This is a genomic window from Photobacterium gaetbulicola (assembly GCF_003025515.1).
GTDB classification, from domain to species: domain Bacteria; phylum Pseudomonadota; class Gammaproteobacteria; order Enterobacterales; family Vibrionaceae; genus Photobacterium; species Photobacterium gaetbulicola.
Window position 1 is genome coordinate 1 of sequence record NZ_PYME01000035.1, and the last position, 56,426, is coordinate 56,426.

The 56,426-nt window shown below is 46.1% G+C and carries 57 protein-coding genes and 1 pseudogene (1 of these 58 running past the window's edge); 24 read left to right on the plus strand and 34 right to left on the minus strand.

The features are described from left to right. Positions 1–136 precede the first annotated feature (136 nt). The 3 genes from C9J03_RS22785 to C9J03_RS26795 are packed head-to-tail and all read right to left on the minus strand — an operon-like array spanning position 137 to position 1,239. Entirely contained in the window at positions 137–619 is a 483-nt protein-coding gene (locus C9J03_RS22785; protein ID WP_052829635.1) for a cytochrome c3 family protein, read from the minus strand. An 8-nt stretch (positions 620–627) separates the two neighbouring features. Then, the gene (locus C9J03_RS22790; protein ID WP_044621299.1) at positions 628–1,026 is read right to left on the minus strand and encodes a cytochrome c3 family protein; all 399 of its coding nucleotides are present in this window, start codon (positions 1,024–1,026) and stop codon (positions 628–630) included. Positions 1,027–1,080: 54 nt separating this feature from the next. Next, on the minus strand, positions 1,081–1,239 hold the full coding sequence (locus C9J03_RS26795) for a hypothetical protein (RefSeq protein ID WP_156149927.1): 159 nt from the start codon (positions 1,237–1,239) through the stop codon (positions 1,081–1,083). A gap of 75 nt (positions 1,240–1,314) precedes the next feature. Between C9J03_RS26795 and C9J03_RS22795 the strand changes: the two genes are divergently transcribed. Beyond that, positions 1,315–1,566 carry a LuxR C-terminal-related transcriptional regulator gene (locus C9J03_RS22795; RefSeq protein WP_052829634.1) on the plus strand — a complete coding sequence of 84 codons (252 nt, stop codon included), beginning with the start codon at positions 1,315–1,317 and terminating at the stop codon, positions 1,564–1,566. A gap of 442 nt (positions 1,567–2,008) precedes the next feature. On the opposite strand, the gene C9J03_RS22800 is transcribed toward C9J03_RS22795, so the two are convergent. Beyond that, positions 2,009–2,596: a LysE family translocator gene (locus C9J03_RS22800; protein WP_044621936.1), complete on the minus strand. Its 588-nt coding sequence runs from the start codon at positions 2,594–2,596 to the stop codon at positions 2,009–2,011. Between the two features lie 132 nt (positions 2,597–2,728). Between C9J03_RS22800 and C9J03_RS22805 the strand changes: the two genes are divergently transcribed. Then, the gene (locus tag C9J03_RS22805; protein ID WP_044621297.1) at positions 2,729–3,172 is read left to right on the plus strand and encodes an Lrp/AsnC family transcriptional regulator; all 444 of its coding nucleotides are present in this window, start codon (positions 2,729–2,731) and stop codon (positions 3,170–3,172) included. Positions 3,173–3,213: 41 nt separating this feature from the next. On the opposite strand, the gene C9J03_RS22810 is transcribed toward C9J03_RS22805, so the two are convergent. The 7 genes from C9J03_RS22810 to C9J03_RS22840 all read right to left on the minus strand — a co-directional run bounded on the left by C9J03_RS22810 (position 3,214) and on the right by C9J03_RS22840 (position 8,972). Continuing rightward, positions 3,214–3,957, minus strand: coding sequence for a DUF2076 domain-containing protein (locus tag C9J03_RS22810; RefSeq protein WP_044621296.1), 744 nt, complete (start codon positions 3,955–3,957; stop codon positions 3,214–3,216). Positions 3,958–4,135: 178 nt separating this feature from the next. Beyond that, entirely contained in the window at positions 4,136–4,705 is a 570-nt protein-coding gene (locus tag C9J03_RS22815; protein WP_044621295.1) for a YceI family protein, read from the minus strand. Continuing rightward, entirely contained in the window at positions 4,702–5,241 is a 540-nt protein-coding gene (locus tag C9J03_RS22820; protein ID WP_044621294.1) for a cytochrome b, read from the minus strand. The genes C9J03_RS22815 and C9J03_RS22820 overlap by 4 nt, the downstream gene beginning before the upstream one ends. Before the next feature lie 183 nt (positions 5,242–5,424). Then, positions 5,425–6,159, minus strand: coding sequence for an HAD family hydrolase (locus C9J03_RS22825; protein ID WP_052829633.1), 735 nt, complete (start codon positions 6,157–6,159; stop codon positions 5,425–5,427). Between the two features lie 169 nt (positions 6,160–6,328). Continuing rightward, entirely contained in the window at positions 6,329–7,621 is a 1,293-nt protein-coding gene (locus C9J03_RS22830) for a polysaccharide deacetylase family protein (protein WP_044621293.1), read from the minus strand. A gap of 362 nt (positions 7,622–7,983) precedes the next feature. Further along, on the minus strand, positions 7,984–8,523 hold the full coding sequence (locus C9J03_RS22835) for a peroxiredoxin family protein (protein WP_044621292.1): 540 nt from the start codon (positions 8,521–8,523) through the stop codon (positions 7,984–7,986). Positions 8,524–8,681: 158 nt separating this feature from the next. After that, the gene (locus C9J03_RS22840; protein ID WP_044621291.1) at positions 8,682–8,972 is read right to left on the minus strand and encodes a putative quinol monooxygenase; all 291 of its coding nucleotides are present in this window, start codon (positions 8,970–8,972) and stop codon (positions 8,682–8,684) included. Between the two features lie 280 nt (positions 8,973–9,252). Here C9J03_RS22840 and C9J03_RS22845 point away from each other — a divergent pair, with 280 nt between their 5' ends. From C9J03_RS22845 to C9J03_RS22855, 3 genes are all read left to right on the plus strand, one after another. Further along, a complete protein-coding gene (locus C9J03_RS22845) occupies positions 9,253–10,104 on the plus strand; it encodes a GNAT family N-acetyltransferase (RefSeq protein WP_044621290.1) in 852 nt (283 codons plus the stop codon). A 243-nt stretch (positions 10,105–10,347) separates the two neighbouring features. Continuing rightward, complete coding sequence (locus C9J03_RS22850) at positions 10,348–10,758, plus strand: VPA0510 family protein (protein WP_052261004.1); 411 nt, start codon at positions 10,348–10,350, stop codon at positions 10,756–10,758. Between the two features lie 269 nt (positions 10,759–11,027). Next, the gene (locus C9J03_RS22855) at positions 11,028–11,708 is read left to right on the plus strand and encodes a hypothetical protein (RefSeq protein ID WP_044621289.1); all 681 of its coding nucleotides are present in this window, start codon (positions 11,028–11,030) and stop codon (positions 11,706–11,708) included. An 83-nt stretch (positions 11,709–11,791) separates the two neighbouring features. Here C9J03_RS22855 and C9J03_RS22860 read toward each other — a convergent pair whose 3' ends face one another. The 5 genes from C9J03_RS22860 to ltnD form a co-directional block, all read right to left on the minus strand. Further along, positions 11,792–13,243, minus strand: a complete 1,452-nt coding sequence (locus C9J03_RS22860; protein WP_044621288.1) for a GntP family permease — start codon at positions 13,241–13,243, stop codon at positions 11,792–11,794. A 136-nt stretch (positions 13,244–13,379) separates the two neighbouring features. Continuing rightward, positions 13,380–14,156, minus strand: a complete 777-nt coding sequence (otnI, locus tag C9J03_RS22865; protein ID WP_044621287.1) for a 2-oxo-tetronate isomerase — start codon at positions 14,154–14,156, stop codon at positions 13,380–13,382. Beyond that, positions 14,156–14,788, minus strand: coding sequence for a 3-oxo-tetronate 4-phosphate decarboxylase (gene otnC / locus C9J03_RS22870; RefSeq protein WP_044621286.1), 633 nt, complete (start codon positions 14,786–14,788; stop codon positions 14,156–14,158). The genes otnI and otnC overlap by 1 nt, the downstream gene beginning before the upstream one ends. Beyond that, entirely contained in the window at positions 14,781–16,040 is a 1,260-nt protein-coding gene (otnK, locus tag C9J03_RS22875; protein WP_044621285.1) for a 3-oxo-tetronate kinase, read from the minus strand. The genes otnC and otnK overlap by 8 nt, the downstream gene beginning before the upstream one ends. Before the next feature lie 2 nt (positions 16,041–16,042). Then, positions 16,043–16,948: an L-threonate dehydrogenase gene (ltnD, locus tag C9J03_RS22880; protein ID WP_044621284.1), complete on the minus strand. Its 906-nt coding sequence runs from the start codon at positions 16,946–16,948 to the stop codon at positions 16,043–16,045. Positions 16,949–17,239: 291 nt separating this feature from the next. On the opposite strand from ltnD, the gene C9J03_RS22885 reads away from it, so the two are divergent. Next, positions 17,240–17,998 carry a DeoR/GlpR family DNA-binding transcription regulator gene (locus tag C9J03_RS22885; RefSeq protein WP_044621283.1) on the plus strand — a complete coding sequence of 253 codons (759 nt, stop codon included), beginning with the start codon at positions 17,240–17,242 and terminating at the stop codon, positions 17,996–17,998. A 254-nt stretch (positions 17,999–18,252) separates the two neighbouring features. On the opposite strand, the gene C9J03_RS22890 is transcribed toward C9J03_RS22885, so the two are convergent. Further along, positions 18,253–18,462: a hypothetical protein gene (locus C9J03_RS22890; RefSeq protein WP_044621282.1), complete on the minus strand. Its 210-nt coding sequence runs from the start codon at positions 18,460–18,462 to the stop codon at positions 18,253–18,255. A gap of 163 nt (positions 18,463–18,625) precedes the next feature. Here C9J03_RS22890 and C9J03_RS22895 point away from each other — a divergent pair, with 163 nt between their 5' ends. Then, positions 18,626–20,623, plus strand: coding sequence for a metallophosphoesterase family protein (locus C9J03_RS22895; protein WP_082060484.1), 1,998 nt, complete (start codon positions 18,626–18,628; stop codon positions 20,621–20,623). Between the two features lie 296 nt (positions 20,624–20,919). Then, positions 20,920–21,642 (plus strand): hypothetical protein, encoded by a 723-nt coding sequence (locus C9J03_RS22900; RefSeq protein WP_044621281.1) that lies wholly within the window; start codon positions 20,920–20,922, stop codon positions 21,640–21,642. 7 nt (positions 21,643–21,649) lie between these two features. Here C9J03_RS22900 and C9J03_RS22905 read toward each other — a convergent pair whose 3' ends face one another. Beyond that, positions 21,650–22,159, minus strand: coding sequence for an RNA methyltransferase (locus tag C9J03_RS22905; RefSeq protein WP_044621280.1), 510 nt, complete (start codon positions 22,157–22,159; stop codon positions 21,650–21,652). A gap of 250 nt (positions 22,160–22,409) precedes the next feature. Here C9J03_RS22905 and C9J03_RS22910 point away from each other — a divergent pair, with 250 nt between their 5' ends. Next, a complete protein-coding gene (locus C9J03_RS22910; protein WP_044621279.1) occupies positions 22,410–24,779 on the plus strand; it encodes a Lon protease family protein in 2,370 nt (789 codons plus the stop codon). A gap of 83 nt (positions 24,780–24,862) precedes the next feature. On the opposite strand, the gene C9J03_RS22915 is transcribed toward C9J03_RS22910, so the two are convergent. The 3 genes from C9J03_RS22915 to C9J03_RS22925 all read right to left on the minus strand — a co-directional run bounded on the left by C9J03_RS22915 (position 24,863) and on the right by C9J03_RS22925 (position 27,727). Further along, entirely contained in the window at positions 24,863–25,783 is a 921-nt protein-coding gene (locus C9J03_RS22915; RefSeq protein ID WP_044621932.1) for a DMT family transporter, read from the minus strand. A gap of 181 nt (positions 25,784–25,964) precedes the next feature. Further along, positions 25,965–27,224 carry a hydroxymethylglutaryl-CoA reductase gene (locus C9J03_RS22920; RefSeq protein ID WP_044621278.1) on the minus strand — a complete coding sequence of 420 codons (1,260 nt, stop codon included), beginning with the start codon at positions 27,222–27,224 and terminating at the stop codon, positions 25,965–25,967. A 95-nt stretch (positions 27,225–27,319) separates the two neighbouring features. Next, a complete protein-coding gene (locus C9J03_RS22925) occupies positions 27,320–27,727 on the minus strand; it encodes a hypothetical protein (RefSeq protein WP_044621277.1) in 408 nt (135 codons plus the stop codon). A 102-nt stretch (positions 27,728–27,829) separates the two neighbouring features. Between C9J03_RS22925 and C9J03_RS22930 the strand changes: the two genes are divergently transcribed. Then, entirely contained in the window at positions 27,830–28,738 is a 909-nt protein-coding gene (locus tag C9J03_RS22930) for an aldo/keto reductase (protein ID WP_044621276.1), read from the plus strand. 103 nt (positions 28,739–28,841) lie between these two features. Here C9J03_RS22930 and C9J03_RS22935 read toward each other — a convergent pair whose 3' ends face one another. Together C9J03_RS22935 and C9J03_RS22940 are read right to left on the minus strand one after the other, a co-directional pair. Next, positions 28,842–29,282 (minus strand): VOC family protein, encoded by a 441-nt coding sequence (locus tag C9J03_RS22935; protein ID WP_044621275.1) that lies wholly within the window; start codon positions 29,280–29,282, stop codon positions 28,842–28,844. A 41-nt stretch (positions 29,283–29,323) separates the two neighbouring features. Next, positions 29,324–30,001, minus strand: a complete 678-nt coding sequence (locus tag C9J03_RS22940) for a type 1 glutamine amidotransferase domain-containing protein (protein ID WP_107291752.1) — start codon at positions 29,999–30,001, stop codon at positions 29,324–29,326. A gap of 167 nt (positions 30,002–30,168) precedes the next feature. Between C9J03_RS22940 and C9J03_RS22945 the strand changes: the two genes are divergently transcribed. The 3 genes from C9J03_RS22945 (at position 30,169) to C9J03_RS22955 (ending at position 32,507) form a co-directional block, all read left to right on the plus strand. Continuing rightward, a complete protein-coding gene (locus C9J03_RS22945; protein WP_044621274.1) occupies positions 30,169–30,543 on the plus strand; it encodes a thiol-disulfide oxidoreductase DCC family protein in 375 nt (124 codons plus the stop codon). A 179-nt stretch (positions 30,544–30,722) separates the two neighbouring features. After that, a complete protein-coding gene (locus C9J03_RS22950; RefSeq protein WP_044621273.1) occupies positions 30,723–31,910 on the plus strand; it encodes an MFS transporter in 1,188 nt (395 codons plus the stop codon). 141 nt (positions 31,911–32,051) lie between these two features. Further along, positions 32,052–32,507, plus strand: coding sequence for a dCMP deaminase family protein (locus C9J03_RS22955; RefSeq protein WP_039458964.1), 456 nt, complete (start codon positions 32,052–32,054; stop codon positions 32,505–32,507). 79 nt (positions 32,508–32,586) lie between these two features. Here C9J03_RS22955 and C9J03_RS22960 read toward each other — a convergent pair whose 3' ends face one another. Continuing rightward, complete coding sequence (locus C9J03_RS22960) at positions 32,587–33,468, minus strand: patatin-like phospholipase family protein (protein WP_044621272.1); 882 nt, start codon at positions 33,466–33,468, stop codon at positions 32,587–32,589. A 117-nt stretch (positions 33,469–33,585) separates the two neighbouring features. On the opposite strand from C9J03_RS22960, the gene C9J03_RS22965 reads away from it, so the two are divergent. After that, a complete protein-coding gene (locus C9J03_RS22965; RefSeq protein ID WP_044621271.1) occupies positions 33,586–34,098 on the plus strand; it encodes an O-acetyl-ADP-ribose deacetylase in 513 nt (170 codons plus the stop codon). Between the two features lie 294 nt (positions 34,099–34,392). Beyond that, complete coding sequence (locus C9J03_RS22970) at positions 34,393–34,938, plus strand: hypothetical protein (protein ID WP_044621270.1); 546 nt, start codon at positions 34,393–34,395, stop codon at positions 34,936–34,938. A gap of 106 nt (positions 34,939–35,044) precedes the next feature. On the opposite strand, the gene C9J03_RS22975 is transcribed toward C9J03_RS22970, so the two are convergent. Further along, a complete protein-coding gene (locus tag C9J03_RS22975) occupies positions 35,045–36,724 on the minus strand; it encodes an RluA family pseudouridine synthase (protein ID WP_044621269.1) in 1,680 nt (559 codons plus the stop codon). A gap of 216 nt (positions 36,725–36,940) precedes the next feature. Continuing rightward, complete coding sequence (locus tag C9J03_RS22980; protein ID WP_044621268.1) at positions 36,941–38,329, minus strand: class II fumarate hydratase; 1,389 nt, start codon at positions 38,327–38,329, stop codon at positions 36,941–36,943. A 272-nt stretch (positions 38,330–38,601) separates the two neighbouring features. On the opposite strand from C9J03_RS22980, the gene C9J03_RS22985 reads away from it, so the two are divergent. Next, positions 38,602–38,880: a PepSY domain-containing protein gene (locus C9J03_RS22985; RefSeq protein WP_044621267.1), complete on the plus strand. Its 279-nt coding sequence runs from the start codon at positions 38,602–38,604 to the stop codon at positions 38,878–38,880. Between the two features lie 94 nt (positions 38,881–38,974). Here C9J03_RS22985 and C9J03_RS22990 read toward each other — a convergent pair whose 3' ends face one another. Continuing rightward, on the minus strand, positions 38,975–40,342 hold the full coding sequence (locus tag C9J03_RS22990) for an alpha-amylase family protein (protein WP_044621930.1): 1,368 nt from the start codon (positions 40,340–40,342) through the stop codon (positions 38,975–38,977). A 385-nt stretch (positions 40,343–40,727) separates the two neighbouring features. On the opposite strand from C9J03_RS22990, the gene glgC reads away from it, so the two are divergent. Together glgC and glgA are read left to right on the plus strand one after the other, a co-directional pair. Further along, complete coding sequence (gene glgC, locus C9J03_RS22995) at positions 40,728–41,945, plus strand: glucose-1-phosphate adenylyltransferase (RefSeq protein WP_044621266.1); 1,218 nt, start codon at positions 40,728–40,730, stop codon at positions 41,943–41,945. Beyond that, positions 41,935–43,452, plus strand: coding sequence for a glycogen synthase GlgA (gene glgA, locus C9J03_RS23000; RefSeq protein WP_044621265.1), 1,518 nt, complete (start codon positions 41,935–41,937; stop codon positions 43,450–43,452). Before glgC ends, glgA begins: the two co-directional genes overlap by 11 nt. Before the next feature lie 107 nt (positions 43,453–43,559). On the opposite strand, the gene C9J03_RS23005 is transcribed toward glgA, so the two are convergent. After that, positions 43,560–43,865: an ArsR/SmtB family transcription factor gene (locus C9J03_RS23005; protein WP_039466716.1), complete on the minus strand. Its 306-nt coding sequence runs from the start codon at positions 43,863–43,865 to the stop codon at positions 43,560–43,562. A 436-nt stretch (positions 43,866–44,301) separates the two neighbouring features. Between C9J03_RS23005 and rsgA the strand changes: the two genes are divergently transcribed. After that, positions 44,302–45,345 carry a ribosome small subunit-dependent GTPase A gene (gene rsgA, locus C9J03_RS23010; protein ID WP_044621264.1) on the plus strand — a complete coding sequence of 348 codons (1,044 nt, stop codon included), beginning with the start codon at positions 44,302–44,304 and terminating at the stop codon, positions 45,343–45,345. Between the two features lie 80 nt (positions 45,346–45,425). Here rsgA and C9J03_RS23015 read toward each other — a convergent pair whose 3' ends face one another. The 3 genes from C9J03_RS23015 to C9J03_RS23025 form a co-directional block, all read right to left on the minus strand. Further along, the gene (locus C9J03_RS23015) at positions 45,426–46,022 is read right to left on the minus strand and encodes a murein L,D-transpeptidase catalytic domain family protein (protein ID WP_052829631.1); all 597 of its coding nucleotides are present in this window, start codon (positions 46,020–46,022) and stop codon (positions 45,426–45,428) included. Between the two features lie 151 nt (positions 46,023–46,173). Next, positions 46,174–47,109, minus strand: coding sequence for a bile acid:sodium symporter family protein (locus C9J03_RS23020; protein WP_044621263.1), 936 nt, complete (start codon positions 47,107–47,109; stop codon positions 46,174–46,176). Positions 47,110–47,392: 283 nt separating this feature from the next. After that, the gene (locus tag C9J03_RS23025) at positions 47,393–48,172 is read right to left on the minus strand and encodes a transporter substrate-binding domain-containing protein (protein WP_044621262.1); all 780 of its coding nucleotides are present in this window, start codon (positions 48,170–48,172) and stop codon (positions 47,393–47,395) included. 337 nt (positions 48,173–48,509) lie between these two features. Here C9J03_RS23025 and C9J03_RS23030 point away from each other — a divergent pair. The 3 genes and pseudogenes from C9J03_RS23030 to C9J03_RS23035 all read left to right on the plus strand — a co-directional run. Beyond that, positions 48,510–49,193 (plus strand): annotated as a pseudogene (locus tag C9J03_RS23030) (endonuclease); the annotation flags it as partial. Beyond that, positions 49,170–49,442, plus strand: coding sequence for a sunset domain-containing protein (locus C9J03_RS27350; protein ID WP_476704040.1), 273 nt, complete (start codon positions 49,170–49,172; stop codon positions 49,440–49,442). The pseudogene C9J03_RS23030 and the gene C9J03_RS27350, both read left to right, overlap by 24 nt. A gap of 342 nt (positions 49,443–49,784) precedes the next feature. Next, complete coding sequence (locus C9J03_RS23035; RefSeq protein WP_044621260.1) at positions 49,785–50,096, plus strand: hypothetical protein; 312 nt, start codon at positions 49,785–49,787, stop codon at positions 50,094–50,096. A 26-nt stretch (positions 50,097–50,122) separates the two neighbouring features. On the opposite strand, the gene C9J03_RS23040 is transcribed toward C9J03_RS23035, so the two are convergent. After that, complete coding sequence (locus C9J03_RS23040) at positions 50,123–50,803, minus strand: hypothetical protein (protein ID WP_044621259.1); 681 nt, start codon at positions 50,801–50,803, stop codon at positions 50,123–50,125. A gap of 380 nt (positions 50,804–51,183) precedes the next feature. Between C9J03_RS23040 and C9J03_RS23045 the strand changes: the two genes are divergently transcribed. Beyond that, positions 51,184–52,431 (plus strand): SGNH/GDSL hydrolase family protein, encoded by a 1,248-nt coding sequence (locus C9J03_RS23045; protein ID WP_044621258.1) that lies wholly within the window; start codon positions 51,184–51,186, stop codon positions 52,429–52,431. Between the two features lie 291 nt (positions 52,432–52,722). Beyond that, positions 52,723–53,490, plus strand: a complete 768-nt coding sequence (locus C9J03_RS23050) for a hypothetical protein (protein WP_044621257.1) — start codon at positions 52,723–52,725, stop codon at positions 53,488–53,490. Positions 53,491–53,598: 108 nt separating this feature from the next. Here the strand turns inward: C9J03_RS23050 and C9J03_RS23055 are convergent, their stop codons facing one another. After that, on the minus strand, positions 53,599–54,546 hold the full coding sequence (locus tag C9J03_RS23055; protein WP_052829630.1) for a DUF2569 domain-containing protein: 948 nt from the start codon (positions 54,544–54,546) through the stop codon (positions 53,599–53,601). Positions 54,547–54,951: 405 nt separating this feature from the next. After that, positions 54,952–56,426: the 3' portion of an acyltransferase gene (locus C9J03_RS23060; protein ID WP_044621256.1), read on the minus strand. 466 nt of this gene lie beyond the right edge of the window; the window shows 1,475 of its 1,941 coding nt (coding positions 467–1,941); the start codon falls outside the window, past its right edge; its stop codon occupies positions 54,952–54,954.

Sequence of the window (56,426 nt, forward strand, 5' to 3'; positions counted from 1 at the left end):
TAGGAAAAGAAGTCTTTCGACGGCTGGAATATCACATTACAAATTCAACATTACGCTGGGCACAACAAGAGTTAATTATGATGGCAAGGAGCAATTATCATGCGTGAATTTTGTGGGGATCCTCCAGGGCCCACGGTTACGTGACATGACACACATCTCCCTGTTCCAATTGGGCTTTGTAGTGTGCATGAGTTTGTAGTGATTTCGGGTTATTGGCATCGTTTTTGTCCAGCAGCTTTTGGTGGCAGTTAAGGCAGCCACTGTCAAATACAAAACGTTCTCTTTCATCACGGCGAGCTATCCAGTCTATGTTATCGGTATTGGTAAAGTTTTCGACAAAGACATCATTAATACCGTGCTTGGTCTTGTCTAGCATATAGCCAAATACCGAGTCTTGGGGGAGGTGGCAATCGACACATTGAGCAACAAAGCCATGGTCGTTTTGGCCCCCATGCACATCAAGCTCATAGGTTTTTGCCATAGGCTCCATGGAATGACAGGAGCCGCAGAACTCAGCTCCCGCGGTGCTGTGTGTGACTTCTGCTGTAATCAGGCTTGCACCTGTACCGACTACTCCTCCGATAACGAGCAGGAGTGCGATAAACCATTTCTTTTTCATAAAAGCTCCTATGGCACCTTACCCATCCAGGATGTGGTTTTGTGGCAATCCGAACATAAGTTGGTGGAGGGCTCATGCTCTGCGTGGCATTCATAGCAATCCAGGGAGTACCCATCATGGAAAGAGTTATGTGGGTTGGTGTGGTTCTTATCCATGAACTGAAGTCGCTCCGCCACTTTTTGCGCACTACCGTGGCATGACAGACAGGTTTCCGTTTCCAGTGGCTCGAACTCATCAGGATTATTGCCTTGATGGCACATAACACATTCAAATTTGAGCGCTTTATGATGTGGCTTCAATGTGTATTCATCAGCCAATGCGGTCCAGTCAGGCTCGTCGTTGGCGTACACCCCTAGCGCTGTTGACGTGAGCAATAGCGTCAATAAAGCAAGCAATACGTTTTTCATAAGCAAGATTTCATGTCTGAATGAAAGGGCGGTGGCTGCCGCCCTTCATATTATTTATACCCAAGGTGTTGCTTTTGCAGCATTTTCACCAGCAACCATACCGAATGTACCGCAGTCGATCGTGAAACAAGCGGTCAGGCGGATATAGCCATAGGTTCCGGCTGATGCTTCGCCGCATACAAAGGCTCCTTCAATCGGCTCACCGGTCACCACATCGACGGCTTATTGCAGAAGCCTGTCAATGGTGAAGAGTTGTGCAGCGCGGTTGCTCAGGCACAGGATCTTGCAATGAGTCTTTCCTCGTCAAAGCAGGCAAATGCGGATTTGGGTGCGAGGGTTGCTTCACTGACAGACAGGGAGAGGGACCTTGTCCCCCTGATCATGCAAGGAAAGGCCAGCAAAGTGATTGCGGATGAACTGTGTATTTCACTTCGTACCGTCGAGATCCATCTTCATAACTTGTTTAAGAAGATGGGTGTGGCGTCAGGTATCCAGCTTGCGTTTGACGGCCAAAGAATACTGGCATTACTCAGCGGATAAACTCGTAGAAAATGGGATTTAGCGTGAAATTATGGACTGGGCTTGAGACTAACATCACATAATTCCATATTGTCTCATGTTTTGTTATTAACCGCGGGTGTGGTTTTATTGTTTGTTATCCGGCCTGAACCTGATGGTTTATCCGTTTTTATTCACTCTGGGTGGTCTAATCAACTTTAGGGTGGGTGGTTATTACTGCCTGATAGGGTGTCAGGGGTATTTAAATGAGTAACAACTTGGGTATATTGGATTTAAGTCCATGAATCAGAAACATTAACTGCTGTTCTGGGGCGATATTTTAGACCGTGGTATGTAATTTTAAATGGAGTTATTGTTATGGCTAAACGTGTATCAAACAAGCGTATTAAAGAAATTCTAGATAATGCAAAAGCGAAGAAATAAGTCTTGAAAGCCTCCATTCTGGAGGCTTTTTTTGTGCTTGCTACAAAGCCTGAATTAATGAGGCTAATAATAATCCCGCCATGGCGTAATTAAACCACTTAATTTTAGTCGGTTGCTGAATAAGCTGCTGTAATTGCTTTCCGGCAAACGTCCATATGCTTACCGATGGAATGTTGACCACAGCAAACACCGCAGAAATGATCGCGATACCATACCAATCAGAGGTGGAGTTATAAACGCTGACGGTTGTGAGTGCCATTGTCCATCCTTTAGGGTTGACCCATTGGAAACTCGCGGCTGAAAAGAATGACATTGGTCGGTAGTCAGAGCCCTGAGAGTGGCTTGGTTGGCTTCTGGCAATCACAAAAGCCAAGTATAGAAGGTAGCATACACTGATAACCTGCAAGGCTTGCTGTAACAACGGATAGCGTTGGAATATGCCTACCAGTCCGATGCCGACCAGAATAACCATGAAGCTAAACCCGAATATAATTCCCAGCATGTGAGGGATGGTTCTGAGAAAGCCGACGTTCGCACCTGAAGTCATTAGCATAATATTATTGGGGCCCGGGGTTATGGTGGATACAAATGCGAATGTCACGAGGGCGGCGAGGTGTTGGTAATCCATAAGTCTGTCCGTTTGCTGCTCATAGCCAGAGATGGCCAATTTCTTGGTTGTTTTGGTATGATAATCAGGTTGGACGTAAATTATGTGCCTTTGTTTGTCCATTTTTTTAATTTTTCACAATGATATTGCGCAATGGATAAGTTTGACGAGAAAATATTGCAAGAGTTGCAGCGCGATGGCCGATTAACCAATGTCGAGCTGTCACAGAGGGTCGGATTGTCTCCGTCGGCAACGCTTCGGCGGGTGCAAGAGCTCGAGAGGCAGAAGATCATTTCAGGGTATAAGGCAATCTTGAATCACTCCAAGATGGGGGTAGGGTTCATTGCCTATGTGAGCGTAGGTCTATCGAATCACAGCAAACAGTCGCAATTGAATTTTGAGTCACAGATTTGCTTGGCCAAGCAAGTTGTGGAGTGCCATAACATTACGGGCGCCAGCGAGTATTTGCTAAGGGTTGAAACAACCGATTTGAGTGCCTACAAGCGCTTTCATGCCGATGTGTTGGGTGAGATGCCGCAAGTGAATTCCATTACCACCATGGTGGTGATGGACACGCCGAAAGATGACAGGGGCTAAGTAAAAGGGCACGGTGAGTGCCCTTTAGAATCGGAAAGAGGTTATTCGTCGCCGCCGAAGTCAAAGCCGCCATCATCACCGCCAAAGAAGCTTTCATCGCTGGCAAAGCCATTGTTGGCCAATGTGTCGTCGAAGCCCGTATTTTCAAAGCCATCACTGTCAAAGCCTGCGTCTCCGAAACCGGCATCGCCGAAGCCTTCACTATCGCCACCTAGCCCATCAGTACCAAAGCCACCAGTGTTGTCAGTATATTCTGATGCAAAGCTTGAGGAATCATCCAAGAAGCCACCAGAGCTTTCTTCTGTGCCAGAACTTGCCAATGCGTCATTAGCCGGAACATCTTCTGCTGGAGCCTCACTTGCCATTGCCTCAGCGGCTGGGTCATCGTTGTTGAACAACATATTGCTGATCATGTTACCGGCTACCATACCGACGGCAACACTGGCGGCCGTTTGCATGAAACTACCGAAGGCACTTGGCTGGTGGGTCGGCTGTGGTGGCTGCGGGGCAGGGCGGCTGCCACCCATCATCTTGCTCAATGCGCCACGGTTCGCTTCTGACTTGTGGTGCTCAACACATTGCTCTAGGTATTCGTTCTTTTGCTTGAGCTCTTTCAAAGCCATTTCTTGCACAAGAACGGCTTGGGTCAGTTTATAAAGCGCATCATCTTGGCCACCAATCTCGTTGTTGATCAAGCTTTCGGCTTCAGAATCTTTTGCTTTGTTTGGGCTCTGTTTCAGTTTATTGGCAACGTTCTGAATCAGCTCTTTTTCTTGCGGCGTCATGATTTACCTTCTCATTGAGTAGCACGTTATTATGCTTTGTTTTTTTATGACCCTCATCCTAGCTCATGGTTCCTGTTTCAATCTGTAACGGTAGGTAAATTTTGTTGTTGGGTGGTTGATATGTATACAAAAAATCCGGCATTTAGCCGGATTTTGCAATGAATTGACTTTTGCTATGTTACTGGCGAATACCTTCAACATGCAGTTCGATATCAGCGTAACTGGAAGAGCCCATCACCTGAATGCCAAAATCTTTGAAATCAATACGGGTTGTGCCAGTGAAACCTGCGCGATAGCCACCCCATGGGTCTTCACCTTCACCAATGAACTTGGCATCAATGGCAATAGGTTTAGTTTGGCCGTGCAGGCTTAGCTCACCAAAAATGGTCATCTCGCCATTGCCTTTGGGTTCTACTTTTGTCGAAGTAAATGTTGCTGTGGAGTATTTACCCGCATCAATAAAATCGGCACTGCGCAGGTGCTTATCACGCTCCGCATGGTTACTGTCAAGGCTGGTGGTATCCACGTTCACTTGTACTTTAGATGCTGACAAGTTTTGCGGATCGTAGCTAAACGTTCCGTCAAAAGTATTAAAACGGCCTTTGATGAAGCTATAGCCCAAGTGCTCTACTTTGAAGTTAATAGAGGCATGGGCACCTTTTGTATCAATGGCATAATCAGCCGCTTGCGCAATACCTGACACTGATGCAGCTGCCATTAGTCCCATGGCGATGATGTGCTTTTTCATTTATTTACTCCCAGCATTTTTTTAAGGGTGTTGTCTTTATTTATAAAGTGGTGCTTGAGCGCCGCAAGGGCATGCAAGCTCGCGAGTCCGATTAAGGTGAAGGCGAGGTAGTAGTGCACCTCTCCTGCAATATCAGCTTGGTTAGGGAATAGCTCCCCCAATGAAGGTACGGTGAACCAATTGAAGACTTCAATGCCACGACCGTCGGCAGTTGAAATCAGGTAGCCAGAAACAAAGATGCCGATTAATAAGATATAGATCAGGCTATGCGCTAATTTGGCTGCGGCTACTTCCCATGCCGCCCCTTCAATAGGCGGTTGCTGGGCAATCCCTTTCCAGAGCAACCGGAAGATTGTTAGCAAGGCAAGGCAAATTCCCACTGACTTATGCCAGTGAGGTACGGGTTTATACCATTGTGAATAGTAATTGAGATCTACCATCCATAACCCCACCGCAAATAATCCAATCACGGCCACGGCGGTCATCCAGTGAATAAAGATGGAGACGCCATCGTATGTTTTCTTATCCTTGTCCATGTTTCTCTACCAGATAATTCTATTAAGGATATTGTAGACACCGCTGTTGGGAACATAAGTACTGAGAATTGAACAACAGCATCGAATAATTTGAATGACATTGCTGAAGTAAAATAAAAACGGTTATGAGAGGAGAGCGAAAGCCATCGACCTTGAAAGGAAAATGGCTTTTATAGGGAGGGGCTAGCGCAGAATATTGTTGTCGTGGCGCCAATCCATGATAGTCCATTCGTTCATCTGGGCATGCAGCGCCAATGCAGGGTCTGGATTAACAGCGAATGGTCGGTCAACCGCATCAAGAAGGGGCAGATCGTTGATAGAGTCACTGTAACCATAACTGCCTTTGAAGGCGGTATCTTGCTGCTCGAGCCAAGCTTTCATCCTGATTACCTTTCCGTATTGATAGCTGAGTATACCTGTCGTCTTGCCGGTGAATTTACCATCGATATGTTCAAGGTTTATTGCAATGGCATCGTCGGCACCTAGCAGGTTAGCAATAGGCTTAACGAGGTGCTCTCCAGTAGCAGAGATCACCAAAACAGTATCGCCACGACGCTTGTGCCATGTGATTCTATTAACCGCATCTTGGTATAGTGCGGGTTTGATATGCTGTTCAATGAACTCATTGACCAGCATATCAATGGTGATTTCATCCATGCCTACCATTGGTTTTAGCGTTGTCTGCATATAAGCATCCATATCCATCTGGCCTTTGGCATAGGCTTCCATCATTGCTTTTTCTTCCAAGAGCAGCGAAGCGGGAGCAATGCCTTTGCTAACAAGATAGGCACTCCATAGACTGGCTGAGTCGGCAGCAATCAAGGTTTCGTCAAGATCGAAAATAGCAAGGTAGGGCTTGTTGTTGCTTACACTATAGTTGTTTGTAAGCTGATAATTTGCAGGGGGATGGGTTTTCAAACTTCGTTCCTATCATTGTTATTTGCTAAAGCCATTGTTACTGGCATTTGCCCAGTTTCGATAGAGACTATGAAGGAAGAGTGACAAACAGTTTGCACATCTGTGTATTTTTTTTTGCATTGTCTGATGGCCTTCCCGTATGGGTAACCATACGGGAAGGTGTTTTCGTTTACTGAACTGAATTTGGTGTGCAGCTTTCAATCAGCTGCCAAGATGAATTGTCTGTATTGCCAGGCATTTCGAGTTGCGTCCACCACCGGGCCCGCCACATCTGTTCCTGGAAAAAAGCGGTCTCGCCTTTTTCGTAAACCTGGTGGGGTTTCCACTCACTCTCAGGGCATAGTGTTAAATGCTCTGGATCCTTCATCCAGTCAATTAGCTGATTATGGGTAATGAATCGCACCTCAGGCTTGCTGAGAGCATAATCGATAAACCGCTTTAGAACATTCTGCCTGCTAGACACAGTGGTTTCAGGCATGCCGAAGTGCTCCTCACCATTCAGCAGGCCATAGAAGGCAGAATGAAGGCCGAGCGACAGTGGGGCGCGGTTGCCCGCCAGCCTCAGATCCAAATTGTATTTATAGATGGCGACAACGTCGTTTTCATTCAGGCCCGCCGCTCCCCAGTCCGGAGTAAAATAGAGGTTCCAATCGAAGTTATCGCCCTTGCCGGCTACCGGGTCAAAATATCCTACTCGACTGGCAATTTTATCGCGCAGCGAGTAATTGATACCGTACTTTTCCATAGTGTCATCGGGTGGGATGATTAAGCTATGAAGAGGTACTTCCCATAAACCTGGGTACTGGTTGATTGCTGGCTTCCATCCTCCGTTGACTGCAAACGTATGTGAAGGGCTGCCTTTTTCAAGTGTATGCGGCCAGTAATTGTTGGTCCCATTTTGTTCTGGCGTAATACCTGCGGGAAAGCTGACATCGTAACGGATACCAGTATTAACTAAGGCCATCAGTGTGTTGTCATTGTATGTCATGAAGGGGGCGCGAAACCCTGAGATCTGACCAACGCCAATGCCCCCCTCAGCAACAGGGAGAGTTAGGAATGCATTACATGCATTGACTTCTTCTTGCCATTGCTCGGCGGTCATCCAAGAAAGTAGGGGGTTGTAGTTAACTTTGTCATCCGGATGGGTAAGCGTATGATTGCCAATTTCATGCCCACTTTCGCCTAACTGACGCCATAAGACTTGAATTTTTTCATTATCTATCGCTGGACCGCAGTGCATAAAAAAGCTGGCTTTCAATGGCTGCAGGGCATAGCGATCTAACCCTTTAGGGTTTTGATTGTTACTCAATAATTCCAGTATCCAAGATAGCCCCTCTTCTTCGGTGTTGTCATCAAAGCCTAGGCTAATAAACATCGGGGTCAATTCGGTAGCAATGGGGGAGTGAGTTGAAGGTGGATGTAAACCATCATCCTGGTAAGCATTTGCAAACGGTATGGTCATTGAGGAAACAAGACCAATGAGTGCTGGTTTGGTGAGTGTATTGAATATGGGTCGCAACAAAATAAAGTCCTTTTTTCTTTGCAATTAAAAAGTTAAAAGAGCTTTAAAACGTTAGTGGTAAATAAGAAAAGTGGAAGAGCCCGTTATTGTTTCTTCGGGTCATATTGGGGATTACTGTAAGTGATAAATGGCTAATTTCGTGAAGTTTTGACTTGTTTTGCAATGCTGTTTGCAGCTTCTTGGCAACAGTGAAAAGCTAATCTTGTCATTATTAAATCAATGGGCATATTGTTTGTATATGCCAGCAACTGTGATCGGATTGCTGGCATTATCTACTAGAACCGATTTTCTATGCGGCTTGATTAATAATCCAATGTACCGCGAATTGGGTAGTGGTTATCGGGGTTCCTGATCCATGCCAGACCGCGGGTCAAAGCCCCCAGTTCTGGGCGGACAAATGGATTATTAGAAATATCGACGACATGCAATTTTCCAAGCTCGTTCACAATAAATAAGCCAGGTTCGGCAAAATTATGATCCGTCTCTTGCTCGGAGCGAGGGATTGAAATGTAGACTCCGAGTGTTTTCATTTGTTGTTCGGTCAGCCCGTAGGCAATTGGGAAGGAGATATTGAGTTTTTCTAAGTGAGCTTCAAGCTGCTGTTTGGAATCAGCCGAGACAGCAAGGATATCGACACCAGCATCAGCAAAGGCTTGTTTGTAATTTTCTAGATCATTGAGGTACTGGGTACAGAGCGGGCAGTGCCTCCCTCGGTAAACAAAAACAGCTTGCCAGGTCGCTTCGCCTTGCGGAACCCCCAGTTTTACTTCAGAGCCATCGAGCGTTGGTGCGGTGAGGGTAGGAAAATCGTTACCCGCCTTGAGTTTCACAGAATAGTCCATGTTTCACTCCATTGGTACAGGTGTGTTGGTTGGTTACAATGCTCATTGTGGACACGGCAATCTCGATCTTCAAGCAGTTAACTTTTGGTAACCTGCAACCCCAAACCCCATCACCGGCATATAACCGGTTTGGGGTAATACAAAAAGGAGGAAGTGAATTAAGCGATTTGAGTCATTTCATTTAGCGTAAATTGCTCCACACTACCTTCAGTCGCTGCCATGTAATCGGCAAGGTGCTTGTTACCCATGTGTTTCTGCCATAGCTCGCGGGATGTCCAGTTTTCAAAGAACAGGAAATGTGTCGGATTTTCATTGTCTTGGTGAAGGTCGTAGTTAATGCAACCTTCTTCTGCTCGAGTAATATCAATTAGCTTCAATAGCTCTGATTTGACTAGTTCAATCTTGTCTGCTTTCGCAATGATGTTGGCAACGATGGTTAGCTTAGTCATGAGGTTTCTCTTAGTAGAGTGTGTGCCTGTCATTATTTCCAAACGGTTTTCACTGCTGTGTTGATTGACTGAATATTAGTTGTCGTTGGGCTTTTGAAAAACAGGCGTTGATTTGAATTATTTTCAACTAGCGTTTGAAAATAAATGTAGGGTGTCGCTGTATTGCTAATAATTGCGAGCAATATTGCACTGGAGCGGTTTGGTGAGCAGCTCAAGTCCAGAAATCATCTACCATTAGCATATCGAGGTGAGAACCCAGCGGGATAAACAAGGGGCTGCAATGATTGAAAAAAAATATAGTATCCGGGTAATGACCAAGCAGGATTTAGCACAGGCGGTTGACTGGGCCGCGGCTGAAGGTTGGAATCCAGGGCTTTATGACATTGAATCGTTTTACGCTGCTGATCCCAATGGTTTTTTGGTGGGGTATCTGGGCGAGGAGCCGATTTCATCGATCTCTGTGGTGAAGTACGATGACAGCTATGGCTTTTTGGGCTTTTATATCGTCAAACCAGAGTATCGAGGCCGGGGTTATGGCTTCGAGTTGTGGCAGGCCGGTTTGCAGTATCTGGCTGGATGTAATGTTGGCCTGGATGGGGTTGTTGAACAGCAGGCCAATTATAAGCAGTCTGGCTTTAAACTCGCTTATGGCAACATCCGCTTTGAGGGTTTCGGTGGCGGCGAAGAGCCAGAAGGAATTGGGTTGGTCGATCTCTGTGAATTGCCACTTAGTGAAGTGCTGGACTATGACCATGCTTTTTTCCCTGCCGATAGACAATGCTTTTTGCAAGCCTGGATAGGGCAGACAGGCTCCACTGCACTGGGCATTAAACAGGCCGGAAAGCTAGTGGGTTACGGAGTTATCAGGCCTTGTCGAAATGGCTTCAAAATCGGCCCATTGTTCGCCGAAGATGTTTTGCTGGCAGAAGAGTTGTTTCTTGCGTTGAAAGCGCATGCATCAGCAACTGACAACATCTATCTTGATGTGCCAGAAGTAAACCTGCCGGGTGTGGCACTGGCCGAGAAGTATAATATGGAGCCCGTATTTACGACCGCGCGTATGTATACGGGAGACATTCCTGCGATATCGGTTAATCGTACTTTTGGCGTCACAACGTTTGAATTGGGGTGACGCTGTCACGCTTTGTGGTGATTAGGATATGAAACAGCAGTTAATCTGCCTATTGGTTAGAGCAATAAACCTAGTTGAAATGTAAGAGAGTTTTTCATTGCTTACCAATAATTCAATCACTTGAATAATGCCATTAATATCTTCATGGTTTTTGACGGTCCGCTTGACGTAATTTTACAGAAATCGAACATTGTTTTTCGTTGTGGGGGGTAATCTAGCGCCATAAAAGAGTGGAGTAAAACCATGAAATTACAATTTAGAGCGGAATCAAAACAATCGGCAAAGGCTGTGAAGTCTTGGAAAAAAAGCCTAGCGGTAGGTGTAATGGCCATGGCTGTTATGTCTGTGGGCCTAACAGTTCCAAGTGTTGCAGAGGCTAAGGGCCATAAGCATGGTCATCATCACAAGCACCACAAACATAAACACTACAAACACAAGCACCATAAACACCACGTGGTCGTGGTAAAGCCAAGGCCGCCAAAGAAAAAGGTAGTTGTTGTTCATAAGCCACCACGCCATCGGTATTATCACCGTAGTCGACTACCTGAGATTGCCACCTTTGCGGTCATTGCCGGTGCAACATACGCCATTATCGATAACCACTACTATAAACGTCGTGGTGATAACTATGAGTATGTTGATAAACCAAGATAACATGGCAAGGAGCTCCGTAAGATAGGGCTCCTTAATTTTTGCATGAATTTTAAACGGTGTTCATAATTTTTGGAGCTAGATGACAACTTTTTGTTTTCCATCTGTTATAGTCCTCATGTTGAAGCATAAAACTGCCCATCAATCCTCTAGAACCAAATCAGTGTGTTTGCCGATTTAGGGGAGCAGAAAGATAAATAATTCTTTTTTGCTTGGATATTGAACGTTGTTTTTTATTCATGGGCACTTTAATTTAACCGCTTGGTGTAAAGATGAAAAAATTAGCATTACTGGCTATCGTATCGATGTTTCTATATGGGTGTGCAAGTTCTGTTGAAGATGAGCCATCTTCAGTGATCCCTGTTGATTTGAAGAAGAGCGAGCTTATACAGGTACTTAGTGAAAAGGCGACAAAAGACCCACTAGATGTTCAGTATTTGCTTTTAAAAGCGGAGATGAACAATAAAGATATGGTTGATTTCAGAGAGCAGCTTATTCTGGCGTTAGGGCAGGAGCAAATAAACAATAGTTTTATCCCGTATTCTGAATTAGAAAACCTGTTTGCTATGGCGAAAACAAAGCCAGATGGTTGTTACGTAAAAGAAGATTACGAGTACTACAGCCCGGCATTGCAAAAAGATGTTATTTTTGTGGTGGAAACGATGAGGGCCTGCGCTAAGGACGATAATTATTTAGCGATTGATACGAGTATTGGCGATTTCCAAATAGATGTGAAGTATGGCGATACAGTGATGAACACATCACGGAAAAAATCGTATTTTCACAACGATGTGAAAATTGATGAAAACTCATATTCATCTCTTTCAGTGGGAAAGCTAACGCTGACGGAAAAGCTGCTGTCGTTTGAAACTGAGGCTGGTGTTGTGTTTGAGGTTGATGAGAAAGGCATTGTAACCCGCAGTGATATCGGGTTGATTGGGGTGGTCCATTAATCTGCCACTATAACGGTACAAATTAAAGCCCACTTCATCAGTGGGCTTTATTCGTTACTGAGGTTTTTTATTCAGTTGCTTTATTACGCAGCCACTTCTTTCGGCGCATCCAGTTTGCGTGTTTTCATCCAGGCCACGATAGCACCCAGTACAGCCAGCGGAATGATCGGGTCGATTAGCGTTCCACCCTTACCAAAGAACAAGTTCAGCGTCATGATGATGCTCGCACCGATTGCCCAAGCAATAGTCGAAGTCAGGCTCCAAATTTTCAGCTGATCTGATAGCTCAGTGATACCCAGAGTGCGGCTGATGATATGGAAGTAAGAGTCGTTGAGGTGTGAGAAACCAACAGGGCCAACGGCACATGCCAGCGCGACGAAGACAGGATCGAGGCCTAGTGTTTCTACTAGCGGTAAGGTCATTGTCGCAGCGACCATCATTGACGCCGTTGCAGAGCCTTGAATCAGGCGCAGCATCGAAGCGATAGCCAGTGGAACAAGTAGCGGTGGGATGCCACTGCTTGCAATCACTTCAGCAACCTGCGGACCAGCGCCAGAAGCTTTTAGTACAGCTCCCATTGCGCCACCACAACCTGTTACGACTAGGATTAGGCCGGTTGTTGATAGGGCATCATCCATGGAGCCAATCATTTCTTTGCGGTCAATCTGTGTTGTAAGGCCATACAGTGCCATTAGAACACCGATACCTACAGCAACAACCGGGTTACCCACTAGCTGAAGGAACGTATGGAAGAAGCTAGTGCCTTCGCCAATCATTGTGTTTGCCAAAATTAGCGCGATTGGAACAAGGATAGGGCCAAACGATAGGAAGTTACTTGGTAGATCCTCGTCTTTGGTTTCTTTTACGTTTTCTAGGTTTGCCCAATCAGCTTCGCTAGTGATCCAGTTTTCACCGTTCGGTACGCGGTAGTATTGCTGGCCCACTTTGCGGATATAGATAAGCGATAGCACCATCATAGGGATAGATACAGCCAAACCCCACATCATGTACACACCTAGGTCAACACCAAGGATACCCGAAACAGCGACAGGCCCAGGCGTTGGTGGTACCAGTGCGTGGGTGATAAGTAGACCCAGCGCCAGTGTTACCCCCAAGCCTACGGCAGATTTACCTGTATTGCGCGAGATAGCTCGGACCAGCGAGTGTAGCAGTACATAAGCTGAGTCACAGAAAACAGGGATCGCCACAAGTACGCCGGTAAAGCCTAGCGCGAGATCTTCACGCCCTTTACCGCAGATCTTGACGAAGGTTTTTGCCATTCTCACAGCTGCACCTGATTTCTCGAAACATGCCCCCATGATGACACCAAAAGCGATGATTAGGCCGATTCCGCCTAGAACGCCGCCAAAGCCTGATTTAATTGCGTTAACCAGTTCTGTCGGTGCCATGCCAGCAAATAGGCCCATGATCAAGCATGAGAGCACCATTGCCAGTGCGACAGGGATACGGGTCTTGATGATCATGACCATCATTGCGGTAATACCAACAATAATGCCTAAAATTGCTCCATCCATTTCTTCATTCCTTTTAATTGCCTGCTGCGCAGGTTCTATTTCACGTCGTTTATCAAAGTTCTAAATGGGGCACCTTAGCTAGCAGGTGCCGCAAACTGTGTTACTCAGCCTTTCTACAAAAGGTGAAACTTCATATTTATAAGTATGGTTTTAGCCAACCGAGCCCTTCGACTGTGGTTGCTTTCGGGTTATATTCACAGCCGATCCAGCCGCTATAGCCCGACTCGTCCAGCACATTGAATAGGTGCGGGTAGTTCAGTTCGCCTTCGCTTGGCTCGTGGCGATTCGGTACCGAGGCAATTTGGATATGGCCGGTGTACTCCGCCAGGTCACGGATCAATACTGTGAGGTCACCATCCATAATTTGGGCGTGGTACAGGTCGAGCTGTAGCTTGACGTTCGGGCGTTCAACCTGTTTTATCAGCTCTACTGCTTCACGCTGGTGCGATATGAAATAGCCCGGTACATCACGGTTGTTCAAAGGTTCAATCATCAGCTCAATACCGTGCTCGGCAAATACATCTGCGGCAAAGCGAATGTTGCTGATAAATGTGTCTACGTGTTGTTGATAGCTGAAGGCGTTATCGACAATACCCGACATGGCATGGACTTTTTTACAACCAAGGGAAAGGGCATAGTTCAGAGCTGTATCGACGCTGGCACGGAACTCTTCTTCACGTCCCGGGATGGCTGCAAAACCTCGCTCGCCAGCATCCCAGTTGCCCGGCGGCATATTGAACAGCGCCTGTTCGAAGCCATATTTCTTCAGCTTGCCTGCGAGTACTTCTGCGTCATAGGCGTAAGGGAAAAGGTATTCCACTGCCTTGAAACCGGCTTGGTGGGCTTGTTCGAAACGCTCGATAAACGGCACTTCGGTAAAAAGCATGGTGAGATTTGCAGCGAATTTAGCCATTATTTGCCTCTCCCTTGTAGGTCTGTGATTTCTTCTTCGCTAAGGTATCGAATTGACTTCCCATCCAGCATTAATGCGAGTTTCGCGGTTTCTTCCAGCTCTTCGGCATTGTCGACAGCATCAGTCAGGTTACTACCGGTGACAACCGGACCGTGGTTAGCCAGTAAGAAGGCCCGGTAGTCAGCTGCTCGCTTGGCCAGCTCTTCAGCTATGCGCGGATCGCCTGGACGTAGATACGGAATCACTGGCAGCTTGCCGATACGCATTACGAAATAGGGTGTGAATGGTTTAATGGCGTTGTCGGTGTCCAGCCCTTGCAAGCAAGACAGCGCCGTTAGGTAAGTCGAGTGCAAATGGACAATGGCATTGCATGCACTGTTGTTACGGTAAATCGCCAAGTGGAATGCCACTTCCTTCGATGGGCGGTCACCTGAAATGTGGTTGCCGTCAATATCAACTACCGATAAACGATCCGCATCCAGTCGGCCAAATGAAGAGCCGGTCGGTGTTGCCAGAAAGTGCCCGTTCGGCAGTTTGAGAGAGAGGTTACCCGCGCCACCGGTGGCGTAACCGCGCTCGAACATCGAGCGAGCAAGCGTTACCATCTGCTCTCTGAGTTGTTGTTCAGTCATGGTAGAACCCTTGTGCCGTTTCGAAGAAGTTAACGTCACCAAAGTTGCCTGATTTCAGCGCCAGTGACAGCTTGCTGTCGATCGCCTTTACCCAAGGCACGCCTGGGGCGATTTGAGGGCCGATATGGAAACCTTTTACCCCTAGGCTTTGGGTTACAACCCCGGATGTCTCGCCGCCGGCTACAATGAAGTTCTGCACGCCATTCTCTTTTAGCTGGTGGGCTAGCTGGCTGAAGAACTGCTCAACGGCATGGCTGGATGCCTGAGCGCCGTATTGTGCTTGGATGGCCTTTAATACTTCCGGCTCAGCAGTGGCGTAAACCATAGGAGCAAAGTCAGCTTCAAGATTTTCTAGTACCCACTGGAAGACAGACTCACAGTAATCTTGTTGCTCAAGGCACGCTTTTACATCCAGAGCCAGGTGTGGCGCTTTTTGGGCGTAGTTGGCAACTTGCTGGTTGGTCATGATTGAGCATGAACCCGACAGCACCACGGTTTTGGCTTGCTGCGGCTTGCCAGCCTGTTTTGCCGATGACTGGTCGCTTAAATGCTCCGTCCAGTTTTTGGCAATACCCGAAGCCAAGCCTGAACCACCTGTGACCAGCTTGAGTGATTTCACCGCTTCACCTAGTGTCTCCAGATGGGACTGGTTGAATGCGTCGAGAACCGTGTAACGATGACCTTCTCGGGCGAGGGCTGCGAAGCGCTCAGCAACTGCTTGGGCACCTTGTTCGATAGTCTGGTAGTTCACCAGGCCGGTGGTGCCACTTGACTGGTTATCCATCAGGCGTACCAAGCTTGAATCTGTCATCGGGGTGACCGGGTGATTTCGCATGCCTGAGTCGGAGAGTAGTTCGCCCATCACAAATAGGTGGCCATTGAACACAGTACGCCCGTTGACCGGTAGAGCAGGGCATACAATCGTGAAGTCCTCTCCCAGGGCATTGAGCAGTGCATCGGTGACAGGCCCAATGTTGCCCTCGCGAGTGCTGTCGAAGGTCGAGCAGTATTTGAAGTAGAACTGCTGGCAGCCTTGCTGTCGTAGCCAGTTGAGAGCGGAAACAGAGGTATCAATGGCCTCATCAACTGGGCAAGAGCGTGACTTCAAACTGATCACGACCGCATCGGCATCGATATCTAGAGTGGTTTTTGGCACACCATTTAACTGAATGGTGCGCATACCATTTTCAACCAGAAAGCCGGCAATGTCCGTTGCGCCGGTAAAATCGTCGGCGATAACTCCTAGTAGCATAATTATTGCTCCTTCTTAGGCAGTTCGATGCCATCGAAAATCTTGATGACAGCACTGTCGTCTTCCTGACCAAAACCTGCATTGCTGGCGCTGGTGAACATGTTCAGCGCGGTGGAGGCAAGTGGAAGTGGGAATTTCAGATCTTTGGCAGTATCAGAGACAAGGTTGAGATCCTTCACGAAGATATCGACCATTGACGTTGGGGTGTAGTCGCCATCAACAACATGCTTCATGCGGTTTTCAAACATCCATGAATTTCCCGCGGCATTGGTTACCACGTCGTACATTAAATCCAGAGGGATATTGGCACGGGCAGCGAGCGCCATGGCTTCAGCCCCTGCCGCGATGTGAACGCCTGCAAGCAGCTGGTGGATGATCTTGACAGTTGCACCCATGCCGATTTCGGTACCAATGTTGTAAACTTTACCTGCGGTTGCATCGAGTACGGGCTTAAGCTTGGTAAAGGCTTGTTCTGAGCCCGACGCCATGATGGTCATTTCACCTAGGTTGGCTTTTGCCGCGCCACCAGAAACCGGGGCATCAAGCATGATAAGTTGATGTTCTTTCAGACTGGCTTCAATGCTTTTTGCATCTTCGGCTGAGATAGTCGCAGACACCATAACGGCAGTGCCGGGTCTCAGCTGTGTGGCAAGTTGATTGTCAAACAGTACGGCTTTGGCTTGACGGGCATTCACGACCAGCAGCAAGACCGCGTCGAGTACCTGGGCGAAGTCAGCACAGTTGTGTGAAACACCTTTTGCACCGGCTTGTTCGAGTTCTTTTAGTGCGTCGGTGCTAAGGTCGATACCATACGTATCAAGACCGGCACGGATACAAGATTTAGCAGCGCCCATGCCCATCGAGCCTAGACCAATTACGGCAACTGATTGTAATTGTTGACTTTCCATTTGCCTCTCCATGTTAACTTTTGTGAAGTTCTGTTCTTGTTTGTGATTCTATGCTGCTTTTTTCGAAAGGTGAAGGCGTGGCTTCACACTTTTTAACAGTGGGTGTGATAAAAAGTGTGAATTTTTGGTGTGAATATCTGACTTCGTGAAGGTGAGAAATAACAGATAAAGGGTAATAGGCTGAAAAATGAAAGAATAATCAAATAATGCCTTACCAAATGCTCACATATATTCACACAAGGGGTGTGAGGTGTTAAGATGCTTGCAAGATAACTATACAGAAGAAGCATTATGATTCCGGCAGAACGACAACGAACGATCCTGACTTTGTTGGGTAATCAGGAAGTCATCAGCATCAGTGAATTGACTCATCAGCTTGATGTATCTCATATGACGATCCGACGTGATATCGCCAAGCTAGAGTCGGACGGGCGCGTTATGTCGGTATCGGGTGGGGTTCAACTGACCGAAACTATTCACACCGAACTCTCACATGATGTGAAAATTAACCAGCACCGAAATGAAAAGGCCGATATTGGGTTCTATGCGGCGCAGCTGATTAAGCCGAATACAACAGTGTATCTGGATGCAGGAACCACAACACTGGAAATCGCCCATCAGCTAAATCACAGGGACGATCTCTTGGTGATCACCAACGATTTCGCCATCGCCTGCTATTTGATGAACCATTCCGAGTGCAGTATCTACCATACTGGTGGCAAGGTGGACAAAGGAAACCAGTCCTGTGTCGGGCAGCAAGCAACCCATATATTGCGGGAGATGAATATTGATTTGGCGTTTGTTTCGACATCGTCATGGAATCAGCGTGGCATCTCGACCCCAAGCGAAGAGAAAGTGTTGGTGAAGAAGGCGATTATTGCTTCCTCGCGACAAAGCTATTTGGTGAGCGATTCTTCCAAATACGGTAAGGTAGCAACTTTCCATGCTATAGATATGGAATGCTTTGACAAAGTGATCACTGATAGCGAATTCCCTAGCAGTTGCATTGAAGATCTCAATGAGCGGGGAATAACGGTCGAAGTTGTCTAAGCTATGGTTGCATCCCGAATACGCATGAGGGATGCAACCCTTAAATCAACTATCCTTACTGGCTTCTATAAATGGTCGCTGTGCTTCAAATCCATTCATGAATAAACATCGATGCGTATAGGCCGACGTCAGCAGTACATGATGATCAATTTCGGTATAGCGTTTCTTGGCACGGTCGGCAAAAAATATATATTCACTATTGGTCCGATTTATAATTGACTCAGCAGCCTTCTTCGGCACCTTAAATTCAGCAATCAAGACTGGTAGTTGGAAAGGTGTAAATTATATCTATCATTTATAAGGTAATTAGCGGCAGCAAGGCAAGTTGCTTCTTCATTTAGCTCAAACATCATTTCTTCAGGAGCAAGTAGGCGACGGTGAACGGCATTGCTTTCTTTTGCAATAACACTGGTGCTGATTAAAGCAAAAAATTGCAAAATAAATAGAGTGGTTGCAGATTTCATGTTCTTTAGTATGAGAGGAAATATTAAATAGAATAATGGTGAAAGATTACATTTTTATTTAAATCACCTTGTAATAATTACAGGAGTAAAAAATAAAAATGTAATATATTTCACGTAAATTATCCGCGTTTTATTTCCCTCAATAATAACAGTAGTGGTAATCATGCAAAATAATACATGGAAGCGTTCTTTTATTGCAATGTCAATTATTGCAACCTTGGCTGGTTGTAATAGCTCTTCTTCTGAGGATTCTGGTAAAACCTCACCAAAACCGGATGCATATTTAAAAGTCGGGCTTCTCCCTGATACACAAGGTGGTGGTTGGAATGTTGCGATTCACCCGATGGAAGCGGTTCTTGCCAAGCACCATGCTGAAGGGGTTAATGTAGTAATTCCTGTTGGAGACCTGACAGATAATGGTTCTACCAAAGAATGGGAACAGTGGCGGTCGGTAGCGGATAAATATCGCGAAGCGGGTATGGAGTTTCTGCCAGTGATGGGTAACCACGAAACGAGCTGGGCTTATACCGTAGAGTGGATTGATAATATGCGTCACTTCATCCCAGAAGATGCTGTACATATGCCTTCAGCAGAGTGGCTTAACTATTACATCATTCGCGACAATGTCTTGATGATAGGTTTAGCCTATTATAATTTGCCGATTGCGTTTAGCTGGATTGAAGAGATTCTTGCAGAAAATAAAGGTAAGTTTGACCATGTAGTGATCGCTAGCCACGATGGACTTGTTGGCGCAAAATATGGCCAAACCCGTGAGCAAATTGTTCAAGGTGTCAAAGATGACAATCGCCTGTTTGATATCCACAAGGATATTCGTGAACTATTTGCAAAGTATGACGTGATTTGGGTACAGGGTCACGAGCATATGTATCAGCGTTCTCAAATCCATGCACGTGTATACGGTTCGAATGACCCTGGCGGTCGCAGCAATGTCGACACTTTAGCTTCTACACCTAGTGGTGGGAACTACCGTATGCCTTCATACACCCAGATTGTAAGTGGTAACGCCTCGTATAAAGGATATGAATATCGCTATGGTGAGCGTGAGCTGATCCAGGATGTTATTCAGCACAAAATGGCCACGTTGAAACCTGAGTATGACTCAAACCATTATGATGCCAACGCGGCGATTTTGAGTTTTGATGGTAACCGTGTTGATTATCATGCTTACTATGCCCCTCATACTATTACCCGTAATGAAGATGGCATGAAGGAACTTGAAGAGCCGAACTGGACATTGATGGATACCTTCAGTCGTACGTTGGATCGTTGTGAAGCGCTTATTTACCCGAACTCGATTCCTGAGGGGCAGCGTCCAGTACTCAATCATATTGTTGAATACAAAACCAACGATTGTCTGGGCTATGATGGTTCTTCGGCGCGTTTGGTCGGTGGTGTAAATGAAACCTTCAACCGGGTTGATACAACAGAACGTACAATGGGCTACAACGCAGGTCTGACACGTGCAGAGACCATGAATGACATGATGCGCCTGACTTATCAGTTCTTGTTCACGCAAAACAAATCATGGGACCCGAACTTAAACAGTAGTGAACGTGTAGTAGCAGGTATTCCTGAACATGATCAAACTGGTGCTGAGAAGGGCTCTGTGACTGTTCCTGCCACGACAATTGATATGAAGAAACATGTAACGTTGAGCTGGATGCCAAAAACCAACGAGACTCGCTCTGATATTTTGATCGTCAGTGGTTTGCAGAATCACGGTGGTGTCTACCAAAATGCTTTTGGTGGTGAAAAGAACATTCGAGTAGAGTCAGGTTTGCCAGGCTCGCAGCCAGACGGTACGTCAAAAAGGCCACATACTCGACTACCTTTAACAGCGACCCAAGACTGGAATGTCGAGGACATTGTCGCTGATAAATATGGCGTACAGTTCACTGCGGATGCTGGTTTGAATGCTAAAGATCTGGTACTCGGAGAGCAAGTTAACGGTGTCTGGAAGCCGTTGGTCACAGAAAACTGTGTGGTTGATGTGCCATGGGATGGGTACTACTTGGTTAATGAGCCTGTCCGTGATGCAACTTGTGCTGGCCAACCGGTTGTGGGCTACGATAGTCAATATGGTAATCGCTGGTGGATGATTGCTGAGCGTGACTTGGAAATTGCCCTTGTTAAGCAATAACTCCCCTAGATAATACGAAAGAACAATGAGTCAGAGCCGCTGGGTAAACCTAGCGGCTTATGTGTCCAGCATTTACACCAATAATTCTTCCAGGTTGTTAGACAAGGCGCATAAATTGAGCTTAAGTTGCTAACTTTGTATGACTCTTTCCTATACTTGTAGTAAATAACGCCATGTCCGTTTCTACATTTACTTTTCCCTACAAACGTTTTACTCACCCTTTCCAATAACTGAATTAACCGTTTTCAACCTTGTCGGTGCTTTAGGTATCTATCTTCGACTATTAGGGGGTTATCATGCTTGATTTGGCAAATAGCAGCGTGTTGAAAAGTAAGCAGGCAAAAGCGACTACAGCGTCCAATATCATCAAAAATGTAATATTGGTCGACTTCATTGAGCTGTATTCTCCGGCTGAAATAGAGCTGTTGCAGCAAGCGCAGCAACTCATTGATAACGGAAAAGCCAGAGTGCAATCCTTGAAAGAAATACGTAAGCATGAAGAAAAGCAAAGAGAGCGTGTCGAAGCTGTGCTTCATGAACAAGCATACAACAGAGTATTGTCTTGCCTTGAAGAGGTGTCATTGTCAGAGCTGTACTTTATGAGTGTTTGTTTCTCGTATTCATCATCTTCGATTGTTGAGCTGATCCAGGATTATGATCATCAGCATTATCTGGCATCTGTACAGCGATGGTTAGATATAGGGAGTGAGGAAGGTATACATTTCGAACAAACGCCTGAAGAGGTTCGTGAAGAATGGCAATGTGGCATTGCTAAAGCTGCGGTCGAAATGATCAGTTGGCCATGCTTGAAGTACCATCGGGATTATCAAGAGTCAAAGGTGGTGTACGTTGAACCTAAGGGGATTGGGGATGATTTTCCTCAATCGGTCTTTGCCACTGCTATCGAAAATAACCAATCAAACTTGACGGAAGATTGTTTGACCGTCATACAGACGCTCGCTGCTTATGAAAACAATGCAGCGAACGTAAGAAAGATATTGGAGAAATTAGGCCAGTAACATGGCCTTATTTTTTGACAATTAGCCTATTTCGGTTATCTCGACTCTGTCGGATAAGCTCATCACCCATAATTACATTTTCCGCTTTTGCTAACCGATCATAAAGCAGTACGTTGACCGTTGCGGCTAGGTTCATACAGCCGACGGTAGGAACGTAGACAACAGCATCGGCTTGGTCAACAACCTCCTGGGCAATTGTGCCGTCTTCGGGGCCAAAGACATACAAAGCATTTTCAGGATGCTCGAACGCTGGTAGGGCTGTCGCGCCTTCTGCAAGTTCGACACAAACAATTTTGGTATCGGCAGGTAAATCATCAAGTAGCGATTCTACGTTGGTCAGTGGGATTTTATCTGTAATGTCTTTGGTGTCCGTATGGAATTTAGCCGCATAACCGTAGCGGTTACCCGTATACTTCACAGAATCGACACGATAGCAGCCCGCTGCCCGCATTACCGCCCCAACATTGGTAGGGCTTTTAGGGTTACTTAGTCCAATACTGACTCGGTTGTTTTTCATTGATGATTTCCGCAGAGCTTGTTTCAAGCGCGGCATAGTAGCAGAGAGGTGGGGCAAGGGGTAGGTGGACATACTATAAGCTGACACTGAAATTGTGTAAAAACCTCTTATTGGTGTGGGTTTTGTACATAAATACAGCAAACGATACCTTTTGAGCTGGCTCAGCAGCAGTAAACGTTGGTTAAATCACTAAATTATAATAATTAACTGTCTACACTGGATGTAACTGATTGTTTATGGAGGGAGCCATATGACTATTCAAACGCTTAGCAGTGATAAACTGTATCGCGCCTCAGAACTAAATGGCTTGCCTGAAGGTTGTAAGTCGACCAAGAATCTCACCCCGCTTGATGAGATTGTCGGGCAAGAGCGTGCCCAGAAGGCCGTTGAATTTGCCATGTCTATCAAGGAGAAGGGGTACAACATCTATGCTATTGGCCGTAACGGCCTTGGCAAGCGCACTATGGTGTTGCGCTACCTCAATCGCCACGATCCTAACGGAAATGGTAATCCTCTATACGACTGGTGTTACGTCGCCAACTTTGATGAAACTCGTAGCCCCAAGGTTCTAAAACTACCTGCTGGCAGTGGTCATGCTTTTAAAAAAGATATTGAAAAGCTGATGACCCGCTTGGTTAAAGCTCTGCCTCTGGCTTTTGATAATGAAATGTATTATAGCCGCTCGGAAAAACTGAAAAATCAGCTGACGGATAAGCAAGAAAGCGCGCTGTTGACGCTCACTAAGGAGGCTAAAGAGCACAGTGTCAGTTTGTCGGTAACAACGACGGGGGAGTATCAGCTTGTTGCCCTCAACGGCGAAGAGCCACACACCGAAGAAACGTTTGCCAAGCTTACGGAAAAAGAGCAAGCCGCTTTTGAAAACACCATCAATGAGCTGGAACGCCAGCTGCGGGATATTGTTCGTCAACTGACTGAATTGGAAGAAGAGTTTTCCGACAAGATCCAGAAGCTCAATGAAGAAGTCGCGCTCGATGTCGTGTCGCATTTTATCAAGACCCTGAAAGAAGAATATAAACCGTTGCCAGAGGTTATCGCCTATTTGAAAGCGATGCAGGCTGATATTCTGGAAAACCTGGATATTTTCTTGGAAGAAAGTGAAGAGCAGGTTGCCTTGGCATATGCCGCGCTTGATAAAAAAATGCCTCGCCGCTACCAGGTTAATGTGCTGGTGAGTCAGGACGGCTCTAAGTTTCCAATCGTGGTCGAGGAAAGCCCGAATTACCACTCTATCTTTGGCTATGTTGAAAACGCGACCTACAAAGGCACGGTATTTACCGACTTTTCGCTGATCCGCCCGGGCAGCTTGCACCGAGCCAATGGTGGTGTTTTGTTGATGGATGCGGTGAAAGTGTTGGAGCGCCCTTATGTATGGGATGGGCTCAAACGCGCATTGCGTTCTCGTAAATTAAGTGTGAGTTCACTGGAAAAAGAAGTGACGCTGTCGGGGACGATTTCGCTGGATCCGGAACCCATTCCACTGACCGTGAAGCTCATCTTGTTTGGTGATTATCAGACATACCAGCTTCTGCAGCATTATGATCCTGAGTTCAGTGAGCTGTTCCGTGTCACGGCTGATTTTGAGGATGAGATGAACCGCACCGATGAGTCGGAAGCACAATATGCCAAGTTCATTTCCAGTATCGTTAACGACAATAAGATGCTTCACTGTGATCGTAAGGCGATTGGCCGGATCGTCGAATATAGTTCTCGTCAGGCCGATGATCAGAACAAGCTGTCTTTGCACTCTGCGGATATTGCCAATCTGCTGCGTGAGTCTAATTATGTTGCTAAATCGTCCAATGCCACGATGATCAGGGCCAATCATGTTGAGCTTGCATTGAGTAACCAGGAATTGCGGGTCAGCAGGCTTAAAGATCACGTTATGCAAACCTTTACCAACGGTACAACCCTGATTGATACCGTCGGCGAAGTGATAGGGCAGGTGAATGGCTTGTCGGTCATTTCAACATCAGATTACCAGTTCGGCTCACCGAACCGTATTACCGCAACGACGTCCTACGGTGAGGGTGGCGTTTTTGATATTGAACGCAGTGTCGATCTTGGCGGCCGGATCCACTCCAAAGGCGTGATGATCCTATCGGCCTATCTCGCATCGGTGTTTGGCCGCAACAAGCGGATCCCGCTGACGACCCACCTGACTTTTGAGCAATCTTACGGTGGTGTCGATGGGGATAGTGCGTCGATGGCTGAGCTGTGTGCCATTGTTTCTGCCTTCTCCCAAATGCCAATCAGGCAGGATGTCGCCATTACCGGTTCGATGAACCAGTTTGGTGCCGCCCAGCCGATTGGTGGCGTTAACGAGAAAATCGAAGGCTTCTTTGATGTCTGTGCAATCAAAGGTCGTACGCCAGGCCAAGGGGTGATCATCCCTCAGTCTAATGTGCATAACCTGATGCTGAGAAAGGATATTGTTGACGCTGTCGACAAGGGTGAATTCAATATCTGGGCGATAAGCCATGTGACGGAGGCGATTGAGATCCTGATCGGGCAGGTTGCAGGCCAAGCTGGCTTGGATGGAATCTATCCGGTCGACAGTGTGCTAGGCCAAGCACAATTGAAGCTTAACGCACTCCGCTAGTCTAACAAGGTTCGGCTTAATTGAAAAAGACCGCCAGAAGTGGCGGTCTTTTTTAGTTTTGGTTCTGGTTATTATACCGGTAACTACTTACTCGGCGCCGCACGCTGGCTACCGAAAATGTTTATAAGCGTACCGACAATGATCAAGCTGCCGCCCAGTAGCGTCCAGACTGAAGGCAGCTCATTAAATAGGAATGCGCCGAGCAGGATCGAAAAGACCACTTGAATGTAGGAGTAGGCGGTAGCCTTGCTTGCCGCTTCGGTTTGCATGGCTTTGGTCAAGCAGACTTGGCCAATTTGGGTGAAGATACCAACCAACAATAACAAGGCGGCCTCGAACAATGTTGGTATTTGGATTTCGCCACCCAGCAGGGTAAGAGACAACGGCAGAGCGATGAACGGAAAGTAAAAAACGATGACCGAGCTGTCCTCGCTTCTGCTCAAGCGTTTGACAATGGTATAGGCAACCGCACTGAAAAATGCACCCAACATGGCGATACTGACGGCAAAAGTAGGAAGTTCAACCGCGCTACTGGCAAGCATATTGGGTTTCACGGTAATGATGAGACCAATGATGCTCAGCACAATACAGGCAATGGTTGACAGTTGGATCCGTTCTTTAAGGAAGAGCAGTGCCAGTACAGCGGTAAATACCGGATGCAGGTATTGTAGGATCGTTGCTTCAGCCAACGGCAAATGGGCAATCGCATAGTAGACACAGATCAGTCCCAGTGTACCGACGGTACCCCTCGCGACTAAGAGTGGCTTGTTGTTACCCCACACCGGGATTTTTTTGCGCTTGATGTCGAGGTAGCTGATTATGAGTGAGATAAACGCCCTTGCGGCTACAATTTGGAAGATAGGCATTCCCGTGCTGCTGACCAGCTTGACACAAGCGGCCATCAGGGCAAAGCCAAGTGCTGAAAGCAGCATATACCTCAGCCCGACAGGGAGTTGGCTGAAGATGGAGTTCCTAAGGAATGGTGGGACAAGGGTTTTGTACATTGGTGAAATTGAAACCTCAGCTGTGGTGTAGCGAAAAACGCTGATCCAAATGATAATGGGAATCGCTGCTGCAAGTTTGCCTGAAAAAAATGCATAACGCATTAGATATGTGTGACAAATAGTCTAGAAATAATAAAACGCCCTAGCATGGTGGCTAGGGCGTATTGATTGTTTGGCGAAACTAGCGAGCCAGTTTATGGTGAGCGCGCGAGAAGTGGCCGGCGCAGAAGGCCCCAACAATCGATAGCTCACCGGCCAGGCACAGGGCTGCACACACTTCTGATAACGCTTGGGAATTTCCGCTGCCGTGCAGACCAAGCAAATCCAGGCAGGCCTTTTGGCTTGGTAGCGATGTTCCGCCACCGACGGTCCCCACCATCAGGTTAGGTAAGGTAACAGAAGCATATAGACCGCCGTGTTGATTCACTTCAATACGGGTAATACCGACAGCAGACTCAGCCACACAGGCGGCATCCTGGCCACAGGCAATATAAAAAGCTGCGAGCGCATTGGCATAGTGGGCGTTGATACCAATACTGCCACTCAATGTACCGCCGATGGTGTTCATGCGGGCAAATTCGGCCATTTTCTGTGGGGTTGTGTGCAGCATTTTTTCGATCAGTACTTTGTCGATATTGATTTCGGCGGTCACTTTCTTGCCCCGCACACCGCGAAGGGTCTGTGCTGTGGCCTTCTTGTCACCAGACAGGTTGCCATCGAGGAAGGCTTCAAGTGGTTTGATCGGGGAGTGAGACAAGATATGCTCGAAGACGGCATTGGTGGAAATGGTGACCATATTCTGGCCAGATGCATCGCCAGTGAGGTATTCAAAAACCAGATAAACATGGTTACCCTCGATATTGACGCTAATATCAGCCAGTTTGCCGTGGCGGGTAGTTGATTCGGCGATAGAGCGGAATTCGTCATACTGGGTAACAACCCAAGCTACAAATTGGCCTGCCTGTGCCAAGTCAAAAAACGCAAAGCAAGGCGTTCGGGTCACCCCTTCATTGAGTAGCATGGCACTTGCCCCGCCGGCCTGGGTAATAAGCTGCGATCCTCGGTTGTAGGAAGCAACAAGGGCGGCTTCGGTTGTGGCGAGTGGTACGTGAAAGTCATCCTGGGCAAACAGGCCGTTTACTCGAAGCGGTCCGGCGATGCCTATGGGCATCTTGACCGTGCCGATGAAATTTTCGATGTTTTTGTTATAGCAGAGCATCTGCTCTTGTGTATGTCCATCGAGCAATTGTGCTTTGGCTTCATCGTTATCGAGCATTTGCCAGCGACGCTCGACCGCTTTGGTCGTGAGGTAAGGCGTGCGTGGCTGTTTCTTTTCCGGCTTGGCAAACTTCGAACCAAGTCGTTGCTGCAGCTCGTCGGCAGTGAAGTCATTGACCACGGTTGTCATATGGTCACGTCGATGGAGATTAAGTTTTGGCATAGCAGTACTTCTTAGCTAATGACTGCGGCGGATTGTAACCCCCTAATATAAAAACACTACTCCTGCCAGTTGGGAAAATCAGCTACTGACAGAAATCATTCAGGTTTTTTTTGTTTTGCGACATTGAGGAATGTTGCCATCCCGCTGATATCTAAATAACCATCAGATTTTTTATGAGTTCGGAGGTATTGATAGCCAGTCACAATTTTTAACAGTTTATCTGCTTCAGTATTGCTGATCTTTTTACCGTTTACATGCTCAAAAGCGGCATTGAGCGCCGGTTTATCGACAACTTCGGCTTGGCGGTAGAGATAGCCGCAGCCTGTCGCCAGCCACTCCAGCGAACAATTCGCCCGCATCGCTATTTGGTTAGCCTTGGCCAAACTCGGCTCGCTGCCTTTTAGGTATTTGCGGAGCAAGGCTTCGCTAATTTCCACCCTGCGGGCAAAACCGCTGATACTTTCTTCGCCGATAAGCGTTCTAAGGCGAGAAGAAAAAGACATAGTTCGTACTCCAGTTCGAGGGTTTGGAGTTATAGCATTGCCTCCAGAGCAGAACAAGCCTAGGATGAATGGCGATTTTTGAGTAAATGGAGTTAAGTCCTGATGGTGGCAAAAGTTGAACTCATCCCTAGCGGGCAGAAGTTTTCTGAATTAGTTCAAGGGTATTGGCGTCTTGCAGACTGGCGGATGAACCCGCAGGAGCGATTGAGCTTTCTAAAGCAACATATTGAGCTGGGTGTCACGACCGTGGATCATGCCGATATATACGGCAACTATAGCTGCGAGCAGTTGTTCGGTGAAGCACTGGCGCTTGATCCGAGCGTGCGCGAACACATTGAAATTGTGACCAAGTGCGATATCAATCTGTGCTCGGACCTTGTGCCAGAGCGCAAAATCAATCACTACGATACCAGCAAGCAGCATATCGTTAATTCGGTGAACAATTCATTGTCTCGCCTCCAGGTCGAGAATATCGATGTCTTGCTGATTCACCGTCCGGATGTGCTGATGGATGCGGACGAAGTTGCTGAAGCCTTTGCTGAGCTCAAGCAACAAGGCAAGGTAAACCACTTTGGTGTGTCAAATTTCACCCCTTCGCAGTTCGAGTTGCTGCAATCTCGTTTGGATGCCCCTCTGGTGACAAACCAGGTGGAGATTAACCCGCTGAACTTTGACGTTGCCCACGACGGCACGCTAGATCAACTGCAGATGAAGCGCATTAAACCTATGGCGTGGTCATGCTTGGGGGGCGGTGCGATTTTCTCAGGCCAGTCGGAGCAGCAAGTCCGAGTGCGCCATGAACTGGATGTCATTCGAGAAGAAGTCGGGGCGCAGAGTATTGATCAGGTGATCTACGCCTGGGTAAGACGTCTGCCATCGAATCCGCTTCCGATTATTGGTTCAGGTAAAATCGAACGCGTGCAAGCTGCGGTGGAGGCACTGGATATCAACCTGACTCGGGAGCAGTGGTATCGCGTGTGGGTTGCCTCGAAAGGTCATGGTGTGCCATAGGGTTGTGTATTTGTGCCAAGCAGGCTCTATCTAATATAAAAGCCCTCAGGCGGTATTACGTCTGAGGGCTTTTTTCAAGCAGGCTTTTAGCTTGCTGCAATAACTACCAGGTACCGGTGTTTTCCATTGATATCCAAGGCTCGGCAGGCGCCAGCGCTTCACCTTTTTGTAGCAGCTCTATGGAAATGCCGTCTGGCGAGCGGACGAATGCCATATGGCCATCACGGGGAGGGCGGTTAATGGTGACACCATTTGCCTGGAGGTGGGCACATAGGTCATAAATATTATCGACACGGAAAGCTAAGTGTCCGAAATTACGGCCACAGGTATATTCTTCAGGATCCCAGTTATAAGTCAGCTCAACTAAGGGCGCGCTGGTGGCTTTCGCATTCTCTGCGTCACCGGGAGCAGCAAGGAATACCAGCGTAAAGCGGCCTTTCTCACTCTCTTTACGGTTCGTTTCTACCAGGCCAAGTTTGTTGCAGTAGAAATCAAGCGACGCGTCTAAATCGCTGACTCGTACCATAGTGTGTAAATATTCCATTGTACTTCCTGTTGTTGGTGGTGTAGCCCAACGCTAAGTTACTATTCTAGCAGTAATTCTGCAACGGCTTCACCAACGCCAGTCGCTGATTGCGGATTCTGGCCAGTGACGAGGCGCCCATCAATAACCACGTTATTTGCCCAAGCTTCAGCGGATATAAAGTTGGCATTGGCTTGTTTGAGCTTGTCTTCTAGCGAGAAAGGGACAACTCCGGTCAGTCCAATAGCCTCTTCTTCTTCATTGGTAAAGCCGGTGACTTTCATGTTGGCAATCAAATGGGCACCATTGGCATAGGTCATATTGACCAAGGCGGCTGGTCCATGGCAGATAGCGGCAAGAATACCGTTTTGTTGATAGATGGCAATGGCAACACGTTTGACATGTTCGTCTTCGGGAAAATCCCACATGGTGCCATGCCCGCCTGCAAAAACAATCGCTTGGTAGTCTGAAGGCATGATGTTGTTTAGCGAATGGCTATTTTTTAAATGATCGACAAGCGTAGGATCGGCAAGGAAGCGGGCATTGAGCGGATCGGCTTCATCCCAGCTCTTGGGATCGACAGGTGTCTCGCCTCCGGCTATTGAGACGATATCGACATCAATGCCTTTATCCACCAGGGCGTAGTAGGGGTGTGTTAATTCCGAAAGCCAAAATCCGGTTTTTGCACCGGTATTGCCTAATGCAGCATGACTGGTAAGTACAATTAATGCTTTTGCCATAATGTGATCCCCCAAGCAGAGTTAAAACTTACAGCGAAAGCATAGTATATCTGCATGATTTCATGTATCAGCCTGCTGCGTCATGGCTCGCCAATGCTTCCGCGATACCTTCTCACTACACTTTACATAGGTGTGTCTTTTCTGTTTGACCCGAGGAGGAGGTGGAGATGCCCAAGCGTAAGTTGACCATCTTCTATGATGGCGCCTGCCCGAGTTGCGTTGATGATCGGGATTGGTTTGAGCACCGTGTTAGGCAATCTGAAAATATTGATTGGTTTGATATTACGGGTAGAGAGGATGAGTTGAGGGCGTTGGGAATTGACCCCTATCTTGCTGTCAGAGAATTGCACGTGATGAATGCAAAGGGGGAGATCCTCAAGGAAATGGACGCCTATATTCTCTTGTGCCGGCAGTTATGGTATCTGCGTCCATTGGCATGGTTTATGGGGTTGCCGTTTGTGAAAATACGGCTTTCGCGCTGGTATAGAAAAACGGTCGACCAGCGATTAGCTGCGCAGGGAAGAATTGAAAGCGATAAATGAATATATGCGCAATCTTTGTTTTATTACGTCGTTTGGATTGAGCCGGATAACAAGCCTGTAAGTGAAAGCCTAGCACTGCCAATTTCGCTCTGTTGGTGGCTTGGCAAAATTCCATCGCCTTTTTTAACGGGGCTGTTAAGCTAGTTGAATATTCGTTTATCAGTAACAGTAGGGAAGCTATGCTCGCTAATCGCCAAGTTCAGGGTTGGAAAACACCACAGAATTTTTTGATCTTAATTTCAATTATTGTTCCGGTTGCTTTTTCAAGCTGGCAGGCACTCCTTAATAACTTTGTAATTGAAGAAGCGGCCTTTACAGGGGCTGACATCGGATTATTACAAAGTGTGCGTGAAATACCGGGGTTCTTGGCCTTTACTGCAGTATTTGTTTTGCTGTTTATTCGCGAGCAGCGGTTTATGATCCTTTCGCTCGCAATGTTAACGCTCGGTGTTGCGCTAACAGGTTTTTTCCCATCTGTGGCCGGCTTACTAATGACAACCCTGTTGATGTCTACAGGGTTCCACTACTTTGAGACGCTGAAACAGTCCCTTTCGCTGCAATGGCTGCAAAAAGATGAGGCGCCAGAAGTGTTGGGCAAACTGATTTCGGTCGGCGCGCTAGCTTCGCTATGTACCTATGGAGCCTTATGGCTGATGCTGGAGCAGCTTCAATTGTCGTTTAAGTGGGTATATCTCGTAACCGGGATGGCTGCTTTTGCCGTGTTGGTATTTGTCGCTTTGGCTTTTCCAGAGTTTAAAAGTGAAACTGTACAGACTAAGAAACTGGTTTTTCGCAAGCGCTACTGGCTGTATTACGCGCTGACATTTATGAGTGGTGCGCGCCGGCAGATATTCATTGTGTTTGCCGGTTTCCTAATGGTTGAAAAGTTCGGCTATTCTGCCGCGGACATTACCCTGTTGTTCTTAATCAATTATCTGTTTAATTGGCTATTTGCGAAAAAAATCGGCCGCTTTATCGGCAAAGTGGGTGAGCGTAAGGCCTTGGTGTTTGAATATGTAGGTTTGATTTGTGTGTTTGCTGGCTATGCTATTGTGGAGCAGGCCGAGATGGCGGCAGTATTGTATGTCATCGACCATCTGTTTTTTGCCCTGGCACTGGCGATGAAAACCTATTTTCAGAAAATTGCCGACCCTGCCGATATGGCTTCCACCGCCGGAGTGGCATTTACCATCAATCATATTGCAGCTGTTGTTATTCCGGTGAGTTTTGGGTTGCTTTGGTTATCGTCACCCTCTGCTGTATTTTTCGCCGGTGCCGCCATGGCCGGCGTGTCGCTGATGTTATCGCTGAATATTCCGGCTAAACCAGAAGAAGGCAATGAGGTGAGGGTATTAGCTTGGCGCTAAAAGACACATTCATTGACAAGGTCGGACTTGAGTGACAAGCATAAGTTTTGCATCATATATCCCATTGATTTCAAGACTGGCTGTTTGGCGTATCTTGAACTCGTGGAACAATACCGATAAAGAGTAAAAAAGGTAAAGATCATGATTTCGAAATGGGCAGTGCGCTTTTTTCAAATGGCGGAGCTAGTTGGCTCATGGAGTAAGGATCCCTCTACGCAGGTTGGTGCTGTGATCACCAAAGGAAACCGTATTGTCTCTGTTGGTTTCAACGGTTATCCTCATGGCGTTTCAGACAGCGCTGATACTGATGATCGTGAAATGAAGCTACTAAAAACACTTCACGCAGAGGAAAATGCCATATTGTTTGCTAAGCGTGATTTGGCAGACTGTGACATTTGGGTCACTCACTTCCCTTGTCCTAACTGCGCTGCAAAGATTATCCAGACGGGTATTTCAACGGTCCATTGTCCTGAGCAGACGGAAGACTTCCTGTCACGGTGGGGCGATAAAATTCAAGTGAGCCAGGAGATGTTTGAGCAGGCAGGGGTAAGTGTAAACTGGCTGCCGCTTAATGAGCTGGATCGCAAAGCTAATTAAGTTCAGTGACATCACTTGGCAAGAAAAAAGGCTGCATTGGCAGCCTTTTTCGTTAATGGCCAAGTGACCTTGGCCATCGTCAGATGCAAAAGTGACAGTTCTCTTCGGTAAGGCCGTGCCGGCCCATAAGATTGGCTATATGTGAATGCCCAGCTTCAACGCCCATCAAGTACCCCTCTTCTATTGTTTCTGGCTTCATCGTCAGGCGTTTGACCGGAAAATTCTCTGGGGGGGCAATGACTTTTACTACCGAGTCAGCCGGCGGATTGCGGATAAATTCCAGTGAGGCATTATAGTTCTCAGCACGGTGCAGCATCGCCTCGGTAACCCCGGGATAGCGTGACAATAATTTTCTCATCAACCAAGGGTGCTTGGTTGGGTTCATGTGATAACTCAAAGGGTGTGAAAGAATTACCGTAATATCTCTTGCTCCGCGACGGTAGGCCTCTTTCACGGGGATTGAATCGGCAACCCCTCCGTCGGTGTAACACCCCCCAGAAAAACAGGGTGGGGTTTTAACTGCAATCGGTAGTGCTGCTGATGCAACCATCGCATCCTTTATGTTGGACTCGGTAATGCGATAATAGTCGGCATGGCCATTGGAGACATTGGTGACGGTTGCCCAGATGGGAATAGAGCTGAACAAGGTTCGTTTATCAATAGGGTAGCGACGATTAGATTCTTTCCATAGCCAGTTTACATCGACTAAATCCCCACCTTTTAAAAAACGCCTGGGGTTAAAGAACCTGTTGCTTGTCGCCAACTCTGTGATCACGTTATAGCTGCGTTTGGGTTGATGAGAAAGGTAGCCTAGCAGGTTGGAAGCCCCGGCTGAAACGCCCATTGCAAAATCATAAGGGCGAAAGTCGGTGGTCATAAAGGCATCGAGTACACCACTGGCAAAAATTCCACGCATTGCACCGCCTTCTACTATTAATGCGCGGCTGTTTTCAAACACCATACAAACCTCATTATCTCAATTATGCGCTAAGGTTACGCTGAGCGGTCCAGAAACGATATTTGGTTTTATTTATTGCTGTAATCAGTATTTTCTAACATGCCAGCGAGGTGGGGGCAGATGTCTATCAAGATCATTCAAGGTGATATCACATCGGCTGCCGTAGATGCGATAGTCAATGCCGCCAATCCAACCATGTTAGGGGGCGGCGGGGTCGACGGAGCTATTCATCGTGCAGCGGGCCCGCAGTTGTTGGAAGCGTGCCGCAAGGTTCCCGTTATCAACGGGGTGCGCTGCCCATTCGGAGAGGCGAGGATCACCACTGCTGGAAAACTACCAGCAAAATTCGTGATACACACCGCGGGGCCAATTTATTCACAATCCGCAGTTCCAGCAGAGGTGCTGGCTTCCTCGTACCGTAATGCTTTGCGGCTAGCACTGGGTAATGGATGTAAGAGTATAGCGCTACCCGCAATATCATGCGGTGTTTACGGTTATCCTCTGGATGAAGCGGCTAAAATTGCAGTTAACGTGTGTTTGGAAGGAGAATTCAAATGCTTAGATAAGATTTTTTATTTATTCAGTGAAGAAGTTGCGAATGTATGGTTGCGAGAATTAAATCGAAGTATGTGAGATTGCTTTGATATAGTGAGCTATAAACAGGATTAGCCACAAACTATCCCCAGAAAATGTGGATAACTCTTTTTATTGCCTGGGCAAATACATTGGTCGTTATTTGGCGGGCTGGGGAAATGTTTTGTAAATCAACGTTATTATGTATTGTATGTGGTTTTTAAGTCTATGTTAATGGCTGGTTTTCCGTTTTCTTTTAGTGTTTAATTCTGTTTCAGTTATCGAAAACGCTTGTTTCGTCAGGTTTTCGCCATTAGTATCTACGCCGAATTTTACCTTTTTGGAGATACTTGAATGGACTTTATCGTCGAAGTGCTGGGCTGGACCAGTGTCGCTTTTTACATCTCACTGACTATTTTTAATAGTATGAAAGCAACACGCTTTGCTGCGTTTGGTTCTGCTGCGAACGATACGGTTTGGGCTTTGTTGATGGGCTGGTATCCAAAGGTAATCCTTAACCTTGCAGTAGCGAGTATTAACACTTACCGCTACGCAAAAGATTTCATGAGCGTATCCAAGACATTGCTGATTGCTCTAGGTAGTGTAATGGCTGCAGGTATTGGTTATATCCTCTATGTTGCGGTGTCTTCATTTATTAGTGAACCAACGCTGGCAGTAGGGTTTCAGTTTTTGGACTTGGGTATTATCCTGACAGCTATCTATATGACTAGCTTGCGTAAATACCGCGTACTTATGCTGATGTCTGGCTTTGTCGGTATGGTTGGTTACTATGGCAACCCTCAGATGATGATCATTAAGGCGTTGGTGATTGGCATCATGTCTTATAAGCTATCCAAAAATCAAGACGACAGCTCGCAAGCCGTTGCCGCCCAGTCTTAAGAGTATGTATTGAATAAGCCCCGGTACCGTTAAGGTGCCGGGGCTTTTTTATGGAAAATGCTTTGATGATAGAGCCGTGAATGACTGCTCTAACATGGTATGAGAGTTAAAACTCAGCCTCGACTTGGAATGTCATCGGCTCACCGGTAATCGGGTGGCTGAGCTCCAATCGCTCTGCATGCAGGTGCAGGCGGTTGGCTTTGACGCCATACAGGTCGTCACCAATGATTGGCATGTTTAGCCCCAAAGAGTGGGCGCAATGAACTCGTAGCTGATGAGTTCGGCCGGTTTTCGGGTACAGATGCAACTTGGTGTGCTTGTCGGTGCGGCTGATCACTTCCCACTTGGTTTCGGCAGGTTTTCCGTACTCGTGGCAGATCAGCTGGCGTGGTCGGTCATCAAGATCGCCCCGCATCGGTAAGTTGATGTAACCGGTATCGTTCTCCAACACTCCATCAATCAAAGCGGTGTAGCGTTTCTTGACCGTGCGCTGGATAAATTGCTTCTGCAGGCTCTTGTTGGCCCGTTTGGATATCGCAATGACCATCAAACCCGATGTCGACATATCCAAGCGATGGACAATTAATGGCCCCGTGGCATCAGGAAATTGATGCTTCATCCGCAAGTACACCGAGTCTTCAATGGTTTTCCCTGGTACAGACAAAAACTCAGCAGGCTTGTTGACCACTGCCATATCATCATCTTGATAGATAATCTCAACGCTTTTCCCTTCCGCTGGGTTAGTTAGCAACGGGTTGTCGTCAAGAGCCATACCTTCGAGCATATGGGTAAGGATCGGCTGGCATTTACCCTGACATGCAGGGTAGTAATGCTTGTGGCGACGTATTTCAGATTTCGGCGAACACCCCCACCAAAACTCAGCCATCGCCAATGGTGTCATGTTGTGTTTGAACGCGTAATGTAGCAGTTTTGGGGCTGCACACTCACCGGCGCCTGCGGGCGGGACACCTTGCGCAGTGCCGGTGAAGAGTTCGCCAAGGCATTTCTCTCTACCATGGATATTGAGAAAACGGTATTGTTCAAACAACCACTGTTGTAAAGATGAAGACAGATTACGGCGCTCTTCAATCAGTGGGTCAATGACATTCTGCAATTGATCGAGTTGCTGCTGCTTATTGGCAATTTCAGCCTCCCAGTAGAGCTTGAGATCGCGCAGTTGGAGTTTTTCAATCACACTTTCTTGGCTGAGCTGTTTTTTCAGCTTATTGCGTACTTCAGGAGTAAGTTCGGCACTATCAGCACGTTTAGCTTTACGTACTTTTCTCGCCTCAATCATGTTACGGCGATGTGTCGCCAGCGCTTCATCGGCCGCGGCTTGAGCCTGCATCAATGCCTGTTTGGCATTGGCTAACTCGGGGTTGGCTTCTAGGCTCCGGATCTGCTGGGTAAGCTCGGTGATTTCGGCTTGGCCGCTGAGGAAAAAGCTGCCTTCTGCGAGCATATCGAAGACAGGTGGGACAAAATGCGGCAACAAGTTTTGGTCGGCCATTTTCCCCGAGAAAGCAGAAAGAAAGCCAATGTCGCCCTGCTGGTTCTTAACCAGCAAAACGCCGAACATTTTCCCGATAGCATTGTTTGTATCACCATCCAGGCCAAAGTTATGCTCCCAGTCGCTTTGCGTCTCAAGGTGCAGTTGGAGTTGTTTGGCGGCAACGAGGCATAGCGGGTGTGGTTCGTAGTAGAACGGGTATGTAAAACGCTCGGGCAGTGAATAGTGCTCGATAGAAGATGTAAAAGGCGTAAAACAGTGTTCCGGTGCGTGCATAAGCTGATCTATGGTGAAGTTATCCGGTCCTACCGCTTCAGTGAGAGGCGATAGGGATTAAGGGCGGCAATTCTACCTGTTCAACGAAGTGAGATCATCTTTGGTGAGGATTTTCAATAACGGCATGTGTAAAGTCGCACCAGTAAGCGTCGCAATGGGGTTGATAGTCAAGACACGCCTGTTTCCACCCCTGCGCTCCAGTTATCAATTGTTGTTTCACTTATCGGCTACACCGCCTTGGGTTAAATGGCGGGGATCCAGCAGTTTCTCCAGTTCGGCTCGGCTGAGATCGGTTTCTTCCTCTGCAACATCGATGATATCGCGTTTCTCTTTGTAAGCTTTTTTGGCTATTTCGGCGGCTTTCAGGTATCCAATAATCGGGTTGAGTGCTGTGACCAAAATAGGGTTTCTGGCAAGGGTGTTATTCAGTGATTCCTGATTCACTTGGAACGAATTAATAGCTTTGTCGGCAAGAAGCTCTAATGAACGGGCGAGCAACTCGATACTTTGCAAGATATTGTAGGCAATGACGGGGAGCATGACGTTGAGCTGGAAATTACCCGACTGACCTGCAATTGAGATGGTTGTGTCGTTGCCAATCACTTGTGCAGCCACCATCGCGGAAGATTCCGGGATAACCGGATTTACTTTTCCCGGCATAATTGAAGATCCGGGTTGGAGCGACTCAAGCTCAATCTCACTCAGCCCGGCTAGTGGACCAGAATTCATCCACCTCAAATCATTACTGATTTTCATCAATGCAACGGCTGCGGTTTTGAGTTGCCCTGATAGGCTGACAATCGCATCCTGGCTACTGATGTTATAGAAGAAATTGTCACTGACCGAAAAATCCACTTCGGTTGACACAGATAGGTTATTGACAAAAATAGCCGGAAATGCGGGAGCTGAGTTGATTCCTGTACCGACAGCCGTCCCTCCCTGACCCAATGCAACAACATTATCCAGTACCATTACGATCCCCTGGCAAGCCTTGCTCAACTGGGTTTGCCAGCCTTCCATTTCTTGCCCAAGGGTGACTGGCATGGCATCCATCAGGTGGGTTCTGCCTGTTTTGGTGATATGACCAACAGCATGAATTTTTTGCTCGAGGGTTTCGATAATGTGCTCAAAGGCTGGAAGTAACTGTTTATGGCAGGCGAGAGCAGCACTGACTTGTATCGCGGTGGGGATCACATCGTTACTGCTTTGCCCCATATTGACGTCATCATTGGCACTCACTGGCTTGTTGAGCTTTTGGGTAGCCAAAGTGGCAATGACCTCATTGGCATTCATGTTTGAGCTTGTCCCTGAGCCCGTTTGAAATATATCGACCGGAAAGTGTTCGAGATGTTGGCCGTCTATGATTTCCTGGCAGCCATCAATGATGGCGTGGGCTTTGTCGAAATCGAGTAACTCCAACTCTAGGTTGCTCCTCGCTGCCGCTTGTTTAATGAAAGCCAGTGCCAGAATGAACAGGTGGGGCATAGGAGTTCCGCTTACCGGAAAGTTATCTACTGCACGCTGGGTCTGAGCGCCATACAACGCCTTGGTTGGGACTTTCACTTCCCCCATGCTGTCAATTTCTTTACGGAATCGTGATGTCATGGTGTCCCCCTACGGAAACAGAAATGAAGGTGTTATCGACAAGCTTAGATGTAATTCATGATATTGAGATAATTTACTGAGAATTGACGTGCCGAGTGGGAACTTTAGTTAGAATCGCGAAAATGAAGCGCTATATACGCATTTTTGGAACCATAATCAGCGTAAAAGAATAAAAATGCGTGATGGGTTTCACACCTTGCTTGTCGTGTAAGCAAGCTATTGCGTTTAGTTTTGATATTATGCGTTGAGTAGTCATAGTTACAGGTGGATGTATGAAAGTGTTGTTCAAGTCTCTGTTGGCGGTGCTCACAGTAAGTAGTTTTGCTCTGCCTGTCTATGCTGATCCGGTAGAGCCTGCAGTATCACCGGAGCTAACGGTGCCAAAGGCAATGCGAATGCTACAAAGTCATGGTTATCACGATTTTCGCAAGATCAAGGTTGAGCGAGATGAACATGAGATTGAAGTAGAAGCCAGGAATGCCGATGGCCATAAAGTCGAAATCGAGATGGATCTATTTAGCGGGAAGATTCTTGCTGTAGAACGTGATTAACGAGCAAGCCTAAACTTTCTTCGATGAAAAGCCGCGCTAACCATGCTGTTGAACAACGGTATTATACGCGGCTTTATTGTTTCAACCCCCTGGATTATTCAAGCAGGGTTGATTTGACCAACATCGCGCAGCTACTCGCCTCTAGTCGGTAACTTCCAGCTGTTTGGCTGCATGACGCGATATTGCTACCGGTGTCTACCAGTACCGAAAATTGGCCGGCAGGAAGCACAATGTTCAATGGTTCAGCTCCTCGGTTGATAGCAACAACCCCTTCGTCTGCCCGGCAAAATATTAGGTGATCTTCTCCTTTGGAGAGGACTGCCATGGGCTGTCCCTGCATCAAGTTATGGAAGGCAATCATTTTGGTCAAAACCGGTTCATTCCAGCAATCTTTCCATCTCGGCGAGCCATTGCTATTGGTAATGTTGCTGGTGTCCAAATCGCTGTAAATTAGCGGTACCCCTCCGTCACGCCCCAAAATGTAGCAGTACGCGAACAGCTCATTGTGTTCGGTCATCACTTGATCCAAAAAGACATCATTGTTGGGAATGTCATGGGTGATAGCAAAGGTAATGGCCCTATCATAGGCTAACGCTTGTCCGACAGAGTAGGGGTTATCAAGCTCAGCAAGAGGTTGTCCTTTCTCAAAGACGTTGTACATTGCATGGAAAAGAGGGAAATCATACGCCCCCAGGCTGGTTCCTTTTAAATATGGGGCGAGGAACAACTCATACTCTTCTTTTGTCGCGCCACCGTCAGTGATGATCTCACCGAAAATATGGACGTCAGCGCTAATATGTTTGTCCCAGACTAATTGAATATGCTCAAGGGTTAAATGCTTGGCTGCATCAATACGGAACCCTTTTATACCTAACTGTTTTAAGCTGTTAATATAACATTTTTGTTGCTTTATTACATTTTGGTTGCATTTTAGTGTCGGCAAGCCGGGATCTTCATTGCCGCCACTGATCCTGCCATGCTGAACCTCCCAAGGATCAGCCCAATTCTTGATGGGAAACGCCTTGATAAAATCCCGTTCAGTAAACAGAGGTTTGGTGATATCTCCGAATAATTTTAGTGTTTCGTACCTGGCTGCTGACTGGTGATACTCATCCAATACCTGCTTAGAGGGGTAATTAAGATCGTGCCTGATCTTTGACTCGTTGGCCATGTGGTTAAAGACAACATCGACATAAACATGCACGTCATGGGCATCCAGTATGGCTGTCATTTTTCTGAAATCGTCGGTGTTGCCCAGCTGGTTGTCTATTACTCGGTAGTCTTGAGGTTGGTAGCGTTGCCACCACTCCGTGCCATCCTCATGTTTGTATGATTTTAGTGGAGGAGAGACAAGGACGGCTTTGTAGCCAGCTTTCGCAATGTCTTTAGCATACTGCGTGACTCGATTATACGGCCAGTCAAAGGCGTGAAGAATGACATTGGTCGCTTTGATTTTCGTCATAGTAGTATCGCTGGTTGTCATGGTTAGTGTCCCTTCAGTGAACTGATCGCAGTCTATCGTGGTGTGATGAAAAAGTATTCAGCTGTTTGATTAAAAAAAGGGGAGGAGGGCAGGGGGAGTAGTTCACAATTATTAATGAACTGTTTAAATAATGCGCGAACTGTAAATAAAAGAATATTTTAATGGTGTTTTTTTGTTGTTTGGTTTATTGATAGTTCTACCACTAAGGATGAGGTGGTAGTAGTTGAAGTAAAAAGCAGTGTTCGAAATGTAATTTTACTATATTTTTGAAATTATTCACCATATTGCACTGAAAGGCTATTCTAATCCCCCATTGGAATATGTTATATATGACTATGATTGCTTACTAACAAGGAGGTACACCATGGCTGGTGTTTTAGGAATGATTTTGGCAGGTGGCGAAGGTTCACGTCTGCGTCCGTTAACAGATACAAGAACCAAACCTGCGGTGCCATTTGGTGGCAGTTACCGCCTTATTGACTTCGCACTTAACAACTTTTTGAATGCTGACCTGATGAAGATTTATGTTCTGACTCAGTTCAAATCTCAATCTCTGTACGTGCACATGAAGAAGGGCTGGAATGTTTCTGGGATCACGGGGCGTTTCATTGATCCTATTCCGGCACAAATGCGGATGGGTAAGCGCTGGTATGACGGCACTGCAGATGCTATCTACCAGAATCTGCGTTTTATTGAACTTGAAGAACCTGATCAGGTTTGTATTTTTGGCAGTGACCACATCTATAAAATGGATGTGAAACAAATGCTTGATTTTCACCAAGAGAAAAAAGCCGAGCTAACGGTGTCTGCCTTGCGCATGCCGGTAAGTGAAGCAAGTGCCTTCGGTGTTATCGAGGTTGATGAAAATGGTTGCATGGTTGGTTTTGAAGAAAAGCCCGCTAACCCTAAGTCAATTCCTGGTGACCCAGAGCATGCACTGGTATCGATGGGTAACTACATCTTCGAAAGGGAAACCTTGTGTAAGGAGCTGGAAGAAGATGCGATTGATGAAAACTCAAGTCACGATTTCGGCAAGGACATCATTCCGAAATTATTCCCACAAGGGACGGTTTTTGTCTACGACTTCACAACCAATATTATCCCTGGAGAGAAAACAGCGGGTTACTGGCGTGATGTAGGTACGATCGAGTCTTACTGGCAGGCGCACATGGATCTGCTTTCGGAAGACGCGCCGTTCTCGCTTTATAACCGTCAGTGGCAACTACACACCTATTACCCACCGCTACCACCTGCGACCGTTCTAGATAGCGATGATTGTAAAGTCGATATCAACAACTGTATGATTTCGGCTGGTAGTTATATCCGTGGTGCTAAAGTACACAGGTCTGTGCTGGGTTTCCGTACCAATGTAGATCATGACACCACTATCAGTGAGTCAGTGATCTTAGGTGATGTAAAGATCGGTGCTAACTGTTCTATCCGTCGCGCGATTATTGACAAGAATGTGATGATTGCTCCGGGAACAGTGATTGGTGAGAATCTGGAAGAAGACAAGAAGAAGTACCACGTATCAGACGAAGGGATTGTTGTGATACCAAAAGGAGCAAAAATTGGTTACTAGGAAGAAATCTAACTCTAAGCCACTGCAAATCTTGTTTGTAGCTTCAGAGGTAGACGGATTGGTCAAAACCGGAGGTTTGGCCGATGTCGCCAAGTCATTGCCCGCGGCCTTAAAGGAACTAGGGCATGATGTGCGAGTGGTGATGCCTCTTTACCGTAGGGTACCAAATGCAGCTGAAGCGGTTGAATTGCTTGATGCTGAGCTGGTGGCATCAACCCAGCCGCAGGCGGTATCGTATAAAGTCAAACAGCTTCACAATGGTGATGTACCGGTATATACCATTGACGCACCAGAGTATTTTGACCGTCCTGAACTGTATGCAGAAAATAATGAAGGTTACCGTGATAACGGAGAGCGTTTCGCTTTCTTTAGTGCTGCAGCCTTGGATATGTGTGAAAAACTGGGTTTCCAGCCTGATGTTGTACACTGTAACGATTGGCACACCGGCCTGGTCCCGTTCTTACTCAAAACGCGTTATGCTGATGATGCGTTTTACGCCAATACACAAAGCGTTATCACTATCCATAATGCAGTGTTCAAGGGCACCTTCAATTACGACCAGTACAGTTTGATCCCTGAATTGATACAGAAGCGTTACCTGCAACTTGAAGAGGGTGCGGCGAATATCAGTATGCTCAAAGCGGGTGTGGCATTTGCCGATAAAGTTAATGCCGTAAGTCCCAACTATGCCAAAGAATTGCTTACAGAGCTTGGTTCGCACGGTATGGCGAGCGACTTCCTGTGCCGTTCTGATGTGCTTTACGGTATCGTCAATGGTTGTGATTATGGCGACTGGAGCCCGGAAACGGATCCATATATCAAGCAGCGCTTCAAAGCTAACAAAGTCAGTCTTGCACGCGGCAAGAAAGCGTGTAAACGTGATTTGCAGCAACAGGTGAATCTGCCGCTGCAAGATGTGCCTGTATACGGTATGGTTTGTCGTCTTACTGAGCAAAAGGGGATTCAATACCTTCTGCCTATTCTGCGTGACTTCTTGGTGAACGATGTGCAGTTGGTTTTGGTGGGTAGCGGTGATCCGAAATTGGCAGATGCGCTACGTGAAGTCAGTGACGATTTTGCCGACAAGTTTGCCTTTATTGAAGCCTATGACAACCCGTTGGCACATTGTGTTGAAGCTGGCTCTGATTTCTTCCTGATGCCATCACAGTTCGAGCCTTGTGGTTTGAACCAGATCTACAGCCTTGCCTACGGTACATTACCGATTGTACGTGGGGTGGGGGGCCTAAAAGATACCGTTATTGATTACGATGCCACGCCGCAGTTTGCGACAGGCTTTGTCTTCGACGCTCCGACACCAGAGGCACTTCTGATCAAGATGCAACGCAGCCTGCTTCTTTACTGCCAGCGTCCTCAGGAGTTCAAGCGCTTGCAGCAAAATGCGATGGCGTGCCGTTTTGAGTGGAAAGATGCCGCCGAGCAATACTTGCGGATGTACCAAGGTGAAGAAGAAACGGTACTTGAAAAAAAGCAGTCTGAGAATGCCTAGCGGTTTGATCTAGAAATGCTTAATTGGTGATAAAGCCCTCATACAGAGGGCTTTTTTTGTGGTGTCTGGCTGTATGCAATAGTGCAGGCTTCGAACCGTGCAAATGGCTATTTGGGGTCTATGCACTTTTCGTCCATGCAGCATTCATCTTTAAGAAAACCGATGACAGAGTCAAGCTGCTCATATTCTGCGACACAATATAAGGTGCGGCCTTCGCGGCGTTGGATGAGAAGACCTGCTGAAACAAGGCTTGCAATATGATGGGAAAGCGTAGAGCCTGGAATCGCGAGTTTTTCCTGTAAGCTGCCTACCGGAATTCCTTGAAAGCCAGCACGAACAACAGCTTTATAAATGCTTAGACGAGTCGGGTGACCCAGCTCTTTGAGTGCCTTTGCGACAACTTCGATTTCCATAGTTGTTTATTCCAGAAAGAAACTTGATTCGATATTACTGGAAGGATTTCTTCTTCGCCAGAGAAAGTGAGAAAATCTAGCTTGGAAGGAGAGTATGGATGAAATCAGGATAACCCAGGCTGTTAAAAAGAACGCAGAGGCTAGCCATTTGCTGTTTTTCTGTTATCATCGCGAGAAATGAATTTTATAAACAGGAGAGAAAGATGATTGTATTACGTACCCACTCGGCAAAGACTGCGAAGCCAATACATTAAGCGTTTTAGTGCTGATATTAACTAAACAAGCATCAGCAACAATGAACTAACCGCTTTTCCACTTCCTTTCTCTTGCCCGGTGTCACTCTACCCGGGGTCCATATAAACGTATTTGACCCTAAGTTCTCTTTGAGGCGCATTATCAGAGCCATCCCTGTATTGGCTTGTGCGTGGGGAAAATAATGAATTCAATGATTACACTTAGCCAACTTGGTTGGCAACCAGTCTTTCAACAGCAACTAACGCTTGAAGACTATGAACAAGCAGAAATTGCCCGCATTTTAGCGCATCACCGCAATGGCTATGCCCTGCAGACAGAAGCTGGCTCGGTTTTGCTTGAGATCCACCACTCTTTGCCGACAATGACAGTCGGGGACTGGGTACTGATTGATAGCGATAACCGCTTTATTCGTCTTTTGGAACGCGTTTCGTTATTTAGTCGAAAGGCCGCGGGAGCTAAGGTTGCCGAGCAGTATATCGCCTCGAATGTCGATACGCTGTTTATCGTCTGCTCTTTAAACCAGGATTTTAACTTAAGTCGTATTGAGCGCTATTTAGCAATTGCCCGTGAAGCCAATGTTGAGCCTGTCGTGATCCTGACCAAAGCGGATTTGTGTGAAGATGGCGATGTTAAACGCAAACAAGTACAAGCCCTTGACCCAATGCTGATGGTCGAGATGCTTAATGCGTTGGATGTATCATCATATAAGGCTTTACAGTCATGGTGCCGGATAGGTAAGACAATCGCATTTATGGGGTCGTCCGGTGTGGGCAAATCAACTCTGGTCAATACGTTGATGGGGGGCGAGGTTCAGCAAACGAGCTCTATCCGCGAAGATGACAGTAAAGGGCGCCACACGACAACGTCACGTTCATTGCACTTTATGCCTTCCGGAGCTGTGTTAATTGACACTCCCGGAATGCGCGAGTTGCAACTGACGGACTGTGAAAGTGGTGTGCATGAAACCTTTGCTGATATTGAAGCGCTCAGCAAGCACTGCCGCTTCAGTGATTGCCAGCATCAATCTGAACCTGGTTGTGCTATTCAACAGGCATTGGAAAGCGGAGAGGTAGATGAGCGGCGACTGCACAACTACTTCAAGCTGCTAAGGGAGCAAGCCAGAAATACCGCGACCTTGAGTGAGCTTCGGAATAAAGATAAGCAATTCGGCAAAATGTGCCGTTCAGTACAAAGTCAAAACCGGAAGCACAAGAAAGGCTACTAGGAATATAAGAGATAACAATGTAACGATGAAGCCTTGCTAAGTGGTATAGCAAGGCTTTATTTTTGCTTCAAAGGTAATACTCAATGATGAACATAGATGTATCCACTTTCCTTGATGCGGTTGATCACATCTTCAAAGCCATCAAACGGAATGGCAAAGCAGCCTTCACTTCGGCCCAGCGTGCCATTGTGTTTTAAAAACGCTTCGCTGACATAATCAGCCCCGTGTACCACAATAAAACGGCTTCGGGCCTTGTCGTTTATACCAACCTCGAGTCCATCTATACGAAGTGAATAGCCATTGATGCCAAAATACGTTTCTCCGGTTTTAAACAGGCCTACTGATGATTGATTGGAACCATTAATATTGGAGAAACGTGTTGGCAAGCGGTAACCGGATTGTTTGGCGTGTGCCACTAAGCTTTGGTGCGAGATGTGTCCTGACTCTACATCGACAATGAATAACCTTTCCACCTCTGATGGCAGGGTATAGTCGATAATCGTGAAGCTAGAGGGTGTCTCTCCAAGGCTGTTTGAGCGTGAGATGGCACTTTCGACCAAGAGGGGCTTGAAGTATGGGTGCTCTTTAATAGAAATGCCATGCTGGGGTGAAGAAGACGTGCAGCCCGATAGGATGCTGATAATGATGAGTAGCCTAGCAATATCACAGTAATTCACGTTTCACTCAAAATAATATCAATAGTTATGATTGGTTTATAACGACAAAATATTGTCATACTTAAATATTGATAACGTAGTGATAGCGAGTCGAAAGACTATTGGGAAAGGAAATGTGGGGCACGGCGCTATTTTCGCCGTGCCGTATAATTTAACAAGCAGGGGAAACCTTGTTGTGTTTGTTTTGTTTGCTGGCCCAATAGCCAGCCAACAGTGAGCCGGAAATATTGTGCCAAACGGAGAAGAGAGTGCCGGCAATAGCTGAAGCTGGAGAAAAGAATTTCATGGCTAATGCTGTTGCCAGCCCAGAGTTTTGTAAACCCACCTCGAAGGCGATAGTGCGACAGGTTGACTCTTCAAAGCCGAGTAGACGGCATGAATAATAGCCTGCGGTTAACCCAATTCCGTTGTGGAGGATGACGGCAAGGGCAACCACTGGGCCAATCTGGCTCAGATTATTGGCATTTAGGGCAACCACAATCGCTATTATCAATACGATAGCAACCATTGATATCAATGGCAGTAGGGAATGAATTTTATCAACGGCTTTGTGGGCAAAGGTGTTGATAACAAGGCCAATGCTAACAGGAAGCAACACAATTTTTACTAGACTAATCAGCATCGCTGAAACAGGGACGTCAACGGTTTGACCCAATAAAAGCTCAACAAGCACAGGGGTAACAATGACCCCTAGCAGGGTTGATATGGCCGTCATGGAAATTGACAGGGCGACATTTCCTTTGGCCAGAAAAGCCATAACGTTGGAAGAAGTACCACCAGCGACACTGCCAACTAACACCATACCGACTGTTAACTCAGTACTGAAGCCCAATAGAAAACTGATCAGCAAGGCGGTAACAGGCATGATTAAAAATTGGAGAATTACCCCGATGCCAACCGCTTTTTTGTGCTGAGCCACATTGATAAAATCTTTTGGTGATAAGCTAATGCCCATCGCCAGCATAATACAGGTCAGCAACGGCACAATTTGTGCCTTTAACCCAACAAACAGGTTGGGTGAGATATAAGCAAGTACCGCAAACAGTACAGCCCATGCGGGAAATAATTGGGTGATCCTTCCTATCATTATGGTTTCCTTTTCATTTAATCGAACAATTCTTCGGATAGATTATCAAATGTGTGACAAATATATTTCCATAAAGCCTATTGATAGAAAAGTGAGGAAAGGGAATAAAGAGAAAGATATTACTGAATATGTAAGCTTATAAGAAATATCTCAAATTGAATGTCTAATGTGGATGTAAACGTTTCAATTTAAATTTTTCGCAGAGAATAATACTGGTGGTATGGGGGTAAGGATTGGGGAACAGTGCCACGGATTAACGTGGCACTTTTGAAATGTGGAAGGGTTAAAGTTTTATGCCCATATTTTTATCAATAATTTTATCGAGCTGGCCATTTTCTTCGAGTCCAGCCAAAATCGTATTGATACGTGCTTTGAGCTCGATATCCTTGGGCATCATTGCCGCTATGGTTGATTCTGTGAACTGCTGATCAGGCATAGAGCGGCACAGCTCCTCATGATGCCTGGCACGGTAATCGGCTTCGACGGAGTCAGTGATCATCAGATCGACTGTGCCATCAAGAATGCGGTCGTATACATATTTGTTAGTTGGCTCAACATGCAGTTTGGCCTTTGTTAAGTGAGCACGGGCAAATTGCGCATTCGTGCCGCCCTCGTTAATGACAACTGTCGTCGATGGTTGGTCAATTTTCTCCAGTGTATTGTACTGATCGACGTGCTCGCATAATGTGATAGGGCTTTTCCCGTAACTGTAATAGCTCGAAGAAAAATCAGCATACTCCTGGCGAGCTGCATTAACCGAAATCCCGCTCATGCCAAGGTCGTATTTACCAGCCTTGAAGTCTTCCATCAGGGTTGGCCAACTGGTCGGTACCAAGGTTAATTTTACGCCCAGCTCATCAGCAATGATCGCGGCGAGTTCATGTTCGATTCCGACATAGCTCCCATCACTGAGTTTTTCGGAAAACGGCATGTAGTCGCCGGTCACACCAATGCGGATTTCATTGTTTTGCGTGATTTTATCTAGCGCTTCACCGGCTAATGAAGGCATGGAAACTAGGGTTGCAGCCCCAAGCAAAGTGGCAGTTAAAAATGTTGGCTTCATGTTCACTATCTTATGTTGTGTTTGGTCTGGTCTTTCTTCGTACACTGCTGAAAAAAGGTGTAGCGGGGCTGTGATGGGCCTCTGTCTGCTTTCCAAACCAACATAATTGAACTGGAAAATAAGCGCAAGAGAAAATGTCAATGGCGATGGTGTTTTTGGGTGTTTTGTTTGGTGTAACTATTTCGTTACAGTGTGTTCGGGGAGGGTAGAGATGCGAAGTCGTTGCATTTACGCTTTACGCCAGATGATTACCCATAACAACTTAATCTACCTATCGAATTATCTATAGTGTTGTGTCATTCTAGTGCAACTTATCAATACCTTTGCTGCATGAAATATGACAAAAAAACTGCTTCTACCCATATTTGCTCTTCTTTTATCGACAACTACCTCAGCGACACCGAATAATTTTAGCCATGCCAAAGTGTTAGCGAAGGAGAATGTTTATTTCGACCGTACTGGCAACGGTACGTTTTATTGTGGCTGTAGCTATACCTTCATGGGAAAAAGTGGCGGGCGCGTTGACCTCGATAGCTGCGGTTATGAGGTGCGAAAAAACCAAAACCGAGCCCAACGGATCGAGTGGGAGCACATCGTTCCCGCCTCAAACTTTGGCCGCGCGAGGCAATGCTGGCAGGAAGGTGGCCGTAAAAATTGCGTGAAGAATGATCCTGTTTTTGCTGCTATGGAAGCAGACATGCACAACCTGACACCTTCTATAGGGGAAGTTAATGGTGATCGTTCGAACTTTAACTTCAGCCAGTTCAGTGCTCCGGCCAGTCAATATGGACAGTGTGAGTTTAAAGTTGATTTCAAAAGCCGCTTGGCTGAGCCGAGGGACGAAATCAAAGGCCAGATAGCACGAACCTATTTCTATATGTTTGACCGCTACAACCTAAATATGTCGGACCAGCAACAACGACTGCTGGTTGCGTGGGATAGACAGTTCCCTGTCACTCAATGGGAGCTTGAGCGTAACCGACGTATCGCAGAGCAAATGGGCAATGATAATCCGTTTGTGACAGGGAAGAAGGTGTGGAATATCGGCCATAAGAATAGCGGAGATGGGCTGAAAACATCGTTAACCGGAAGCAAAGAAGCGGATGTTGAACCGCTAGAGCTGATCCGAGGGAACAAGAACAGCAAGGTATATCACCTGCCTGTGGGGTGCCCGAGCTACGATCGGGTGAGCCCAAAGAATGTTGTTGATTTCAAGTCAGAACAAGAGGCCTTATCGGCAGGATATCGCAAGGCCGGCAATTGTTCATAAGTAATATGTAAACATGGCTGGGTTAGCAAACCCAGCCAATAATCATTTTTGTTATGGCACATCCGTACTATGAAAGCATTGTTTGAACGTATTTTGTTCTTCAAAATAGAGAAATGAGATTCCAGCAATTGAGTGTCTCACTTACTTTTCAGACATAAATGCTGAAATCCCAGATTGTTTCTAAATGTAATTTCTTATGCGGTCTCATTTCTAGCTATTTGTATTGGTAAAAATATGTAGCGGAATGGTTTGGCATAAAAGGAGCAAATCTGAGCTTTTCGACAAGAAAATCTAATGGTAATTTTCACTTAATTCAGAAAAATTGATGTATTAAGGAAAGCCATGGAAAGCTTAGTGGTATTGTTAGCTGCGATCTTATGGACTGCCGGGCGGTACTGCGTTAACACAGCTGCGGAATGGCAAGCCAAGGCTTGGTATATCAAAGGCTTGGCTGTAACTTTTGCGCTTTTTCCGGCACTGCTTTTTTTCCATTGGGAGCGGCTCGTCACCTCTGCGGCATATCTGTCCAAAAAACAGATCATAGCCTGCGAAATATCAATGCACCTGTTTCTTATTGTTATGGCCATTCAGAGCCTTATGGGAATCGTGTTTATTGTCAGTTCCTACCAGGCTAAGAAAAGTCAAAACGATTAGTACATTTTAGCGGTGATCTAAGCCGCTTATTCTTTCTCCGGTACTCTTGTTGCTGGAAGGCTGATCAACCCTGTACCGGCATCTCGGATCAGGTTTACGGGTGATAGGAGTACGCCTTTTACTGCGCCTTGTGTCGCTTGTTGAGTCAGCTGTTCACTTTTTTCTACTATCTCATCGGTTTTCGCTAGCATAATCGGTACATCATTTCGCAATTGCTCTGATTCAGCAATGATCGCGGGGATGGTGGTTTTCCTATACCCCTTGCTTTCAATGATGACGGCCGGAATGACATTGGTTCGATATTGTTTTAGTTCATCTAAGGCGACAGGCAGCGTGGTGCTGTTTACCGTCTCGACTGTTTGCACCAGTAATGGAATGGTTTCACTGCGGATGACTTTGACTTCATCTAAAAGCATTGGAATTTTATTGTCTACTGAGGCAACCGTTTTATTTACCCCATCGATAGTGGCCTTGATATCATCAGCAAGATCCAATGCCTGTGGTGATAATTCTTCAAAGGTTTTTGCCAGTAATAACCATTGTTCAATTTCAAGTTTGTCTGCAGTCGTGTTGATTTCAGCCATCATTTGCGGATAGGTATCAACGACCTTATTAATCGTATTGGTAAAAGAATAGATAGTATACCCCAAATAAAAAATTGAAGTAGCAAGAACAAGCTGTATCGCGGTGCCCAATCGGTTTTGCATAATTATGTCCATGTTGTCTGACTCAAATTAACAAATTATAAGCTTTTACATGTAGATTAGCATGAAAACAATGTGTTACGACACATTGACGCTTTACGCCCGTTAATTGACACTTCGTGATCTTTATACAGAAAAATATATTTAAATTGCATGTGAGTTTTTGCTTTTGTTTGATTAGAGTTATTACACTATATGAAGGGTAATACATGTATAAAGCACGATTTTGATGGTTACTGAAGGGGCCATGCAATATCTAGTGCACAAGCATTAATTTATCCGCCAACTTGCATATTTAGAGGCCTAATTGCACGTATTAGGTTGCATTTTATTACAGAAACAAACCATCACCCCTTAACAATAATTAACAAAAGTAGGTAAAAATGAAAAATTCCATTTTATTGCTCTCTATACTGCTGCCGATGGCTTCTTACGCGTTGGAAAGTGAACTGCTGACGCCGGAGTCAATTACCGCTGAGGACGTCAAAAGTGTCCAGTCATCTGAAACATACACATATGTCAGGTGCTGGTATCGTACAGGTGCTAGTCATGATGACTCGGCTACGGAGTGGGAGTGGGCATTGAATGACGACGGCAGTTATTTCACGATTCCAGGTTATTGGTACTCATCTGTTTCCTTTAAGAACATGTTTTATACCAGCGAGTCCCAGGACAATATCAAGCAGCGTTGCGATGAGACACTGGGCGTTACGCATGAGGTAGCCGACATTACATATTTTGCAGCTGATAATCGTCTCTCTTACAACCATTCAATTTGGACCAATGACAAAGAATCCCAGCCTGCAGCTATCAATAAAATGGTGGTATTTGGTGACAGCCTGTCGGATACCGGCAATATGTTTAACGGCTCCCAGTGGGTTTTTCCAAACCGGGACTCGTGGTTCTTAGGCCATTTTTCCAATGGCTTTGTCTGGACCGAATACCTTGCTCAAAACAAGAACATTCCACTGTATAATTGGGCTGTGGGTGGCGCGGCAGGTACAAACCAGTACATTGCACTTACCGGTGTTTATGATCAGGTAACCTCATATCTGACTTATATGAAAATGGCGAAAAACTACCAGCCAGAAAACACCTTGTTTACGCTGGAATTCGGCTTGAATGATTTTATGAACTACGACCGCGAAGTGCCAGAAGTCAAAGCCGATTATAGCGCAGCGATGATACGCCTGACGGATGCTGGGGCGCAAAATATCTTGTTGTTGACGCTACCTGATGCAACCAAAGCACCTCAGTTTAAGTATTCAACACAGGAACAAGTGCTGTTGGTGAGACAAAAGATTGAAGAGTTTAACCAATATATTCGCGAACAGGCCGAGTACTACCAAAGCAAAGGCATCAACGTGGCATTGTTTGACGCGTACAGCCTGTTCGAAGCGATCACCAGTAACCCGCAGCAACATGGCTTCCATAATGCGTCAGAGCCTTGTTTGAATATCAACCGTAGCTCAGCCTTGGATTACCTCTACAGTCACAGTTTGACAAACGAATGTGCTTATTACGGTTCTGATTCGTATGTATTTTGGGGGGTGACACATCCGACGACAGCCACGCATAAATACATTGCCGATCGTATCCTTGAGACGGTGATTAACCAGTTTACCTTCTAAGGGCTCACTTTAACTTTTTTAGATCAGCCTCGGAATAGTGAAGGGCAGTGCTGATAGCAAATATAAAGGAAAAATTGGCAATGTTAAGAGACGAACATTGCCAATTTTATTATCGAACTACAGATAACGTATTCTGATGCTTGCACCAAGTATGAGTTAGGTACAGAGGAACACTCCCGTGGGATTTGATTAAGTTACTTTAGCTTACATTTATCAGGTAAGACTTTTTTGTCCTTTGCTTTCCTATTCTTTAATATTCGCGGCGTTTATTTTTTAGCTGTAGAGTGCAGTATGAATCGCCAAATTCTTTGTCAAACGTTCCAGTTTGCCGCAACCGCTTTGTTACTTGTTGGTTGTGGCAGCGATAGCGATTCGACAACCATTGACTGTTTTAATCCCGATGTATGGCGTGACGGTGAGCATCTATCAGAGTGGCATTATGCAGGTAATGGACGCCTGGCAGAAAACCAAACTCAGGCCCTCCGCTTTGAGGCGGGGCAATACTATGTGGGTTACAGTGATCTGATCAAGGTTTCGATGATAACTGGCAACGGTGAACCTGCTCTTTATGCCGAATATACATTGCTTGATACGGAAGATAGGCGTGCTGAATTTGTTGGCTATGAAGAGTATATGAGTGGTGAAGTTCAATATTCTGGAGAGTACTCGCCACCAGCTTATTACTTACTTCACGGTGTTGCTGTCGGTGAGCAGGAGGAGCGGGTGAGCTTTCTTGTTGACAGGCGCCATGGTGACGGTGGACGTGAGCAGCATACCGAAGTTAGGCAGGTATTTTCTAATCAAGGCATAGTGACTTTAGAACTACCCGGTGGTGAAGAGCTGCAGGCTTGCCATTTCCGTTTAGACGAGCAGCGTATACACCTCTTAGATGCCGGAGAGAATGAAAGTGGAGTTGGCTATACCGAACTGTGGGTCGATACTGCGACAGGTCTGACAGTTAAGCGCGTCCGAGAGTTTGACTACCAAGGCCCGCGGGGCGCGCTGCAGACTGAGGAACTGCTAATTTCTTATCATATCGATGGGGTGAAAGTGTTCTAATTAATATCTAACATAATGCACAACCCTACTCATTGATTTACCGTTAACTCAAGCTCAACAGTGAAGCCTCTGTCTATAGGCCATGGTTAGCGGGAAAACTGCGCATTATCACGCCTCGCAGTTGGAACCGTCGAAGACAAACGAAGAAACTATATTTCCATTCGAACCATAATATGAAAATCTAACTTCAATATTGTTCAGAAATAAATTGCGGACAAACTCATCGTTGCACGATGCCTTTGCTATTACTGCGGTCATATGATGATCAAACGAATCAACATCAACTTCTTCAGCTTCTAGGTTTACCAATGTATAGCGATACTCATACACATTATCCAACATCCAGCTTGAGTCCAATCTTGTTTCACTATCAATCATCACTGGCAGTTTTTTATTGTTAACTTCTGAAAGCTTTCTTAGGGATTCTTTATACTCAATCAACCTATCTTCAGAGAATGGTAATTTATTTTGATTTATTGCGGCTGCGGATACTTCTGATGGCAATAGCAATGAAAAATAGACAGCACCCGGCTGGAAAACGAAAAGAAATAATATCGCAAAAGTTACGGAATAGTGCTTTATGGATTTTTCCTCAACAAATGTGTTCTTTACACGTTTAGACATAAGCATGTAGGGCACCCAAATCACAATAGTGATCAAGCTTAAAAATATTCCTTTCGTTAGCTCATCCGGTAAAATTATAGGTGACATTATCGATTTAACAGCATACGCATCGACAGACTGCATAATCGGAGTAAAAAATGCCATGAAGATGTATATCTTAGGGAAGTGTTTACTTTTGCTAAAAAACAAATAAACCATATAGATACAGACAGTGAGAGAAAACAAGTTGACGAAAATCTCACAGTATATAAGCTCCCGGTACCATTCAATGTAACCTGGAGAGGCTTCTGCAGCTAAATACCCAACGTTACCTTCCTTTATCAAGGAGGAGAACTTAAATAGTTCACCTAGTAGTCTTATAGGGGAAACAAGTACGCCAAGTGCTATAACAGCAAGCCAGCCTGACAATCCCTTTACTTCACTTTTTGTCATAACATAATCCATGTTTTATATGTGTTCGTGTGCATATTATCACAATCTCGCCTTTAGTGCGGGATGTTTTATAATTAATTGATATAAAACAATTTAACGATTACGCAGCAAATACCAAATAGAATTTACCCGAAAAGAATTTATAGATTGGGCCACGCAAAAAAGTGTTTATTATCTCAATAATAAATAGTGTCTTGATTACAACAGTTTGAGGGGGAAATCAATATGCTATCGGATGGTAAGGAAGTTGGTAACATAGGAGCAATTATCTTGGTTTTTAAATCTTGAATATGTACAGACCAGTGTATGCGTTATGGAATGGAAGTATGCATGAGCCATATATGGGGTCTGTACGTATTGTTCTGTAAGATGGCTGAGGCAGTAACGCCTCGCCCTCTTTAATGACTACTCTACTAGTGAATTTGAACGAATTTTCCCGGTTAAGGTTCCGGATTCACAAGTAATAGTAAAGTCTACAGCAAGTTTCTGGTATTCGATGGGATTACCAGTTTCGCTATTAGCTCCTTCATGTACCATCTCATTTTCCAGAACATCCAATTGTATGCTCGACTCCATACAGTTGGATGTTAGTGATGAACCATCAATCGAGAAGGAAAAATCACCGGTAGTGTTTGGGCCATAATAATCCTTATACACGTAACCGTTGGTCATGTTATCAACGTTTAAGCTATACGACTCTGACAGGTTGTAGCCATTGTCATAAACATTAGCGATGTATGCATCGGAGCTTGTAATGTTACCGGCAGATTCAATCACTTTTATATAGCTTTCATTAGGATCACGCCAGAGGTGGTCAGTTTCATAAGAGATATATGAGTTGCCTTTCAGCGGATCTTCGACCATAAGCGAGACTACATGAATGAATTCTCTACCAAAGGGATCTGTTATTTCAGCTTTGAACTTGTAGATCTCGCCCGGTGTCATTTCTGATGGATCGATTGTCGCTTCTGTTGCGTTGTTCTGGTTCACTTCAATCTGATCGTCTTTTACTATCTGTGTCCAGCTAACAGTGAAATTTTTACTCTCATCAGTAACCTTTACAGGTTTAAGAGTGAATGGTGCAAGATCCCTTATCACCTGATCCTGGTTCACTGAAATTTCATAGACTTCTTCTGTGTTGAAATCAACGCTGGCGTAATCGACACCATCACCGTTTAATAGCCTAAGGGTAAAATTAGCATCGACTGGCAGATCTTTTAGCACCCGAACTGTAACCCATGGGCCATCTGCGGTTACGCTATAATCGTCTGGCGATATTGTGGAATAGTCGTAACGATTATAAAACTCACTGTTAGTTAACTGATCGGGAGTAGGGGCCGGGATTATCAGCAACGTTTGCTCAGGTTTTAACGGATTGTCAGCTGTTTTTACCACCTCTGGTGACTGGTTGCTGTAAAGCTTCGGTTCATCAGAGACATAATAAGAATTAAACTCTCCTGGAGCTGAGGCACGTCTTGACGGAAACGCAATAATCGCGCCGGAAGTCATATCAGACCAGCTTACTTCTACATAATCAGATGAGCCACTTTCTTCAATTTTAGCCCAATCATCGGTGCTGCCAGGACTAACTGAAGCGTAACTACCATTAGCCCCATGAATTTCGTACTTACCTCGAGTTGGGTAACGAAGGATATTTCCCTGCAAAGCCTCTGATGTACGTAGAGCCAGAGAGCCTTTAAAAATATGGGGTGCGGTGATATCTGCGTAAGCCGTTGCGGAATATGTTCCTAACATATAGTCAAGAACCTTAACCACTTCACTATTGGAAAAATAGAGCGGTATTTCATTTACGTAAATAGCTTCGTTACCCCCCAAAGCCATTGTTAGTTTTACCTGGTGGCTTGATTCAAGCTCCTGAG

What these genes read in the sequence shown, in the direction of transcription:
- C9J03_RS22910 (WP_044621279.1), top strand. Translation starts at nt 22,410, where the DNA reads ATGACTATTCAAACGCTTAGCAGTGATAAACTGTATCGCGCCTCAGAA.
- C9J03_RS22890 (WP_044621282.1), bottom strand. Translation starts at nt 18,462, where the DNA reads ATGAAATCTGCAACCACTCTATTTATTTTGCAATTTTTTGCTTTAATC.
- C9J03_RS22970 (WP_044621270.1), top strand. Translation starts at nt 34,393, where the DNA reads ATGGACTTTATCGTCGAAGTGCTGGGCTGGACCAGTGTCGCTTTTTAC.
- C9J03_RS22975 (WP_044621269.1), bottom strand. Translation starts at nt 36,724, where the DNA reads ATGCACGCACCGGAACACTGTTTTACGCCTTTTACATCTTCTATCGAG.
- C9J03_RS22845 (WP_044621290.1), top strand. Translation starts at nt 9,253, where the DNA reads ATGATTGAAAAAAAATATAGTATCCGGGTAATGACCAAGCAGGATTTA.
- C9J03_RS23020 (WP_044621263.1), bottom strand. Translation starts at nt 47,109, where the DNA reads ATGATAGGAAGGATCACCCAATTATTTCCCGCATGGGCTGTACTGTTT.
- C9J03_RS22895 (WP_082060484.1), top strand. Translation starts at nt 18,626, where the DNA reads ATGCAAAATAATACATGGAAGCGTTCTTTTATTGCAATGTCAATTATT.
- rsgA (WP_044621264.1), top strand. Translation starts at nt 44,302, where the DNA reads ATGAATTCAATGATTACACTTAGCCAACTTGGTTGGCAACCAGTCTTT.
- C9J03_RS22810 (WP_044621296.1), bottom strand. Translation starts at nt 3,957, where the DNA reads ATGACGCCGCAAGAAAAAGAGCTGATTCAGAACGTTGCCAATAAACTG.
- C9J03_RS22790 (WP_044621299.1), bottom strand. Translation starts at nt 1,026, where the DNA reads ATGAAAAACGTATTGCTTGCTTTATTGACGCTATTGCTCACGTCAACA.
- C9J03_RS27350 (WP_476704040.1), top strand. Translation starts at nt 49,170, where the DNA reads ATGGGCAATGATAATCCGTTTGTGACAGGGAAGAAGGTGTGGAATATC.
- C9J03_RS22830 (WP_044621293.1), bottom strand. Translation starts at nt 7,621, where the DNA reads ATGACCATACCGTTTGCAAATGCTTACCAGGATGATGGTTTACATCCA.
- C9J03_RS22805 (WP_044621297.1), top strand. Translation starts at nt 2,729, where the DNA reads ATGGATAAGTTTGACGAGAAAATATTGCAAGAGTTGCAGCGCGATGGC.
- C9J03_RS22915 (WP_044621932.1), bottom strand. Translation starts at nt 25,783, where the DNA reads ATGTACAAAACCCTTGTCCCACCATTCCTTAGGAACTCCATCTTCAGC.
- C9J03_RS22860 (WP_044621288.1), bottom strand. Translation starts at nt 13,243, where the DNA reads ATGGATGGAGCAATTTTAGGCATTATTGTTGGTATTACCGCAATGATG.
- C9J03_RS22930 (WP_044621276.1), top strand. Translation starts at nt 27,830, where the DNA reads ATGGTGGCAAAAGTTGAACTCATCCCTAGCGGGCAGAAGTTTTCTGAA.
- C9J03_RS22905 (WP_044621280.1), bottom strand. Translation starts at nt 22,159, where the DNA reads ATGAAAAACAACCGAGTCAGTATTGGACTAAGTAACCCTAAAAGCCCT.
- C9J03_RS22835 (WP_044621292.1), bottom strand. Translation starts at nt 8,523, where the DNA reads ATGGACTATTCTGTGAAACTCAAGGCGGGTAACGATTTTCCTACCCTC.
- C9J03_RS22940 (WP_107291752.1), bottom strand. Translation starts at nt 30,001, where the DNA reads ATGGCAAAAGCATTAATTGTACTTACCAGTCATGCTGCATTAGGCAAT.
- C9J03_RS22960 (WP_044621272.1), bottom strand. Translation starts at nt 33,468, where the DNA reads ATGGTGTTTGAAAACAGCCGCGCATTAATAGTAGAAGGCGGTGCAATG.
- C9J03_RS22965 (WP_044621271.1), top strand. Translation starts at nt 33,586, where the DNA reads ATGTCTATCAAGATCATTCAAGGTGATATCACATCGGCTGCCGTAGAT.
- C9J03_RS22850 (WP_052261004.1), top strand. Translation starts at nt 10,348, where the DNA reads ATGAAATTACAATTTAGAGCGGAATCAAAACAATCGGCAAAGGCTGTG.
- C9J03_RS23055 (WP_052829630.1), bottom strand. Translation starts at nt 54,546, where the DNA reads ATGACAAAAAGTGAAGTAAAGGGATTGTCAGGCTGGCTTGCTGTTATA.
- C9J03_RS23035 (WP_044621260.1), top strand. Translation starts at nt 49,785, where the DNA reads ATGGAAAGCTTAGTGGTATTGTTAGCTGCGATCTTATGGACTGCCGGG.
- C9J03_RS22900 (WP_044621281.1), top strand. Translation starts at nt 20,920, where the DNA reads ATGCTTGATTTGGCAAATAGCAGCGTGTTGAAAAGTAAGCAGGCAAAA.
- C9J03_RS22885 (WP_044621283.1), top strand. Translation starts at nt 17,240, where the DNA reads ATGATTCCGGCAGAACGACAACGAACGATCCTGACTTTGTTGGGTAAT.
- C9J03_RS22815 (WP_044621295.1), bottom strand. Translation starts at nt 4,705, where the DNA reads ATGAAAAAGCACATCATCGCCATGGGACTAATGGCAGCTGCATCAGTG.
- C9J03_RS23045 (WP_044621258.1), top strand. Translation starts at nt 51,184, where the DNA reads ATGAAAAATTCCATTTTATTGCTCTCTATACTGCTGCCGATGGCTTCT.
- C9J03_RS22950 (WP_044621273.1), top strand. Translation starts at nt 30,723, where the DNA reads ATGCTCGCTAATCGCCAAGTTCAGGGTTGGAAAACACCACAGAATTTT.
- C9J03_RS22800 (WP_044621936.1), bottom strand. Translation starts at nt 2,596, where the DNA reads ATGGATTACCAACACCTCGCCGCCCTCGTGACATTCGCATTTGTATCC.
- ltnD (WP_044621284.1), bottom strand. Translation starts at nt 16,948, where the DNA reads ATGGAAAGTCAACAATTACAATCAGTTGCCGTAATTGGTCTAGGCTCG.
- C9J03_RS22980 (WP_044621268.1), bottom strand. Translation starts at nt 38,329, where the DNA reads ATGACATCACGATTCCGTAAAGAAATTGACAGCATGGGGGAAGTGAAA.
- C9J03_RS22985 (WP_044621267.1), top strand. Translation starts at nt 38,602, where the DNA reads ATGAAAGTGTTGTTCAAGTCTCTGTTGGCGGTGCTCACAGTAAGTAGT.
- glgC (WP_044621266.1), top strand. Translation starts at nt 40,728, where the DNA reads ATGGCTGGTGTTTTAGGAATGATTTTGGCAGGTGGCGAAGGTTCACGT.
- otnK (WP_044621285.1), bottom strand. Translation starts at nt 16,040, where the DNA reads ATGCTACTAGGAGTTATCGCCGACGATTTTACCGGCGCAACGGACATT.
- C9J03_RS22785 (WP_052829635.1), bottom strand. Translation starts at nt 619, where the DNA reads ATGAAAAAGAAATGGTTTATCGCACTCCTGCTCGTTATCGGAGGAGTA.
- C9J03_RS23040 (WP_044621259.1), bottom strand. Translation starts at nt 50,803, where the DNA reads ATGCAAAACCGATTGGGCACCGCGATACAGCTTGTTCTTGCTACTTCA.
- C9J03_RS22945 (WP_044621274.1), top strand. Translation starts at nt 30,169, where the DNA reads ATGCCCAAGCGTAAGTTGACCATCTTCTATGATGGCGCCTGCCCGAGT.
- C9J03_RS23005 (WP_039466716.1), bottom strand. Translation starts at nt 43,865, where the DNA reads ATGGAAATCGAAGTTGTCGCAAAGGCACTCAAAGAGCTGGGTCACCCG.
- C9J03_RS22820 (WP_044621294.1), bottom strand. Translation starts at nt 5,241, where the DNA reads ATGGACAAGGATAAGAAAACATACGATGGCGTCTCCATCTTTATTCAC.
- C9J03_RS22990 (WP_044621930.1), bottom strand. Translation starts at nt 40,342, where the DNA reads ATGACGAAAATCAAAGCGACCAATGTCATTCTTCACGCCTTTGACTGG.
- C9J03_RS22920 (WP_044621278.1), bottom strand. Translation starts at nt 27,224, where the DNA reads ATGCCAAAACTTAATCTCCATCGACGTGACCATATGACAACCGTGGTC.
- C9J03_RS22955 (WP_039458964.1), top strand. Translation starts at nt 32,052, where the DNA reads ATGATTTCGAAATGGGCAGTGCGCTTTTTTCAAATGGCGGAGCTAGTT.
- C9J03_RS22795 (WP_052829634.1), top strand. Translation starts at nt 1,315, where the DNA reads ATGAGTCTTTCCTCGTCAAAGCAGGCAAATGCGGATTTGGGTGCGAGG.
- C9J03_RS22925 (WP_044621277.1), bottom strand. Translation starts at nt 27,727, where the DNA reads ATGTCTTTTTCTTCTCGCCTTAGAACGCTTATCGGCGAAGAAAGTATC.
- C9J03_RS22840 (WP_044621291.1), bottom strand. Translation starts at nt 8,972, where the DNA reads ATGACTAAGCTAACCATCGTTGCCAACATCATTGCGAAAGCAGACAAG.
- otnC (WP_044621286.1), bottom strand. Translation starts at nt 14,788, where the DNA reads ATGACTGAACAACAACTCAGAGAGCAGATGGTAACGCTTGCTCGCTCG.
- otnI (WP_044621287.1), bottom strand. Translation starts at nt 14,156, where the DNA reads ATGGCTAAATTCGCTGCAAATCTCACCATGCTTTTTACCGAAGTGCCG.
- C9J03_RS23025 (WP_044621262.1), bottom strand. Translation starts at nt 48,172, where the DNA reads ATGAAGCCAACATTTTTAACTGCCACTTTGCTTGGGGCTGCAACCCTA.
- C9J03_RS22935 (WP_044621275.1), bottom strand. Translation starts at nt 29,282, where the DNA reads ATGGAATATTTACACACTATGGTACGAGTCAGCGATTTAGACGCGTCG.
- C9J03_RS22855 (WP_044621289.1), top strand. Translation starts at nt 11,028, where the DNA reads ATGAAAAAATTAGCATTACTGGCTATCGTATCGATGTTTCTATATGGG.
- C9J03_RS23050 (WP_044621257.1), top strand. Translation starts at nt 52,723, where the DNA reads ATGAATCGCCAAATTCTTTGTCAAACGTTCCAGTTTGCCGCAACCGCT.